Genomic DNA, 57671 nt, shown 5'->3' with positions numbered 1-57671 from the left:
GGTGAAATACTCCCGGCAAGTCAGGCAGATATGCCAGCAGGGCCTCGCGCGCTCCTGATTGAGAGCGGCGAGGCCGCTTTATGTCAGTCCTATGGAACAGCTCGGTCGGCAGACACGCTTTCTCACTCCAAGGCGCTTGAAATTTGCCGAAACTCCATCTAGAACAAAAATAGAACAAAACATTTGTGGACATTGTTCGATTTTCGCAGCCGCAGGCGCCCGGCGCGGCCGCGATCGGATAGGATGCGCGGGCAATCGGTGCAGTAGAGTTAGGACGAGCGCGGGAGCGGTGTTATGGCGGGTAGCGTCAACAAGGTCATTCTGGTCGGCAATCTCGGCGCGGACCCTGAAATTCGCCGGCTGAATTCCGGTGATCCGGTCGTGAACCTTCGCATCGCGACCTCCGAATCCTGGCGCGACAAGAGCTCGGGCGAGCGCAAGGAAAAGACCGAGTGGCACAGCGTCGTGATCTTCAACGACAATCTCGCCAAGGTCGCCGAGCAGTATCTGAAGAAGGGCATGAAGGTCTATGTCGAGGGTCAGTTGCAGACCCGCAAATGGCAGGACCAGAACGGCAATGAGCGTTACACCACTGAGGTGGTGCTGCAGAAGTTCCGCGGCGAGCTGCAGATGCTCGACGCGCGCGGGCAGGGCGGCGAGGGCGGCCAGGTCGGTTATGGCGGCGGGCGCGGCGGCTCCGATTTCGGCCAGTCCGGCCCGAACGACGATTATGGTCGCGGCGGCGGTGGCTTCGGTGGCGGCCGCAGCGGCGGCGGATCCGGCGGTGGTGGTGGCGGTGGCTCGCGCGATTTCGACGACGAGATCCCGTTTTAGAGTGGAATGCCCTAGAATTTGCAAACTAATTTGACTTAAGGCGTTGTTTTACAACGCCTTTTTTGTTGCGAATTCAGCCGAGAGCAATTGGCGGCGGATTTTTTAGGGCGGAACGATCCCGTTTTGTCAAAAGTCTATGCAAGCGCGCGCTCTGCCGCCTGGCTATTGGAGTTCAGATCGCGGCCCTAAAGGAGAGTGACCTCATCGTTTCCGAAGGCGGTGAAGGTAAGCTTTATGCCTTAAGGATACCCCGTGCGAAACAGCGAGGCGGGGGCATTCGAGCCTCACTCAAGATACGATACTGTAGCAAGCAGATCGGGCAGCTTCTTGAGAAAGTCATCGATCAAAATCGCCGACGTCGCGAACGACTCGGCTATGATGACGCCGATTGGCCGATGTTCATGTCAACGGTGGAGGGCGAGCTTCCAGGCCTGAGGTATCACATTCCATCGAATGCTATCGCAAGAATGGTGAATGATGTCATCGGTAGCATCACTGGACTAAAGACCAATACTAAGCGATTTCGCATCACTCTCGCACAGCGCGCCGTCGACGATGGCAAGGATAAGTACACCGTCGCCGAACTGCTGGACCATTCGGATACTCAGAATGTTGGAGTCTATTATGCAGCGAGCCCGTCAATGGTCTTGCGGCTTGACCGCCACCTCGCCATGGAAATGGCTCCGCTCGCCCAAGCTTTTTCCGGGGTCATCGTCAAGACCGAAGTCGATGCGCGACGGGGGATGACCGATCCAGCCGCATTTACGACCGTTCAGTTATAGACAACGCCGGGGGCCCGCTTGGCACCTGCGGCCAGATGAGTTTCTGCGGCTTGGCGGTTCCGTTCGCTTGCTATACGTGTCGGCATTTCCAGCCATGGCTAGATGGACCCCATGAAGAGTTCATGGCCGCCCTGATCGCCGACCGCGAGCGGATGGCGGCGCAGGACTATTCTCCTAAAATTTACTCAATCCGCGACCGGATAATCCTTGCCGTCGCCGAAGTCATCCAGCTTTGCGCGGCTGGTCGAGAACGGTTTCCATGCTTTCGGATGGGACCCTGCTCACAGGCCGGACGGGCAGCGCCGAAAAGCGGACGTTGTCAACCTCGGGTTTGTTGTGAACGTCATTGAGAGCCGCCATGAGCGCGAGGAGACGCTCCGAGTGGCCTGGTCGTTTGCGGAGCGCGCCATGGCGGTAAGCGCTATGCTATTGGTGAAGGCTGACGTTTCGGGCCAACGCCCTCACGGCGACGGCTTCCTGACCTCGCGCTCTACTTTCCAGAAATACTATACGCAGGAGGAACTGCTCTCGTGGGTCGGTGAAACGCTCAGTGAGCGTGCCGTCTCGCTTGCGCCCGGCATCGTGGGCGTTTTCCGGGATAAAAATCTCGAGCAGGAGGCAGCCTACGCTCGCCGTTCGCGCGCGGCGATGCTCACGGAGAAATACTCCGTGCCCCGCCGAGAGAGGGCGGCTGCGGTACCGCGCCCGGAGCTTGTCGAGGTCATCGCCCCCATTTTGCATGACATATGGCAGGCGGCACTCGAGTTGGGGCGCGTCCCGGCGCAGGAGGAACTGGATCGGTCGGTCCTCGACGCCCTTGCCAGATGCCGCGTGTCCTTCCGGCGCGCGATGCAACTTCTCGAAGGCATCCACGATTTCTCAGCACTCGAGGCCATCGCGAGAGCCCGGTTCGACGATCTTGTGGTGTTCGGTGCGTTGTCACTGTTCCCCGGCGCGCCACGCTACTCCTCGCTCTCTCCCCGCATTCAGAGAGACATCCGACATTTCTTCGGCGGACACGGGACTTTCGTGGCGAAGGCCGCAGAGGCGCTAGACAGGCTACGCGACCGCTCTGAACTCATCCGGGCATTTGAAGGTTCGGTTGCCATTGGCGCAGCGACTTACCAGAATGGCACTCTTAGCTTTGCAATGAGGCATGAATCCGCGCTGGACGTCGTGATCCGAATAATGATCGGCTGTGCGGACATCGTGTCCCCTGGCTTCGCGCTATGCGATGCGATCGACATCGGCCCCTCGACCACGAAGCTCAAGGGATATTTCTGTCAAGACTTCGATGTCCCCCTTCCACGCCTCGTCACCACCCTGAAAGTGGATCTCGCCCGCCAATCTTCCCGCACCCTGCGGATAGATGACGGAGTATTATATTGCCGCTCGCGCTTCCTCTCATCGGACGACGAGGACGCCGTGAAACAAAGAAGCATTGACGACCGTCTCGTCGCGGCTGGGATTGTCGATGAAAATTGCCATGGGCCGACGGGCAAGACGCTCTCGAAGTTATTATCGAAGCCAAAATAGCTACGCGCGTCCTCATGATTGCAAACGACGAGTTGCGATCAGTAATCGCCAAACTCAGACCGTTCAACAGCGAATAGACCGCTTCTGGCCCGCAAAAGCTGGGAAAGCGGTCGTTCACCGCCGCACTTCGGCGGCAGCGCGCCTTAGAGCGGACATCCGATGATGATGATGGGGCTGGTATCTAGTCAGTTCCCAAACACGTCCTTGCGCAGCTTGTCATAGATGGCCATGCCGGGCTTGATTAGCTTTGACAGCGTGTTCCGCGCGAACGCCGGGGCATCATTGCCCGCCTGCGTTAGCGATAGCATTTTCTTGGCCTCGACATAGATGTTGCCTGCGGCTTTCTTGATGTCGTCCGCGGGGTGGCCTTGGCTCACCACGCTGGCGATCGCAGCACCCTTGGCGGCGATTAAGTCCGCCGCCTTCTCGGGCCTTTCGACCGAGTCGCAAAGGGCGGTCAACACTTCGTCATCGTAGAGATAGGCTTCGAGGTGTCGAAGGCTCAGAACGTTTATGCCTTTGCTTTTGAAGGCGGCGATGTCGGTCAGGGTGTGATCGTCCAGATCGATCAGGCGAATGATTTTCATGCCGGAGGCAAGCTTCGGCAGCACGGTCGCCAATCCGATGAAATCGTTCTGTACTTCCTTCGAGTTTCCGGCAGAAATGAAGGTGGTATCGGGCATCTCGTCAGCGAAGATAGCTTCGTAGATTCGAGCGTCGTGCTCGGTATTTTTCCCTGGCACCGAGCCCATCGGGTTTCCTTCGCAGATGACCACCTGCTTGGGTGCTACCAGCGCAGCGAGATCGTCGAGGGCGACGTGCATCACCCCCTCCGCGTCATAGAGCCTGGAGTTTACCCGGCGCGCAAGTTCCTTATGTGAAAGGAGCGTCCAGGCGACGTCCTTGACGTCCAGGTAGATCAACGACATCTCTTCGCCGAAACCCAACCTGGTTTCCATGTCGAGCGCCAGCCGTGTAGCGATGGCCAGATCACTCTGTGCGCTGCCACCTGAACCGGCGGCCGCGTTGCCCAGGATTTGCTCCTCCGCCACGCGACCAGCGAGGTAAAGCACAAGCATTTTTTCGAGGTGATCTTCGGTAGCCTCCTGGTCCCGAGGCTGCTCCATTCTGATCCAGCCTCCTCCCTCCATCGTGTCGATAGATATCGCGGAGACAAGCCCAACCCCCAATGTCAGATGAGCAACGAAATGCCCCGCCTCGTGGATGGCCAGTCGCCGACGAACATGCGCGGAGAGAGGCGGCTTGGTTTGCCCCAATGCCTGAACCAGATCATTAAACTGAAGCGCGCGATCAGCGCGCCGAGCGGCTCGCCGACTTTCGCGCACAATGCGTTCGACGTCTGCTGGACTTAGCCCAGCTGCGCGGCGTCCGAGCTCGCGGAGAACCTCATCTGCATTCGGCTGCGTATTCATGGTCCCTCCACTCAATTCAGCCATGAACGGAAAAGTCGCACTGGCGAGCTGCTACTGCTGTCGACCACATCGCCGCCATCCCTCTCTTTAACCGATAGGACCGGAAGAATGGCTTTTTGAATGACGGCATCGCGCGCGGCGCGTTTTGCCTGGCGGATAAGGAATCTTGAAAGTACGGATATCATGGCGACGCCCCTCAATTCGATGACATGGAGGGCGCTCTTTGACCCAGCCGATACCACCTTGACCGCGTGCGTGCCCAGCCGAGCTCTTCACTGAAAGCGACTAAATCGGAAGTTACGATTTCACGTCGGTCGCCATACAAAATCGGATGGCCAGATGAGAGACCTGTCAGACAAGATGCTCGGCGAAACCCCAGGCTCCAAAATTCGAGCACTGGTGGATTTTTGGGGAACAACCCGTCGAACGGATTGAGCGCCCCATCTTTCGCTAGCCTGGATAAGTCTGTAGCAAGCGCAGAAAATCTCCGTGCCTCGCTGTCAATTATTGAGCGAATTTCCGGCGAATTTTCATGGCTAAAAATGAGCATCTTGCGCGCCTTTTTCGTTTTGATTCGTGAGTTTCGGCTGACGTCCGCAGCCAAATGCATCGAAAGTGCCTGCAATCGGTATTTATCTGCGAATCACTAGCATGAACGTGCTAGTAAATAGCATGTTTTTGCATGTCGCTGGTAACCGTTTTTTTTTGAGAATAAATAAGCGGAATGGATGTCCCGCCTCAGCTGCTGCGCCTTGCTCGGATTGGATTAGACTTGGGCCAGCAGGATTTGGCCGAGGCCGCAGGTGTGAGTCCGAAAACGATATCCAACCTTGAATCGAATGTTCGTATCCGGCTCGAAACCCGCCTGCGGATTAAGGAGGCTTTGGAGCGCCATGGGGTCCAGTTCATCATTGCAGATGAAAACGGCGGCTACGGATTGCGATTTAGAACGAGTTGGCCGCCGACCCCCTAGTTTTAATGAGTAGTAAGGCGCACCGGCGCGTAAAGCACGTCCGAATGCCGATAGTGGTTGGTTGTTCGACGCCTTAATTACAGCGAAAAATCGTTTGCTAGAAATATCCTAGCGGGGTGAATGCCGGACCTTGGTCCGGCAGAGGGGCGGCAATGAGCCCCTTCTTGGCTGCGCTGATTTTGTAAACAAGGATGACGATTTTGCGCCAATTGGGGGCATTAGTTGACAACCATTTTGCGGTGACCACATAATGTGTAGTGAAATCAATGCGTTGCGTGAAGAAAGTTCGGATTGTTCCACACAACCGTTCTAAGCTTCCGCTTCAGCCGTGCATTCGGCCGGTTATCAATCAAAAAGGGCAGCCCATGGGCTGCCCTTTTCGTTGGTACCTCCTCGGCCTTATGCCCATCCATCAGGCGCCGAGGGAACACGCTGTGCTCCGAGCCTGCAATGTGAAATCCCGTCGCCGACGGCTACATAGCCGCCAGAGCCTTGATGCCATCGGCCACGAACTGCACGGCAAGCGCCGCCAGGATCACGCCTAGCAACCGCGTCAGGATCGACCGTCCGGTCTGCCCGAGCAGGCTGTCGATGCGCTCAGCCAGGAAAAAGACCAGATAGGTCAACACCAGGCTGGCAAAGATAATGCCGACCAGCGCCGCCTGCGCGGCCCAGCCCTGGAACGAGCCGGAAAGCAGCACCGTGGCAGAAATCGCACCCGGCCCGGCAATCAGCGGTATGGCCAGCGGGAAGGCTGCGATGTTGTGGATGTGGTCGCGCGTGATCGCCACGTCCGAAATCTTCTCCTTCCGGTCCTGCCGCTTCTCGAAGACCATCTCGAAAGCGATGAAGAAGAGCAGGAAGCCGCCCGCCACTCGGAAGGCCGGCAGCGTGATGCCGAACACCGACAGGATCGCTGCGCCGGCAATGGCGAACAGCGCCAGAACCCCGAAACCGATCACACTGGCGCGGATCGAGACCTGCCGACGCTCGTGCCGCGTCATGCCACGCGTCACCGCAAGAAAGATCGGCGCCAGCCCCGGCGGGTCGATGGTGACGAGGATCGTCACGAAGGCATTGAAAACGTTCTCGAAATTCAGCATCCATCACCCTCCGGGATGCAGGCTAGCCTGCCGCCGTCGTCTGCGCCAGTCCCGTTTTGCGGCGGCTGCACGGCATCTTGGACAAACCTTGCCCGATTTTCCCGCCATGGTGTCGCACTCTTTGCAAATTCTTGTATCTTCTTGAAATCTCGATGTAAAACAGTTCTGGAAAAGCCGGGGGCGCGTTGGAGAATTCCAATCCGTTCCTATATAAGGGAGAAGTGATTCCCAACGACTCAGTGATCTAATTTGACCGAACAGAAAATACCGGGTGGACCCGGCGGCCCCTCCGACATCGAGCCTGTCTCGATTATCGAGGAGATGCAGCGTTCATATCTCGACTATGCGATGAGCGTCATCGTCAGTCGTGCGCTTCCGGACGTCCGTGACGGTTTGAAGCCGGTTCACCGGCGCATTCTCTACGCCTCCCATGAGAGCGGCTACCACTGGAACCGCAAATATGTGAAGTCGGCGCGCCCGGTCGCCGACGTCATGGGTAAATATCACCCGCACGGCGACGCCTCGATCTACGACGCCTTGGTCCGCATGGCGCAGGACTGGTCGATGCGCGTGCCGATGATCGACGGGCAGGGTAATTTCGGCTCTATCGACGGCGATCCCCCGGCAGCGATGCGTTATACCGAGTCGCGCCTCACTAAGGTCGCGCACGAACTGCTCGAGGACATCGACAAGGAAACGGTCGATTTCCAGGACACCTACGACGCGTCAGGCAGGGAGCCGCGTGTTCTTCCGGCCCGCTTCCCCAACCTGCTGGTCAACGGCTCGGGCGGCATCGCCGTCGGCATGGCCACCAACATTCCGCCGCACAACCTCATCGAGGTCTGCAACGGCGCCATCGCCATCATCGAAAATCCGGCTATCGATCTGCCGTCGCTGATGGAAATCGTGCCCGGTCCGGATTTCCCGACCGGCGGTATCGTGCTCGGCCGGTCCGGCATCTACAACGCCTATTCCAGCGGCCGCGGCTCCATCGTCATGCGCGGGCGCGTGCATATCGAGGAGATCCGCAACGACCGCGAAGCCATCGTCATCACCGAGGTTCCCTATCAGGTGAACAAGGCGACGATGATCGAGAAGATGGCCGAGCTGGTGCGCGAGAAGCGCATCGAGGGCATCTCCGACATTCGCGACGAGTCCGACCGCCAGGGCTACCGCGTCGTGATCGAGCTCAAGCGCGACGCCAACGCCGAGGTCATCCTCAACCAGCTCTATCGCTTTACCCCGCTGCAGACCTCCTTCGGCGCCAACATGGTGGCGCTGAACGGTGGCAAGCCGGAAGTGATGACGCTGGTCGACATGCTGAAGGCCTTCGTCAGCTTCCGCGAGGAGGTGATCAGCCGTCGTACCAAGTACCTGCTGCGCAAGGCGCGCGAGCGCGCCCACGTCCTGGTGGGCCTGGCAATCGCGGTTGCCAATATCGACGAGGTCATCAAGCTCATCCGCCACGCGCCCGATCCGCATACGGCGCGCGAACAGTTGATGGAGCGTCGCTGGCCCGCGGCCGATGTCGAGGCGCTGATCCACCTCATCGACGATCCACGCCACCGCATCAACGAAGACGGCACCTACAACCTGTCCGAGGAGCAGGCGCGCGCCATCCTCGAACTGCGCCTGCAGCGCCTTACCGCGCTCGGCCGCGACGAAATCGCGGATGAGTTGAACACGATCGGCGCCGAGATCACCAATTATCTCGACATCCTGTCGTCTCGCGCGCGCATCCAGCAGATCGTCAAGGACGAGCTTGCCCTGGTTCGCGACGAATTCGGCACGCCGCGCCGAACGGAGCTGTCGGAAGGCGGCGCCGACATGGAGGACGAGGACCTCATCCCGCGCGAGGACATGGTCGTCACCGTCAGTCATTCCGGCTACATCAAGCGCGTGCCGCTTTCGCTCTATCGGGCGCAGCGCCGCGGCGGCAAGGGCCGCTCGGGCATGTCGACCAAGGACGAGGATTTCGTCACGCGGCTGTTCGTGGTCAATACCCATACGCCGGTGCTGTTCTTCTCCTCGCGGGGCATCGTCTACAAGGAAAAGGTCTGGCGCCTGCCCGTGGGTAATCCGCAGTCGCGCGGCAAGGCGTTGATCAACATGCTGCCGCTGGAGCAGGGCGAGCGCATCACCACCATCATGCCGCTGCCTGAAGACGAGTCGAGCTGGGGCGACCTCGACGTGATGTTCGCCACCACGCGCGGTACGGTGCGCCGCAACAAGCTGTCGGACTTCGTGCAGGTCAACCGCAACGGCAAGATCGCCATGAAACTCGAGGAGGAGGGCGACGAGATTCTCGGCGTCGAGACCTGCACCGAGTTCGACGACGTGCTGCTGACGGCTGCTTCGGGCCAGTGCATCCGCTTCCCCGTCAGCGACGTACGCGTCTTCCAGAGTCGCAACTCGGTCGGCGTGCGCGGCATTTCCATGCCGGAGACCGATCGCGCCATCTCCATGACCATCCTGCACCACGTCGACGCCACCCCGGCGGAGCGCGCGGCCTATCTCAAGCAGTCGGTTGCCGAGCGCAAGCTGGCGACGGGCGAGGACGAGGAGATCGCGCTCACTAACGAGGACATCGGCGAGGAGACCAGCCTTTCGGCCGAACGTTATGAAGAGCTGAAGGCGCGCGAGGAGTTCGTGCTGACCGTCACCGAATATGGCTACGGCAAGCGCTCGTCGTCCTACGATTTCCGCCTCACCGGCCGTGGCGGCAAGGGCATCCGCGCCACCGACGTCTCCAAGACCGCCGAGATCGGCCAGCTCGTTGCCGCCTTCCCGGTGGGCAACGACGACCAGATCATGCTGGTGTCGGACGGTGGTCAGGTCATCCGCGTGCCGGTCGATGGCATCCGCATCGCCAGCCGCGCCACCAAGGGCGTCACCATCTTCAACACCGCCGAAGACGAGAAGGTCGTCTCCGTCGAGCGGATTTCCGAGCCTCAGGGCGAGGATGACGAAGGTGAAGCGTCGAACGGTTCGTCGGAAGCTTCGGCGAACGAGGGTGGCGAGACGAATTAAGGAGACTATGCCGGAAGTCGTGTGCTTCCGGCATTGGCCGCCTCGTCAGTGGGACGAGGCGGGGTTGATGGGTCAGTGCGGACCGAAGGGCTTCGAACGCACCTTCACCTTCTGCTCCTGATGCCGGAGGCGCTGCGTTTCCTGGTGAAGTGCGAACGCAGTTGCAATCAGCATCGCGACGGTCATTGCGGTAGCAAGCACATAGATCATCATCGTCGTGGTCTCCTGGCCCTGCAATGCTGATGTGGCGATTTGGTTGCATCCGTTCCACCAGGACACTATTCGCTTCGACTTGAACTTGTTGTGATCGCGGCCTTTATCTGTGGTTCATGCTTGTTCGCCGGCAATTGCCTTTGATCGAAGCCCTCGCTAGAAAACTGCCATGACAGAGCGCATCGCCATTTACGCCGGGTCGTTCGACCCTCTCACCAACGGCCATCTCGAGGTGCTCAGGGCGTCGCTGGCCGTGGCCGACACCATCTATGCCGCCATTGGCATCCACCCAGCCAAGAAACCGCTGTTCTCCTTCGACGAGCGGGTGGAACTCATCGAGACGGCCGCCTTCGCGGCCTTCGGCGAGGATGCGCGGCGAATCAAGGTCGTCTCCTTCAGCGGCCTGGTCATCGACGCGGCCAGGAAACACAACGCCGCGATCATGATCCGCGGCCTGCGCGACGGCACCGATCTCGACTATGAGATGCAGATGGCCGGCATGAACGAGACCATGGCGCCGGAGCTCCACACGGTGTTCCTGCCGGCCAGCCCTTCGGTGCGCACCATTACCGCCACACTCGTGCGGCAGATAGCTTCCATGGGCGGCGACATTCGCCCCTTCGTGCCAGAGGTCGTCGCCGGCGCCCTGGCCGCTAAATTTGCAAAGTAGGAACGGAGAGCATTTCCATGCAGTTCAGAAGACTTGCCTCGTCTTTCGTCGTCATGGCCAGCCTCGCAGGCGCCTCGCTCCCGGCCTGGGCGGCGGAGCCCGACAACACCATGATTATCACGCTGAAGGACGGCGACGTGACCATCGCGCTGCGACCGGACCTGGCGCCCAAGCATGTGGCCCAGATCAAGCAACTGGTGCGTGACGGCGCCTATGACAACGTCGCCTTCCACCGTGTCATCGAGGGCTTCATGGCCCAGACCGGCGACGTCAAGTTCGGCAACATGGCCAAGGACTTCAACCCGGACCGCGCGGGCACCGGCGGCTCGGACCTGCCCAACCTGCCGGCGGAATTTTCCACCGAGCATTTCGTGCGCGGCACGGTCGGCATGGCGCGGGCGCAGAACCCGAATTCCGCCAACTCCCAGTTCTTCATCATGTACGCGGCCAACCCGGGCCTCGACGGCAACTACACCATCGTCGGCAATGTCGAGAGCGGCATGGAATTCGTCGACAAGATAAAAAAGGGTGATCCCGCCGCCAACGGGGTTGTCAGCGAGCCTGATCGCATGATCAAGGTGCGCATCGCCGGCGACGGCAAGTAAAACGGCATCCGAGAAGGAATCTGAACATGGCCGAAATCAAGGATCGCGAAAACGCGCTCATCATGGAGACCACGAAGGGCAGGGTCGTCATCGAACTCTTCCCCGATCTCGCTCCCGGCCATGTCGGCCGCATCAAGGAACTGGCGCGCGAAGGCGCTTATGATGGCGTCGTGTTCCACCGCGTCATCGACGGCTTCATGGCCCAGACCGGCGACGTCAAGTTCGGCAAGTCGGACGGCCCGAACTTCAATCCGGCCCGCGCCGGCATGGGCGGCTCCGACAAGCCGGACCTGAAGGCCGAGTTCTCCAACATGAATCACGGCCGCGGCACCTGCTCGATGGCACGCGCCCAGAACCCGAACTCCGCCAACTCGCAGTTCTTCATCTGCTTCGAGGATGCCGGCTTCCTCAACCGCCAGTACTCGGTCTGGGGCCAGGTCATCGAAGGCATGGAAAACGTCGACAAGATCAAGCGCGGCGAGCCTGTCCAGGACCCGGACAAGATCGTGTCGATGAAGGTCGCGGCCGACGTTCAGGAATAAGGCGCAAGCGGCAGTGGCGGGTATTTTCTGGTCTTTGCTCGGCATCATGGCTGGCGCGTTCATCGCCATCCAGGCGCCGATCAATTCCGAGCTCAGCAAGGGGCTTGGCCTACCCGTCGCAGCCGCCGCTTTCTCCTTCCTGTCGGGCGCAATCGTGCTCGGCATTGTTTCGGTTGCCGTCACCCGCCTGCAGGGCGTTTCGCTCGACTGGCGGGCGCCGGCGCCGTGGATGTTCGTTGGCGGAGGCCTGCTTGGCGCCGCCTATGTCACCAGCGCCACCATCCTCACGCCGCGCCTCGGCGCGGCAGCGCTGATGGCCTTCCTTGTTGCCGGCCAGCTGCTGGCCGGCATGCTCATCGACCGCGTTGGCTTCCTCGGCGTAGCGGTCCGCGAGATCACCATGGGCCGCGCCGCCGGCGCGGTGCTGCTGCTGGCCGGGGCCTTGATGATCCGCCTGTTCTGATGCGCGTAGACCTTTTCGATTTTCACCTGCCGGAAGAGCGCATTGCTCTTCGCCCGGCCGAGCCGCGTGATTCCGCGCGGCTGTTGTTGGTACACCCAGGCGAGCCGTTCGAGGATAAGCGCGTTGGCGACCTGCCGTCGCTGCTGCAGCCGGGCGACCTGCTCGTCTTCAACGACACCAAAGTAATCCCCGCACAGTTGAAGGGCGTGCGAAAGCGCGGCGAGGCCATCGCCCATGTCGACGCCACCTTGCACATGCGCGTGGGCCCCGACCGCTGGCGCGCCTTCGTGCGCCCGGGCAAGCGGGTCGCAGAGGGCGACCGCATCCAGTTCGGCCACAGCGCCGAGGCCTGCATGCTCGGCGCGCTCGACGCCACCGTGCTGGAGAAAGGCGAGGCTGGCGAAGTGCTGCTTGCCTTCGACCTGTCCGGTCCAATGCTGGACGAGGCACTTCACGCCGTCGGCCACATTCCGCTGCCGCCCTACATCGCGTCCAAGCGGCCCGACGACGCGCGCGACCGCGCCGACTATCAGACCGTCTATGCCCGAGAGGAAGGCGCCGTCGCCGCACCCACCGCCGGGCTGCATTTCACGCCAGAACTGTTCGCCGCGCTGGATGCCCGCGGCATCGAAAGGCGGTTCGTGACGCTCCATGTCGGCGCCGGCACCTTTCTGCCGGTGAAGGCCGACGACACCGCCGACCACAAGATGCATGCCGAGATCGGCCATGTGTCGGCGGAGGTCGCTGCAGCCGTCAACGCCGCGCGCACCCAAGGCCGCCGCATCGTCGCGGTCGGCACAACCTCGCTGCGACTCCTGGAAAGCGCTGCCGCGCCTGATGGCTCCATGTCCGCCTGGTCCGGGGCGACCGACATATTCATCACGCCCGGCTACCGCTTCAAGGCGGTCGATGTGCTGATGACCAATTTCCACCTGCCGCGTTCGACGCTGTTCATGCTGGTTTCCGCCTTCAGCGGTCTAGAGACCATGCGCGCCGCCTACGCCCATGCTATCGACAGCGGCTATCGTTTCTATTCCTATGGCGATGCCAGCCTGCTGTTCAGGGCCCGCGAATGAGTACCGAGTTTTCCTTCAACATCCTTGCTACGGACGGCAACGCCCGGCGCGGCGAAATCACAATGCCGCGCGGCACCATCCGCACGCCGGCCTTCATGCCTGTGGGCACCGGCGGCACGGTGAAGGCCATGTATATGGACCAGGTGAGGGGCGTCGGCGCCGACATCATCCTGGGCAACACCTATCACCTGATGCTGCGGCCGGGTGCCGAGCGCGTCGCCAAGCTTGGCGGCCTGCATGAATTCGCGCGCTGGCCGCACCCGATCCTGACCGATTCCGGCGGCTTCCAGGTCATGTCCCTGTCCGGCCTGCGCAAGATCACTGAGCAGGGCGTAACCTTCCGCTCGCATATCGACGGCGCGCCCTATGAAATGTCGCCCGAGCGTTCCATCGAAATCCAGGGCCTGCTCGATTCCGACATCCAGATGCAGCTCGACGAATGCACTGCGCTGCCGGCCAAGGAGCGCGAGATCGAGCGGGCGATGGAGCTTTCGCTGCGCTGGGCCGAGCGCTGCAAGACCGCCTTCGGCGATCAGCCGGGCAAGGCCATGTTCGGCATCGTGCAAGGTGGCGATATTCCGCATCTGCGCGTGCGCTCGGCCCGCGCACTGTCAGACCTCGGCCTGAAAGGCTATGCGGTTGGCGGCCTTGCGGTGGGCGAGCCTCAGGAAGTCATGCTCGACATGCTCGACATCACCTGTCCCGAACTGCCGGCCGAAAAGCCGCGCTACCTTATGGGGGTCGGCACGCCGGACGACATCATCAAGTCCGTGGCGCGCGGCATCGACATGTTCGACTGCGTCATGCCCACCCGCGCCGGCCGCCACGGCCTGGCCTATACGCGGCGCGGCAAGATCAACTTGCGCAACGCACGCCACGCGGATGACCACCGCCCGCTCGACGAGGAAAGCGATTGCCCGGCCGCGCGTGACTATTCGCGCGCCTATCTGCACCATCTGGTGCGCTCGCAGGAATCGCTGGGCGCCATGCTGCTGACCTGGAACAATCTTTCCTACTATCAGCGCCTGATGCAGGACATTCGCGACGCCATCGAGCAGGGCAGGTTCGCGGATCGGACGGCCGAGATTTCCGAAGGCTGGGCGAGGGGAGATATCCCCGTTCTTTGACGACCGGCCCAGGCCGGCCAGCGACCACACCGGGAGGACAAATGTACAGCGAGGAATTTCGGCACTGGTCGCACAAGGCGGCCGATTGGGGCGCGGACTATCGCGAGACGCTTCGGGATCGGCCGGTGAGGGCGCAGACGCAGCCGGGCGAGATCGCGGCGCAAATCGCAACCGCACCGCCCGAAACAGCCGAGCCGATGGAGCAGATTTTCGCCGATTTCGAGCAGAAAATCCTGCCCGGCATGACACATTGGCAGCACCCGCGCTTCTTCGCCTATTTCCCCGCCAATGCGGCGCCGGTGTCTGTGGTGGCCGAATATCTCGTCACCGTCATGGCGGCGCAATGCATGCTCTGGCAGACCTCGCCGGCGGCCACCGAGCTTGAAACCCGCGTCATCGACTGGCTGCGCCAGGCGCTGGGCCTGCCGGAGGGTTTTTCCGGCGTGATCCAGGACAGCGCCTCCTCCGCCACGCTCGCCGCCGTGCTGACCATGCGCGAGCGCGCGCTGGAATGGCAGGGCAACAAGCAGGGGCTTTCAGGGCAGAACCGGTTGCGCGTCTACGCATCCGATCAGGTGCACACCTCCATCGACCGTGCCATCTGGGTATCCGGCATCGGCGAGGAAAACCTCGTCCGCATCCCGACTGCGGGCGCGTTGCGGTCCATGGATGCGACCGCGCTCGAGGCAGCAATCCTCGCCGACAAGGCGCAAGGCTTCCTGCCCGCCGGCATCATCGCCTGTGTAGGGGGCACGAGTGTCGGCGCGACGGATGATATCGCCGCTGTCGCATCGGTGGCGAAGAAGCATGGCCTCTATCTGCACGTCGATGCGGCCTGGGCCGGCTCGGCGATGATCTGCCCGGAGTTCCGCCGTTTCTGGGCTGGCATAGAAGGCGCGGATTCCATCGTCTTCAATCCGCATAAATGGCTCGGCGCGCAGTTCGACTGTTCGGTGCAGTTCATCCGCGACCCCGATTCTCTTGTCCGCACGCTGGCGATCAAGCCGGAATATCTGAAGACGCACGGCAAGGACGGCGTCATCAACTATTCCGAATGGTCGGTGCCGCTCGGCCGCCGCTTCCGGGCGCTGAAACTGTGGTTCCTGCTGCGCGCACATGGCCTTGAAGGCCTGCGCACCATGATCCGCAACCACGTCGCCTGGGCCGAGGCGCTGGCGGTGCGGCTTGAGGCTGTGCCGGACTTCGAGATCGTCACCCAGCCGATGCTGTCGCTGTTTTCGTTCCGCCATGCGCCAAATGGCGTCGAAGACCTCGACGAGCACAATTTGCGACTCGTCAACGCCATCAACGACGACGGCCGCATCTACCTCACCCAGACGCGAGTGGACGGCCGGGTCGCCATCCGCTTCCAGGTCGGCCAGTTCGAGGCGGGCGAAGCGGATGTTGCGCAAGCCTTCGATGTCATCGCCGAGGTCGCGGCGCGGCTTCATGCCGGGCAGGGGGCGTGACAGGCAAACTTCCGTTGTCTTTCGTTTTGCAATAGTATCCATCGAAACGAAGACTGGAGTTGCCTCGTGTTCCTGTCGGCTCGCCATGCTGAAATCATCCAGATGGCCAAGGATTCCGGCCGGGTCCTGGTCGACGATCTGGCTGCCCGTTTCGGGGTGACCCCACAGACCATCCGCAAGGACCTGAACGATCTTTGCGAGCAGCGGCTGCTGAGCCGCATCCATGGCGGCGCGCTGCTGCCCTCGGGCATCGAGAACATGGAATACGAGGCTCGCCGCAAGATCGCTGCGGAAGAAAAGGGGGCGATCGGCCGCGCCGCCGCGCGGCTGATCCCAGACAAGGCGTCGCTCTTCATCAACATCGGCACCACGACGGAAGCGGTCAGCAATGCGCTTCTGGACCACAAGGGGTTGATGGTCATCACCAACAACATCAACGTGGCCAACAGGTTGCGCGTGTATCCTGAGATCGAGGTGGTGATTTCAGGCGGCGTGGTGCGCAGTTCCGACGGCGGCATCGTCGGCGAGGCGGCAGTCGATTTCATCAAGCAGTTCAAGGTCGACTATGCCGTCATCGGCGTCTCCGCGATCGACGAGGACGGCGCCTTGCTCGATTTCGATTTCCGCGAGGTCAAGGTGGCGCAGGCCATCATCGCCAATGCACGCCATGTGATCCTGGTGGCCGACGCCACCAAGTTCGAGCGCATGGCGCCCGTTCGCATCGGCCACCTGTCTCAGGTCAATACCTTCATCACCGACCGTTGCGAACTTGAGGGCATACGCGACGTCTGCCGCGAATCGGGTGTGCAACTGATCGAAACTGAACGGTAGTCTCACGGCAACGGCCGGCATTCTGCCCTGCGCGTTCAATTTTCGTTTGACATTCGTTCCCGCGGCCAAACAATTCTGCGGCGGCTTCGACCGAATGGCGACTGATGCCGTGTGCACGCGACGGAGGTAGACGGATGAGCAATCTGGTGCTGGCGATCGACCAGGGCACTACCTCCAGCCGGGCCATCGTGTTCGATGCGCAAAGGCGGGTGGTTGGCCTCGGCCAGCAGGAGTTCCCGCAGCATTTCCCTGCCTCCGGCTGGGTGGAACACGACCCGGAGCAGATCTGGCAGAGCGTCGTCGCCACCTGCAAGGCAGCGCTTGCCCAGGCGAAATGCGAGGCGCGGGACATCGCCGCCATCGGCATCACCAACCAACGCGAAACGGTTGCGGTTTGGGACAAGCACACCGGCCAGCCCATCCACAATGCCATCGTGTGGCAGGACCGCCGCACGGCTCCCCTGTGCGCAAGGCTCAGGAAGCAGGGGCTGGAGCCCATCTTCTCGCGCAAGACCGGGCTTTTGCTCGATCCCTATTTCTCCGGCACCAAGCTTGCCTGGATGCTCGACCGCGTGAAGGGCGCCCGCAAGCGCGCGGAGCGGGGCGATCTTCTGGCCGGCACCATCGACAGTTTCCTGATCTGGCGCCTCACGGGCGGTAAGGTGCACGCCACCGATGCCACCAACGCATCACGCACGCTGCTCTACAACATCCGCACCAACGAATGGGATGCCGAGCTGCTGCGCATCCTGCGCATTCCTGCCTCGATCTTGCCCGACGTGAAGGACTGCGCCGCCGACTTCGGCGTCACCGATAACGACCTGTTCGGTGCCGGCATTCCCATCCTTGGCGTCGCGGGCGACCAGCAGGCGGCGACCATCGGCCAGGCCTGCTTTGCGCCCGGCATGATGAAATCGACCTACGGCACCGGCTGCTTTGCGCTGCTCAACACCGGCGAGGACCTGGTGCGGTCGAAAAATCGCCTGCTCAGCACCATCGCCTACCGGCTGGAAGGCCGCACGACCTACGCGCTCGAAGGCTCCATCTTCGTGGCCGGCGCCGCCGTCCAGTGGCTGCGCGACGGCATCAAGGTCATCGGCAAGGCCGAGCATTCGGGGGAACTGGCCGACAGGGCGGACGAATCGCAAAGCGTCTATCTGGTACCGGCCTTCGTCGGCTTGGGCGCCCCGCACTGGGATGCCGAAGCGCGCGGCGCCATCTTCGGCCTGACGCGCAATTCGGGCCCGGCCGAGTTTGCGCGCGCAGCACTCGAATCGGTCGCGTTCCAGACCCGCGACCTGCTCGACGCGATGCGCAAGGACTGGAAGGCCAACTCGAGCAGCACCGTGCTGAGGGTCGATGGCGGGATGGTCGCTTCCGACTGGACTATGCAGAGACTGGCCGACATTCTCGACGCGCCCGTCGATCGTCCGACCATATTGGAAACCACGGCGCTTGGCGCCGCCTGGCTTGCCGGCGCGCGGGCAGGGGTGTGGCCGCAGATGGAAGCCTTCGCCAGCAGCTGGTCGCTGGAGCGGCGCTTCCAGCCCGAAATGGAGCCCGGCCTGCGCGCCACAAAGCTGAAGGGCTGGCGGGACGCCGTTCGGCGCACGCTATCCCAGAATTAGCCTTCTCAGCGGTCGGGAAACATGGAAAACCCGCACCTTGCGGCGCGGGTTTTCGCTTTTTCGGTCAAATCTTGCTCAATAGGGCGAAACGCACTGACGGCGCGGCCCATTGTTGGGCTGGAATGTGTTGTCCGACACCCGATAGCTGCGGTAGCGGTTGGCGCACCATTGCACATGCGCATTGGCACCCGCATAGGCTGGCGGCGTCATGCCATAGGCACCGCCCACGATCGCGCCCGTGGCAAAGGCGCCGGCAGGGAACCACCAGCCATTATAAAGCCGATAGCCCGGTCGGTAGTTGCGATAGCCGCGATAGCCATGCCAGTAGCCGCCGCGAACCGCGTGCGCGCCATGCCAGCCACCCACCACCGGCCCGCGGCGCACCACGGTATGCCCGCGCCGGATGTAATAGGCCACCTGCTGGGCCTGGCTGCCGTCTGGCTGCGCCACGGCCGGCTTGGGAAGGACGATTTCGCCAGCGCTGGCGGGCACTACGGGAACAAACGCGAAAGAGGCCGCCAGCACCGAAGCGGACAGGCTCGTAAGAAGGTTTTTCATTGGAATCTCCTGCTCTTTGGGTTGCAGTCTCCCTCGTGGAAAAGAACGTTCCACTCGTCGCGTTAGTTCCAAATTGCTCGGGTCACCCTTTTGGGTGTTGCTTTTGCCGCGGCTGCTTGGCCAGCCCGCGCGCACTTGCGCAACCGCCGCCAACATCCCCAGAAAAACAGTGTTTTTGCGGTTGACCGGCAGGAGCACTCTCCTTATGTTCCGGCCCAATTTCGGGGTGCCAAGCGCGGCCACCGGAAGCACCCGCCCAGGCTTCGGCCGGTTGATCCTGAACGGACAGAAGGGTGGTTGGTGAAGGGCTGGTAGCTCAGATGGTAGAGCACGGAACTTTTAATTCTGGGGTCATGGGTTCGAGTCCCATCCAGCCCACCAACACTAAAATCACTCCCTGATTCATTGGCTTTTTGCCTCTTGTTGCCCCACCATTTGCCCCCACCTGGGAAAGTGGGACATTGGTGCTCCCGTTCCGGTCGAGTGTACAGCGGAGGCCTGTGCCATGGGATCGACATCGAGCCTGCCGCGTTATCTGGCGGCATGCCGGGATGGAACAGGTGGCACAGCAACAAGCCAATGCAAAAATCCTGATCGTCGGGGCCGGGCCAACCGGTCTCACTGCCGCGGTGGAACTGGCGCGGCGAGGTGTTGCGCCCCGCATTATCGACCGGAAGGACGCGCCAACCCCGCTTAGCAAGGCGGTTGGCATCAGTCCGCACAGCCTCGATCTCCTGGAGGCGTCGGGCATTTCGGAACGCCTCCTAGCCAAAGGCCTCAGGATTCGCCACGTCCACTTCAGCGCGGAAGACCGCGAACTTGGCGTGGCCGACATCTCGGTCCTCTCGCATCGCTTCAATTTCCTGCTTTCATTGCCGCAACGGGATACGGAAGCGATCATGGTCGCCAGGCTGGCCGAACTTGGTGTCGAGGTGGAATGGCGCTCGAGGCTCGTCGGCCTTGAGGAAAGCGCCGATGGGGTCAACGCAACGATCGCGACTGCCAATGGCCAGGATGAGGCGCGCTTCGATTGGGTATACGGCGCTGATGGCGTCGATAGCGCGGTGCGAAGGGCGTTGGCCATCGAGTTTCAGGGCTATACGCATAAGCGGCAATGGAGCATCGCCGATGCCGAAATTGCCGACTGGCCCTATGAGCCGCTTTCGGCCCAGGCCTTTCTCCACCGGAATGGCGACCTGGGTTTCATCATTCCCATCGAAGAGGGTCGCTTCCGCGCAGTCTCGAATACCGACGACGCCTTGCAGCGCATCCCGGGCAATTATCGGGTGATGGAACTATTGCAGACCGATCGCTTCCACATTCCCGCGCGGCAGGCACAACGCTATCAGACGACCCGCGTTTTTCTGGGCGGCGACGCCGCTCACGCGCACTCGCCGTTGGGCGCGCGCGGCATGAACCTTGGCATTGAGGACGCAATGTCCTTTGCCCGCCGCTACTTCGACGGTTCGTTGGCTGGCTACACAGAGGAGCGTTGGCCGATAGGGCGACGCTGGATCGTGCTCAGCGAGCGGATCTTGCGGATGGCCCAGGCGACCAGCCCGACCGCACAGGCTTTCAGGAATCTCGCATTCTCAATCATTGGGCGTTTTCCGGCGCTGCAGCGTCCCTTCATCGCGCGCGTCGCAGGGCTCAAGGAATGAAGAGGCGTCGAGAATCGCAGCTTTGCACCGGTAATGCTTGCGAATAGCGCGGAGACGACGAGGTAGTTTCTCATCTTGTTATCCCCCTTAAGTGAGTTGGACTTACTTCTTGGGTTGACGTGAATCTTTCAGCACTAGGGGGAAAGACGCTGCCGTTGCATTTTTGTTGCGTCTTGCACAGCCGTGGCAATTGGGATTTGCTGGCACTGATCCCAGGTTAGCCGAGCCCCCCGCGGCGCTATTCTCGGGTTCATCTTCGTCAGACGCTTTGCCCGCTCCGGTTTGCCGGGGCGGGCTTTTTGAATCCTCTGAACCAATCGCGCTCGGCACTCACCCGTCGTCTCACACGAGGCGGCGGGCTCGCTATTTTGTGCGCCAAGCGTTGGAACTTTTTTGCCGGCGACACGTTTTTTGGGGTTCGTTCGATAAGGGCCAGCCTTCGCGACCACCGCGTGGAGGCCCGTCACCCCCACGTCATCGTAGGCCTGACCTCCACGGACCGATTTTCCTTGGAGAAGACAATGAGACGCTATCTCTCGACACTCGCATGTTCGGCATTGCTTGGCATCGGCGCCCTCTCCGGCACTTCGGCTTTTGCCGGGGTCATACACGTTCCCGACATCGCCCCGACGACTGGCTCGGGCCAGGGCGGCCTTGACACGGCCGTGCTGAGACAAAGGCCATCTGACAACGCAAGCAGCGGCCTCCAGTTCGTCCGCGGCGGCGGTTTCCACGGTGGCTTCCACGGCATGGGTGGCTTCCACGGCATGGGCGGCTTTCATGGCATGGGCGGCTTTCATGGCATGGGCGGTTTCCATGGCATGCGCGGTTTCCATGGTATGGGCGGCTTCCGCGGTGGGGCCTGGGGGCCCGGCTTCCGCCGTGGCGCTTGGGGTCCCGGCTTCCGCGGCGGCTGGCATGGCATGGGTGCTTGGCGCGGTCCGGGCTGGCGTGGTGGCTGGCGTGGTGCCGGTTGGGGCCCCGGCTGGCGTGGGGGTGTCTGGCGTGGCGGCTGGCACGGCATGCGCGGCAACCGCTTCGTCAACCGGCGCTTCTTCAATGGCGGTGGCAATAACTGGGGCTGGGGTTGGGGCTGGTGGGGGTTAGGCCTGCCATTGGCGTACGCCTACTGTGACCCGTACACCTTGGCCTACTACGGCACGTGCTATCCGGGTGGCTACTACGGTGGATATTGATCGCGCGAATATACGGTGTTGCTAGTCAACCTCATGAGGGCAACTCCGTGAGCGCGAACCTTGGTTAGTGTTGTGAGGTACATTTAAGCCAAGGATTTGCCCGCCTCGGTTCGCCGCGGCGGGCGTTCTTTGCCAAATGCGCGCACTCTTACGCATCGGGCTGTGCTCGCGCGGTGAGCATGGGGCGATGGGTCGCCGAGCTTGGCTGCCTGCACCCGGGCAGCATCCATCGTGAGGCAGATGTGTGCGCTGTAAACCGACGGCCAGGTCCAAATATCAGCCGCTCTCCGCCGCAAAGCGGGTTTTTTGGTTTTTGACGGGAACCGCTGAACGTTTGGTGCGTTACAGCAGCACCCTTACTCATCAGCCCGTCGTCTCTCTCGAGGCGGCGGGCCTTTTTTTCGTTTGGGTTCGCTAGTTCCGCAAGAAGTTGTTGATCTCCTTCAGCGTGACCACTCCGTCGTGGTTTGTGTCGACCATGTCGAAGATTCTCTTATGGACGTCGGTCAGTTCTTCGAAGGAGATCGACCCGTCTTCGTCCGTGTCAAGGATGGCGAATATGATCTTCAGCCGGGGCATGCCCATCATATGCCCTCTCTCCATCATGCGATCAGCCATCATGCCCGGCGGCATCTTACGCTGCGGCTTCCTTTGCTCTGGACCCCTTTGCTGAGGCCTTCGTTCAGGCATCATGCCGTGATCCATCTCGCCAGGTTGCTCATCCTGATACTCGTCCTCATACTCATCGGATGGATTCGCCGCTTGCGCGAGAATCGTCTCCTCGCGGTTCAGATCAGACGTCTGGGCCATGCTGCCGGACGCCATGCCGGCGGTAATGGTGACTGTCAGCGCGACGCGCGAAAGTGCAGCAGCTATCATGGCATACTCCCTGGGTGTGATCCTCATCTCGGCAAGGTACGGCGTTTCGCCACCCATGCCTTGCCAGGAGAAACGGTGTCAGATCGCCGTGCGAACACAAGACGGGGAAAACCGCGCCTGGGTGGGGTAGACAGCCAAGGGAGGCGGCACCCCGTTGACGAGCGTAGGGCCCAGTCCTCCCGTCCAGAGCCAAACAACGCGGGCACTTGGAGTTGCTCAATGACGTGGCGCGAACGCTCATCGGAAGGCTCGGCATCACAGAGCCGAGCGCCCGGCACTACTGGACCATGGGCCAGCCGGTTTCGTGCCGGCCTTCGCGGCCTTAGTTCTCGATGAAGGCTTCCATCTCCTCCAGGGTCACCTTGCCGTCCTTGTTGGTGTCGATCATGTCGAAGATCCGCTTGTGGATCGCCGAGATTTCCTCGAACGACACCGATCCGTCTTCATCGGTATCGGCAATCGCGAACATGATCTTCAGCATGAGCCGCCTGTGCATGGCGCCGTGCATCATGCGGCGCATCCTCTCGGCCATCATTCCGGGGGGCATCATGCCGGGAGCGTTCATGCCTGGGGCGTTCATGCCCGGCCGTTCGGGCGCGCCTTCCTGGTCTTCCTCTTCGGCGGGCCCTCTGGTTTGCGGCTCCTCGGCCTGGGCCAGCAGCATCTTGCTGCCGGGGTGCGGCACGGTTTGCGGCGGCTGAGCTGTCGCGGTCAGGGTTAAGCCGGTTATGACCAAGGCGGTAAGCGCAAGCGTGCGCGCGGGTGCGGTCGACATCATGAGAACCTCCTTGCGTGGGACTCCGCGGAGCCAGACGCCGTCAATTCAGTTTCAAGGACCTGCATGTCGAGGCCGTGCGGCCGGCGTGCGGCCGCGCCTGTTCGACCGGTTCTTAGATAGGGTGAGGCGGCAGATCGGCCAGTAATCGGGAACGAGAGCCTGCGCCGAGTTCAGGTCCTGAAGCCCTCACGAACTTGTGGGTTCGCGCCTCGGCGCAGGGGAGCTTTCCGCCCCGAGTCAGTTGGATTCGCCGGATTTCGGCTCTTTGCCGGGGCTTCGCCAGGTGCCGCGCAGCGCGATGTATCTGTCGAGCGCCTGCGTCAGGCCGGCTTCGTCGGTTACGCCGTCCTGGAATTCGCGGGCCAGGAAGTTGGCTGCATCGCGGCCCAGCGCCGAAGACTCCCCAGACTTTCGGAATCCGGCATTTTCGAGAACCCTTTCGATCATCGTCATGTCGTCCGGGGCCAGATAGTGCTGATGGGCGCTAGAAGGCATATCTCCCTCCCATGTCGGTCAGGAATGCCATTCAAGGATGCGTCAACTTATCCGCCTTGTCCAGCGCGCAGCCGGTCGCCGGCTGGCGAAAAGGGCCGCTTCCCCGGTGCCCCAGATAATGATTGACCCTCCATTTCGACGCTAATAGCATCCGCGCTCGAAGTGCTGCGAATTTGCGTCGGGGCCGGCACCATCACAATGATGAGACTGTTTTGATAAAATACTTCCTTTCCGGAAAATTTCTTTTTACAGTCTACAAGCGAAAAGAAATCATCTCGATAACCGCCATTATTATGGCGTTCATGGTTGTTATTGCAAGTATTTACGCGACCATGGTTTACGTCGAGCGGCGCGATCTTGTTAATATCGCTACCGCCAGAGCGGAATCCTACGCACTTGCTCTTTCCACCGACGTCCAGTGGTACCTTGACGTTGCAAGGCAAAGCCTGCGCCGCGTGGACCAGGCGCTCGGCAAGGACATCAACGGCGTTGGGATGGTTAGCAGCGAGATTGCCCAACTCGTCGACGAACTGCCCAACGGGGTCAGAATTGTCGTTTATGACCGCGATGGCAATTCGCGCCTGTTCTCGGATGCCAACCACAAGTCCGTAAACATCGGCGATCGCGATTATTTCCGCAACCTGAAGAACGGTCACGACTGGTCGATTTCAAACCTCATCCAGGAGCGCGGAACTGGCGAGCAGACCTTCGCCGTGGGGCACAAGCTCTCTCGCGGCGGAAAGTTCTACGGCGCCGTTGTTGCCTATGCTCCGATGCATATCTTCAGCAAGGTCTGGTCGGCTTTTGCGGCAGGAAGGGATTCGAACGCCTTCATCGTGCATCTGGACGGATGGCTCACCGCGAGGCTGCCGATGGTCCAGCACGAGATCTTCAGCCAGAAACTGCCGGACGACTTCGTGGATCGGTTCAAGGGGGAGGAAAGGGGGGCCTTCACCATGGGCGCCTCTCCGATCGACGGCGTCACCCGCATCATCGGCTTCGACCGTGTTCCAGGATCGCCGCTTGTAGCGGTTGTCGGCATAAGCAGGGAGGCGGCGCTGGCTCCCTTCTGGCGCAGTCTCGAGATGCAGCTTCTTGTGGGGGCGCCCATCCTGCTCGCGCTGATCCTTGCCTCCTATTTCAACATCAGGATGCATCGGGACCAGGAGATACTCCGGACAAATCTCTCGCGCGCCAACAAGAGGAATGAAGTGCTGCTGCGCGAGATCCACCATCGCGTCAAGAACAACCTGCAGGCGGTCGCCTCGCTCGTCAGGCTTCACGACAGGAACGGCAGTTCTTCGGAGGATCTCTCCCAGCGCATCGCCGCCATGGTGGCGGTGCACGAGCACATCTATCAAAACGACGAATTCGACACCATCGATGCCCGCGAATATATCGGTTTCCTCGTGCGCCAGACCGTCGAGGGAATTTCTAACGGCGCCAAGGTGTCGTTGGCGGTGGATGGCGATCCGATCCTGATCTCGCCCGACTTGGCGATGCCGCTCGGCCAGATGGTGAGCGAAGTCGTCACCAACTCTATCAAATATGGCTTTTCCGACGGTCGCGAGGGCGAGATCGCCGTGTCCCTCACCAGGCTCGACGATTGCCGAGCGCGCCTCGTCATCCGCGACAATGGTGTCGGCTTCGACGCGGAGGACGGGAACACGGGAATGGGTAGCCGGCTAATCAGGTCATTTGCCCGCCAGATGAATGGCGAGGCTACATTGTCGTCGGCCGAGGGCGTCGAATTCTGCTGCGAGTTCTCGCTTCAATAAATCCGTTGGCGACCAAGGCCGGCCGACGTTGCGGCCTCTGGGTCGCCCCGTCGCGATTCGCTACAGCCAGCGCTTGCGTTCGGCGGTTGCGCTTGCCGCAGCCAGGCCAAGCAGGAAGCCCACGAGGCCGCTCAGCACGACAATGGTGGTAGCAGTGGCCGGGTTTTCGCGAGCAAGTTCGGAAACCGCCCCGCTCGTCGTCCTAAGCTGCCGCATCGCTCGCCTGGCTTTATGCGAAGCCTCGTCCATGGTCTCCGCGGCCTGCTCGCGTGCGCTATCGTAGAACTCGGCGCCACGCTCCGAAAGCGTCTTGCTGATTTCGGACATTTCCTTCCGCAGGTCGGCTATCTGCTTCTCCAGCGCTTTCTTGATTTCATCCGGATTGAGGGGTTCTGCCATGGGTCGATCTCCGTTGTTCAAGGCAACGGGGCAACGGGCTGGCGGCCGGTTGGTTCCGCCGCCTGCCGGGCGTCTTCGCAGAGGCTCCGCGGTCAGGCCTTCTTGAGGAATTCGGTCCGCAGCACCAGTCCCTTCACCTGCTTGGTATTGCACTCGACCTCGGCGGGATCGTCGGTAAGGCGGATATTCTTCACCAGCGTGCCGCGCTTCAGGGTCTCGGAGGTTCCCTTGACCTTGAGGTCTTTGATGAGCGTGACGGAATCGCCGTCTGTCAGGCGGGTTCCGTTGCTGTCCTTCACGATGATGTCGGTCAAATCCATTTCCTCTTGTCTGCTGGCGGCTTGCGCCTTCGAATGGTACCTAGCCGCTGAGGTGAGGTGGGTAAAGGTTGCGGGCGACGATCTGCCACGCAGTCGTGATTGGAGCCGGTGCCTCCGCTTGGCTATAAGCGGGACGGACTAGACGGGGCTGAAGGCATGGCGTTGGACATCGGGTATCTCAGTGCGGTCGGGGCAGGGGCGCTGTCGTTCCTGTCGCCTTGCGTGCTGCCTCTGGTGCCGCCCTACCTCTGCTATATGGCGGGTGTGACCGTGGACGACTTCCGCGCCGGCACCGGCCAGGCCGCGCGGGCGGGCGCGCGCAGCGCGTTGATGGTCACCTCTCTCGCCTTCGTCCTGGGCTTCTCCACCGTCTTCGTGACGCTAGGCGCAGGCGCCTCCAGCATAGGCCGTCTCCTGCGCGTGTGGCAGGAGCCGTTGGCGCTGGTGGCAGGTGTGCTCATCGTGCTGATGGGCCTGAACTTCCTTGGTATCCTGAAGATCCCGCTGCTGTCGCGCGAGGCGCGTTTCCAGGCCGAGGGCAGGCCCACCAGCCTCATCGCCGCCTATGTCATGGGCCTGGCTTTCGCCTTCGGCTGGACGCCGTGCATCGGCCCGGTGCTGGGCCCGATCCTGACGCTTGCCGGCGGCCGCGAAACTGTCAGCGAGGGCGCGTTGCTGCTTGCCGCGTATTCGCTGGGCCTTGGCATACCCTTCCTGCTGGCCGCGCTGTTTTCGGGCGCGTTCATGCGCTTCCTCGGCCGCTTCCGCGTCCATCTGGGCCGGGTCGAAAAGGTCATCGGCGCGCTGCTGGTGGCTGCGGGCGTGCTGTTCCTCACCGGTGGCGTCCAGACCGCGTCCTACTGGCTGCTGGAGACATTCCCGGCGCTGGGCACCCTGGGCTGATTTCCGCGCCTAACTGGGCCGTCGTCACGATCCGTAGCCGAGTGTGACCTGCGCGGGGCAGCAAAAGCCTTTCGCATTGTTCGGCTTCGTGCTCTAGAACTGTGCGACTCTTCCCTTTCGCTTCCGGAATACGCCATGACCGCACGTTCCTGCCTGTCGATCATCCTTGCCGCCGGCGAAGGCACGCGCATGAAGAGTGCGCTGCCCAAGGTGCTCCATAAAATCGCCGGCCTGCCCATGGTCGCCCATGTCGCCAAGGCCGCGACCGAGGCAGGCGGCGGCGACCTCGCATTGGTCATCGGCTATGGCGCAGAGCAGATGCGCGAGGCGGCGGTGACCTTCGCGCCCGGCGCGGAAACTTTTGTCCAGGAAGAGCGGCTTGGCACCGCCCACGCCGTGCTTTCGGCGCGTCCGGCCATCGCGCGCGGCTATGACGACATCCTCGTCATGTTCGGCGACACGCCGCTGATCGATCCTGCCGCACTCCTGCACGCCCGCGAGAAGCTGGCCGAGGGCGCTGCCGTCGTCGTGCTCGGCTTTCGCACCGACGAGCCCACCGGCTACGGCCGCCTGATCGAGCAGGACGGCGCGCTGCAGGCTATCCGCGAGGAAAAGGACTGCACCGACGACGAGAGAGAAATCACCTTCTGCAACAGCGGCCTGATGGCGATTTCCGGCAAGCATGCGCTGGCGCTGCTGGATGCCGTAAAGAACGACAATGCAAAGGGCGAGTACTACCTCACCGACATCGTCGAGATTGGCCGCAGGGCGGGCTTGAAGATCGTCGCCACCGAAGCCAGCTTCGAAAACGCGCTCGGTATCAACAACCGCGCCGAACTCGCCCAGGCCGAGGCGATTTGGCAGCAGCGCAAGCGCCGCGAGGTCATGCTCTCCGGCGTCACCATGCTCGCGCCCGAAACGGTGTTCTTCTCGCACGACACCCAGGTCGAGCCCGACGTGCTCATCGAGCCGAACGTCTATTTCGGCACCGGCGTCCGGGTTGCCGGCGGCGCCATCATCCACGCCTTCTCCCACCTCGAGGGCGCCAGAATCGGCCCGCGCGCCGAAATCGGGCCCTTTGCGCGCTTGCGGCCCGGCGCGGAGCTGAAGGAAAAGTCCAAGGTCGGCAATTTCTGCGAGATCAAGAAGGCCACCGTCGAAGCGGGTGCCAAGGTCAATCACCTGACCTATATCGGCGATGCGCGGGTGGGAGCGGGCGCAAATATCGGCGCCGGCACGATCACATGCAACTATGACGGCTATTCGAAGTTCTTTACCGATATCGGTGCCGGCGCCTTCATCGGCTCCAACTCCTCGCTGGTCGCGCCCATCTCCATTGGCGAGCGAGCCTATATCGCCTCGGGCAGCGTCGTCACCGAAAGTGTACCCGACGATGCGCTCGCCTTCGGCCGTGCGCGGCAGAAGACGCTGCCGGAAAAGGCGAGGGAGCTGCGCGAACGGCGGGCCAGCGCAGCAAAGAAGTAACGGTTTCGGACTTATTGTCCTGCAACCGGTGCTGCCTGCAGTGGTTTGATTTTCCAGCCGTTTCGGCTGTCATGAAACGAAATGCAATGTGACTTCCGCCCTGCGGCCGCAGCAACTAGATAGCCGGGGGCAGTTTTGACGGGAATCGGGGGCCGGACATATGTGCGGAATCGTTGCAATTGTCGGCCAGGGTGCGGTCGCAGCGCTGATCGTCGATGCGCTGAAGCGGCTTGAGTATCGCGGCTACGACTCGGCCGGCGTCGCCACCATCGAGCGCGGCCAGCTGGCCCGACGCCGCGCCGAGGGCAAGCTGATCAACCTCGAACGGCGGCTGAACGCCGAGCCTTTGGAAGGCAGCATTGGCATCGGCCACACGCGCTGGGCCACCCACGGCGTTCCCAATGAAACCAACGCCCATCCGCATTTCTCCGACGACGTCGCTGTGGTCCACAACGGCATCATCGAGAACTTCGCTGAACTGCGCAGCGAGTTGATCGCCGACGGCTACGAATTCACCTCGCAGACCGACACTGAGGTTGTGGCGCATCTCGTTTCCCGCGCCCTTTCACGTGGCGCGACGCCCATCGAGGCGGCGCACCAGGCGCTGAGGCGGCTGGAGGGCGCTTTCGCGCTGGCCATCATGTTCCGCGGCGACGAGGACCTCATCGTCGGCGCCCGCAGCGGTCCGCCGCTGGCCGTCGGCCATGGCGAGGGCGAAATGTTCCTCGGCTCCGACGCCATCGCGCTCGCGCCCTTCACCAATTCCGTCACCTATCTGGAGGATGGCGACTGGGCCGTGGTGCGCCGCGATTCGGTCAGCATCTTCGACATGGAAGGCAATCCGGTCGAGCGCCGGCGCCAGCAGTCGCTCGGCACCGCCTTCATGGTCGACAAGGGCAACCACCGCCACTTCATGGAGAAGGAAATCCACGAGCAGCCGGAGGTCATTTCCCACACGCTCGCCAACTATCTGGATTTCACCGCCGGCGTCTCCAGGACGCTCGACCTGCCGTTCGACTTCGCCGAGATCGACCGCCTGGCGATTTCAGCCTGCGGCACCGCCTATCTCAGCGGCGTGGTCGGAAAATACTGGTTCGAGCGCATCGCGCGCCTGCCGGTCGATATCGATATCGCTTCCGAGTTCCGCTATCGCGAGATGCCGATCTCGAAGAACAGCGCGGCGATCTTCATTTCGCAGTCGGGCGAAACCGCCGATACGCTGGCCTCGCTACGCTATTGCCGCAAGGCGGGCGTGCCCATCGGCGCCATCGTCAACGTACGCGAATCCACCATAGCGCGCGAGTCGGACGTGGTTCTGCCGACGCTCGCCGGCCCCGAGATCGGCGTCGCCTCCACCAAGGCCTTCACCTGCCAGCTCTCGGTGCTCGCCTCGCTTGCCGTTCGCGCCGGCGTAGCGCGCGGCACGGTCTCGCCGGATGAGGAAAAGGCGCTGGTGCGCGCGCTTTCCGAGGCGCCGCGCTTTGCCAACCAGGTGCTCAAGCTCGACCAGCAGATCGAGAAGGTGGCGCGCGAGCTTTCGCACTACCGCCACGTGCTCTATCTCGGTCGCGACACCAATTTCCCCCTCGCCATGGAAGGCGCGCTGAAGCTCAAGGAAATCTCCTACATCCACGCCGAGGGCTATGCCGCCGGCGAGTTGAAGCATGGCCCCATCGCACTGATCGACGAGAACATGCCGGTGATCGTGATTGCCCCGCACGATCGCATTTTCGAGAAAACGGTCTCGAACATGCAGGAAGTGGCGGCGCGCGGTGGCAAGATCATCCTGATCACCGACCGCAAGGGTGCCGAGCAGGCCTCGCTCGACACGCTGGAGACCATCGTGCTGCCGGACGTGCCGGAAATCATCACCCCGATCATCTACGCGCTGCCCATCCAGATGCTGGCCTACTACACCGCCGTTTTCATGGGTACGGACGTCGACCAGCCGCGCAACCTCGCCAAGTCGGTCACGGTGGAGTAGTCGGCCAAAAACCGACCAGAACATTCCGGTATCCTTTCGGGCGCCTCCTGCATTATATGGACGGGGCTGGCGGCGTGCATGCGCCTCGAAATTAAACCCTCGATCCCGGAAACCACATGGCGCGTCTGCGGAACTATTTTCTGACCGGCTTCATCGTGACTGCGCCCCTGGCGATCACGGTCTATCTGGCGTGGTCATTCGTCGGCTGGGTCGATTCCTGGGTAAAACCCTATCTCCCGAGCCGCTACAACCCCGACTACTATCTGCCGTTTGCGGTGCCTGGCTTTGGCCTCATCATCGCGCTGCTGCTGATAACGCTTGTCGGCTTTCTCACGGCCAACATCATCGGCCGCACCCTCATTTCGATCAGCGAAAGGCTGCTCGACCGCATGCCGCTGGTGCGCGGCGTCTATCGGGCGCTGAAGCAGATCTTCGAAACGGTGTTGTCCAACAAGAACGAAATGTTTCGCACCGTCGGCCTCGTCGAGTATCCGCGCAAGGGCGTGTGGTCGCTGGTTTTCGTCGCTGGCGAGAAATACTCGGAAATCAACGAGAAGCTCGATGTCGAAGACGACCCGATGGTGGGCGTCTTCATGCCGTGCACGCCCAATCCCACGACGGGCTTCCTCATGTATGTGCGCAAGTCCGACATCGTTCTGCTGGACATGACCATCGAGGACGGCGCCAAGCTCATCGTTTCCGCCGGTCTGGTCGCACCGGAGGTCAAGGCCAAGGTCACCCAGATGGGCGCCCCGGCCCTGGAGCAGCTCGGCAATCCGAATGAGTTCGATGTCACTCAGCCGGCACGCAACAGCCGCACCGCCTCGTCGCGCCCGAACAAATAGAGCAGCGTCCGCACCGCTTCGCCGCGCGCCGACTTCAGTTCCGGGTCGCGGGTAAGCAGCAGGCGGGCGTCGTCGCGGGCGATCTCCAGCAGATCGGCGTGCGCCTCGATGCGCGCGACCTGAAATCCCGGCGTTCCGGACTGTCGCGTGCCTAGCAGTTCGCCTTCGCCGCGCAGCTTCAGGTCTTCCTCCGAAATGCGGAAGCCGTCCTCCGTCTCCCTCATCACCGATAGGCGCCGCTTGGCGGTTTCACCCAGCGGGTCCTTGTAGAGCAGCACGCAGGTCGATGCCTTGGAGCCGCGCCCGACGCGTCCGCGCAGCTGGTGGAGCTGGGCGAGCCCGAAACGCTCGGCGTGTTCGATGACGATGATCGTTGCATCCGGCACATCCACGCCAACCTCGATGACCGTCGTGGCGATCAGGATGCGCGTCTCGCCATCCTTGAAGGCGCGCATCGCCTCATCCTTCTCCGCGCCCTTCATGCGGCCATGCACGAGGCCAATCGAATTGCCGAATACCGGCTTCAGCGAGGCGAAGCGGTCCTCCGCCGACATCAGCTTGATCTCTTCGGATTCCTCCACCAGCGGGCAGATCCAGTAGACCTTCTGCCCATCGGCCACCGCGTCGCGCATGCGCCCGACTAGTTCGTCCAGCCGGTCCAGCGGCAGCGTGATGGTGCGGATCGGCTGGCGGCCGACTGGCTTTTCGGTCAGGCGCGAAACGTCCATGTCGCCGAAGGCGGTCAGCACCAGCGTGCGCGGTATCGGCGTCGCCGTCATCACCAGCATGTCGGGTGCATCGCCCTTGGCGGTCATGGCAAGGCGTTGATGCACGCCGAAGCGGTGCTGTTCGTCGATTACTGCCAGCGCGAGGTCTCGGAACCGCACCGTCTCCTGGAATAGGGCATGCGTGCCCATTACGATGTTGATCTCGCCGCTTTCCAGGCCGGCTAGGATCTCGGCGCGCTCGCGACCTTTTTCGCGGCCGGTCAGCACGGCCACCCGCATGCCAGCCTTCTCGGCCAGCGGCGCTATTCCCGCAAAATGCTGGCGGGCAAGAATTTCGGTCGGCGCCATCAGCGCCGCCTGTCCGCCGGCTTCCACCGCGCGCGCCATGGCCAGGAGTGCCACCACCGTCTTGCCGGAGCCGACATCGCCCTGCAGCAGCCGCAGCATGCGCTCGGGCTTCTGCAGGTCTGCGTCTATCTCGGCCAGCGCCTGCGTCTGCGATCCGGTCAGTTCATAGGGCAGGGCGCGCTTGATTGCAGCGATCAGCCTGCCGTCGCCGGTCAGCGGCCGGCCCGAAAGCTTGCGCACGGTGGCCCGCACCAGCGCCAGCGAAATCTGGCCCGCCAGGAATTCGTCATACGCCAGCCGCCGCCACGCCGCGCTGTCGGGCGAGACGTCGATCGGGTCGGCCGGGTTGTGGATGCGGCCCAAGGCCTCGCGCAGCGGGGGGAAGGTCTGGCGACGCATCACGTCAGCATCCTGCCATTCCGGCAGTTCCGGCACTCGCTCCAGCGCCTGTCCGATAGCGCGGCGCAGCACCTTGCCCGAAAGCCCGGCGGTGAGCGGATAGACCGGCTCGACCAGCGGCAGGCCGCCGGCATCGGCCACGCGTGCAATGTGGTCGGGATGCACCATGCTCGGGCGGCCGTTGAACCATTCCATCCGGCCGCTGACGGTCACCTCCTCGCCCACCGGCAGCGCGCGCTCAAGCCATGCGGTGTTGGCGCGGAAGAAGGTCAGCGCAATCTCGCCGGTGTCGTCGAAGGCATAGACCCGGTAGGGCACCGATTTGTTGCCGGGCGGCGCCGGCTGGTGGCGGTCCACCGTCACGTCGAGCGTCACGATCGCGCCGCCGGGCGCCAGCGCGATGCCGGGCCGGTTGCGGCGGTCGATCACCGAGTTCGGAAGCGTGAAGATCAGGTCGCCGGCCCGCGTCGGGCGGTCCGAAATGTCGGCCGGCACCACCTTGGCGATTAGGTCGGCAATCTTCGGCCCAACCCCGGCAAGCGAAGTGATCGGGACGAACAGCGGGTCGAGAAGGGAAGGGCGCATGGCGCCAGCTTATGCGCCCCGCGACCATGCGCAAGGCTGACAGGCCGCGTCATCCACGCTATATGCGCCGCTCGGCACAGAGGAAAAGGTTCATCATGGGCACGACACGATCGACTGAGGGGCTGGACACGCGTCGGCGCAAGCTTCTTTTCCGATCCTGGCATCGCGGCACGCGCGAGATGGACCTGATTCTCGGCCATTTCGCCGACACCACCATCGACGCCCTGTCCGACGCCGAACTGGACGAATACGAGACGCTGCTTGAGTTGAACGACGTCGACCTGCTCTCCTGGATCACCGGCGAGCAGCCCGTTCCGCCGGCTGTCGACAGCGCGATCTACCGCAAGATCCTGGCCTCTAGCCGGTCCAAGAGCTTTTAGGATGACCCTGATCAGGAAAATCGGCCTACCCAGGGAAGGCGTCGGCCAGTTCATCGTCGACGGGGTGGCCGATGGCTATGAGGCCTTCGCGCTGGTCACGGCGGCTCTGGAAACGGCGCCGGATGGGCCGGTCATCTTCGTGGCCCGTGATGGCCAGCGCCTGCCTGCCATCCTCGATGCGCTCGCCTTCGCCGCGCCCGACCTGCCGGTGCTGGAATTCCCCGCCTGGGACTGCCTGCCCTACGATCGCGTCTCACCGGGTGCTGATGCCGCCGCCCGCCGCCTCGACGCAATGGCCGCCATGGCCTCGCTTGCCAGGCAACCGCACCGCGCAGTCATCCTCACCACGGCCAACGCGCTGTTGCAGCGCATCCCGCCGGCCTCGGCCATCGAGGCGCAGACCGTCCATGCGCGCCCCGGCAACCAGGTCGACATGAACGCGCTGATCGGGCGGTTGGAGAATTCCGGCTTCGACCGCGTCGCCACCGTTCGCGAGGTCGGGGAATTCGCCGTGCGCGGCGGCATCCTGGATCTGTTCGCCCCCGGCGCGCCGGAAGCGCTGCGGCTCGACTTCTTTGGCGACACGCTGGAATCGATCCGCGCCTTCGACGTCGCCACCCAGCGCACCACCGGCCAGCGCACGGCGCTCACGCTGCAGGCCATGAGCGAGGTGGCGCTTACGCCCGAGGCCATCAGCCGCTTCCGCCGCAAATATATCGAAGCTTTCGGCGCACCGTCGCGCGACGACGGCCTCTACGCCGCAGTCAGCGAAGGCCGCCGCTTTGCCGGCATGGAGCACTGGCTGCCCTTCTACTACGAGCGGCTGGAAACCATCTTCGACTATCTGCCCGCAGCGCCGGTGGTGTTCGACCATCTGGCCCGCGAAGCCCTGGGCGAGCGCCACACGCTGATCCTCGACTACTACGAGGCCCGTCGCCATCCCGCCAGCGGCGCGATGAAGGATGCCGTGCCCTACAAGCCGGTGCCGCCGGCCGAAATGTATCTGTCGCCCGACGAGGTGGCCGCCGCGCTGCCCGATCGCATGGCCATCGAGTTCACGCCCTTCGACACGCCCGAGACGGGCGGCCGCAAACTGCTTCATGCCGGCGCCAGGCCCGCGCGCGGCTTCGAGCTCGAGCGCGCCGACCCGAACGTCAACGTCTTCGAAGAGGTGGTGAAATATATCAGCGACCTGCGCGCGGCCAAGCGGCGCGTGGTGATCGCGGGTTGGACCGAAGGCTCGCTCGACCGCCTTTCGCAGATCCTCACCGAGCACCATCTCGGCAACCTCAAGCCGGTCGCCATCCTGGCAGACGTCAAGAACCTCGGCGCGGGGCAGGCGGGCATGGCCGTTCTGCCGCTGGAAGCCGGCTTTGAAACCGACGAATTCGTCGTCGTCGCCGAACAGGACATACTGGGCGACCGCCTCGTGCGCCGCTCCAGGAAGCGCAAGCGCCCGTCGGATTTCATCGCGGAGGCGGCCGCGCTTTCGGCCGGCGACATCGTCGTCCACGCCGACCACGGCATCGGCCGCTTCATCGGCCTGCGCACCATCGAGGCGGCCGGCGCGCCGCACGATTGCCTCGAAATCCACTATGCCGGCGACGACCGGCTGTTCCTGCCGGTCGAAAACATCGAGCTCCTGTCGCGCTACGGCTCAGATTCGGCCGAAGCCACGCTCGACAAGCTGGGCGGCGGCGCCTGGCAGGCGCGCAAGGCCAAGCTCAAGCGCCGGTTGCTCGAAATGGCCGGCCAGCTCATCAAGCTCGCGGCAGAGCGCCAGATGCGTGCCGCGCCAGCCATCAATCCACCCGACGGCGTCTATGGCGAATTCGCCGCCCGCTTCCCCTACGAGGAGACGGACGACCAGCAGCGCGCCATCGATTCCGTGATGGACGACCTGTCGGCCGGCAAACCGATGGACCGCCTGGTCTGCGGCGACGTCGGCTTCGGCAAGACCGAGGTGGCGCTGCGCGCGGCCTTCCTCGCCGCCATGGAAGGTTTTCAGGTCGCTGTCGTGGTGCCCACGACGCTGCTTGCCCGCCAGCACTACAAGACCTTTGCGCAACGCTTCGCCGGCCTGCCGGTGGTGGTGCGCCAGGCCTCGCGCATGGTCGGCTCGAAAGAACTGGCCGAGACCAAGAAAGCCGTCGCCGAAGGCACGGTCGACATCGTCGTCGGCACGCATGCGCTGCTCGGCTCCACCATCTCCTTCAAGAACCTCGGCCTGCTGATCATCGACGAGGAGCAGCATTTCGGCGTCAAGCACAAGGAGCGCCTGAAGGAGCTCAAGAGCGACGTGCATGTGCTGACGCTGTCGGCAACGCCCATCCCGCGCACGCTGCAGCTTGCACTCACCGGCGTGCGCGAGCTTTCGCTCATCGCCACGCCGCCGGTCGATCGCATGGCGGTGCGCACCTTCATTTCGCCCTTCGATCCGCTGGTGGTGCGCGAGACGCTGCTACGCGAGCGCTATCGCGGCGGCCAGAGTTTCTATGTCGTGCCGCGCATTTCCGATCTGGCCGATGTTCGCCAGTTCCTGGAAGAATCGGTGCCGGAGCTGAAGGTCGCCACCGCCCACGGCCAGATGCCCGCCGGCGAGCTCGACGACATCATGAACGCCTTCTACGACGGCCAGTACGACGTGCTTTTGTCGACGACCATCGTCGAATCCGGCCTCGACATCCCAACCGCGAACACGCTCATCGTGCACCGTGCCGACATGTTCGGCTTGGCCCAGCTCTACCAGCTTCGCGGCCGGGTCGGCCGCTCGAAGCTACGCGCCTATGCGCTGTTCACCTTGCCGGCCAACAGAAAGCTCACCGACACCGCCGAGCGGCGCCTGAAGGTGCTTCAGTCGCTCGACACGCTGGGCGCCGGCTTCCAGCTCGCCAGCCACGACCTCGACATCCGCGGCGCCGGCAACCTGCTGGGTGAGGAGCAATCGGGCCACATCAAGGAAGTCGGCTTCGAGCTCTACCAGCAGATGCTGGAGGAGGCGGTCGCCGAGATCCGCGGCACCGGCGAAGTGCTCGACGGCGGCTGGTCGCCGCAGATCACGGTCGGAACGGCGGTGATGATCCCGGAAGGCTATGTGCCGGACCTCCAGCTCAGGCTGGCGCTTTACCGGCGCCTCGCCGATCTCGATTCGCCCGAAGAGATCGACGCCTTCGCCGCCGAGCTTATCGACCGCTTCGGCCCGCTGCCGGAAGAGGTCCAGCATCTGTTGAAGATCGTGTTCATCAAGGCCCTGTGCCGCAAGGCCAATGTCGAGAAGCTGGACGCTGGCCCCAAGGGCGTGGTCATCCACTTCCGCAAGCGCGAGTTCTCGAACCCGGCTGGCTTGGTGAAATACATCGGCGAACAGGGCTCGCTGGCCAAGATCAGGCCGGATCAAAGCGTGGTCTTCATCCGCGACTGGCCGAGCGCCGAAAAGCGCCTTGCCGGCTCGGCCGTGGTCATGACGCAGCTTGCGCGGCTGGTCGAAAAGGCAGCCTGATAGCTGTCAACGCAGCCGCGCCCGGGAGGGGTAGGTCCATGTCGCGCGCTGCCGCAACGACCCCACCGCGATCCGCTACGCGGTTCGACCCTCCCCTCAAGGGGGAGGGAACGCCAGCGCCCTACTGCACCGGCTCCAGTTCCCCGCGCGCCTTGGCGGCGGCGATCTGGCGGATCGCATCGGCCAGCACCGCGCTGTCCTGCGCTCCCATCACGGCATATTTGCCTTCGAACAGGAAGCAGGGAACCCCCGTGATGCCCATGTGCGAAGCCGTCGCCGCCTCGTTGGCGACCGCGTCTCGGTCGGCATCGGTCGCCAGCATGGCTTCCACCACTGGCGCATCCATTCCGGCTTCGCGCGCGGCCTCTACAAGCACGGCATGGTCGCCGATATTTTTGCCTTCCTCAAAGTAAAGCTGGAACAGCCGCCGGGCGAGGCGGCCCTGAACCTCGCCACCGTTCGACGCGGCCCAGCGCAGCAGGCGGTGCGCATCGAGCGTGTTGGGCGAAACCGCGATGGCCCCGAAATCAAAATCGATGCCCTCGGCCTTGCCGACCTGGCCGACATTGGCATGGATTTCGCGCAGGCGCTCCTCACTGCCGAACTTGGCCAGCATATATTGCCTGCGGTTCCGGCCTTGCGACGGAATGGTCGGGTCGAGCTGGAACGGACGCCAGCGGATCTCGACATCCACCTCCGGCACGGCGGCGACCGCCTTGTCGAGCCGCTTCTGGCCGATGAAGCACCAGGGGCAGACCACGTCCGACACCACGTCGACGGTGATGGATTGCTTCGGGCCGCTCATCGCGGGCTCCTTTCTGCCGGCCGTGCCGACTCAGGGTTGCTTATGCCACCAGGTGGGAAGCTGATAGCCGAACACCGGTGTCTTGGCAGGATGCGCCAGTTGGCTCCAATAGGAGAGGTACTGCCGGTTGTCGTATTGCATCGGCACGATATAGGCCCCGGATATCAGCAGCCGGTCGAGCGCACGCACTGCGGCCACATAGGCGTCCTTGTCGCGGGCATTCAGCATCGCCTCGATCATCGCATCGATTGCGGGCTCGGCCACGCCGGCCAGGTTGAACGATCCCTCCGTGTTTGCCGATTCCGAACCCCAGCGGAAGGTAAGCTCTATGCCCGGCGACAGCGTGCCCAGAAAGCCGGTGGAGCCGATCAGCACGTCGAAGTCGAAGCGCTGCTTGCGCATCTGGATCTGGTCGGCCTCGAGGGCGCGGATATTCACCCCGATGCCGATCTTGGCCAGCGTGCGCTGATACAGCGCCGCCAGCCGCTCCTCGCTCTGGGAGGAAGTGAGGATTTCGAAGCTGAAGGGCTGGCCTTGCGGATCGAGCAGCTTGCCGTTCTCGATGCGGTAGCCAGCGCTCTTCAGCAGGTCCAGCGCCGTCTTCAGCGGGGCGCGGTCGTGACCGGAGCCGTCCGTTTCAGCGGGACGGTAGGTGCCGTCCATCACCTCGGGCAGCACCATGCCGGAGTAGGGCGCCAGCAGCGCGCGTTCAGCTTCGCTGGCGGGCTTGCCTAAAGCGGAAAGCTCGGAGTTCTGCCAGTAGCTCGCCGTGCGCTTGAACTGGCTGTTAAAGAGGTTCTTGTTGGCCCATTCGAAATCGTAAAGCATGGCCAGTGCGCGGCGCACGCGCACATCGGCGAATTTCGGCAGCCGCGTGTTGAACAGGAAGCCGGTGACGACCGGCGGCAGTCCGTTTTCGAAGACCTCGGTCACCACCTTGCCTTCGCGCATTGCTGGAAAGTCGAGGTTGCGTTCCCGCTTGACCGGATCGTTCTCCTCGTAAAGCGCGCAGATGCCTTTCTTGAAAGCTTCGAACTGCGAATTGGCGTTGAGGAAATATTCGATGGTGATGCGGTCGAAATTGTCAAAGCCGCGTTTGGACGGCAGGTCTTTCGCCCAGTAATCGGGGTTGCGCTCGAAGACGATCCTCTGCCCCGGCACCACCTGCGCTACCCGGTATGGCCCGCTGCCGATCAGGGGCTTCAGCGTGGTCTGGTCAAAGGTTTCCTTGTCGAAGGCGTGCTTCGGGATGATGGGCGTCATCGCCACGATCAGCGGAAATTCCCGGTCGGCGTTCTCGTTGAAGCTGAAGCGCACGCTGCGCTCGCCGGTCTTTTCCAGCTTGGCGATTTTCTTCATGCGGTCGCTGTAAGGCGGGCGGCCCTTTTCGGTGTAGACCTCATAGGTGAACACCACGTCGTCCGCCGTCACCGGCTGCCCGTCCGACCACTTGGCATTCGGATTGATATGGAATTCGGCAACCTTTCGGTCGGGCGAGATATCGAGCGATTCGGCAAGCAGCCCATAAAGAGAGAACGCCTCATCGGCGCTGCGCTGCATCAGCGGCTCGAACACCAGGTTGCCGTAGATGGTGTCGATCATGCCGCGCGCGGTGGTGCGCAGGCTCTTGATGATGAACGGGTTGAGATTGTCGAAGGTGCCGACCACACAATAGGTCACGCTGCCGCCTTTCGGCGCGTCCGGATTTGCATAGGGAAAGCTTCGGAAACCGTCCTTCAGCGCGGGTTCGCCCTGCATTGCGATCGCATGAACCGGTTCGGCAGAGGCCCCGCCGCCGTTCGACAGGATGGCTGCGGCGGTACAGAGCGAGAAAATCATGCGGCGCATCACGGGGATCCCAAGGCAAACTTTTCGGTGACGATTCGAGAAGGAATCTACCATGACGACACTATTGTGAGTTTAGTTGGGACAGACGCCAATAATCGCATGCAGCGGGGCTGGATTCGCAACGCTGCCCGGTGTAACACCGCCGTCAAAGTCATGCTGTCGCCGCATTTGCGCAACAGGTAGCGTTGGCGACGGCAAGCAAGCCGGTCCCGGGATCATTTGAGAGGATTGAGATAGATGACGAGCCTCAAAACCGACGCTGCACGTCTTTCGGTTATGGCTGCAGGCGTGGTCGGCATGCTCGCCGCAGGGCTGGCGCCGGCCGCAGCGCAGCAAATTCCACAGGGTTGGTTCAAGGCCTGTTCCAAGCAGGAAGACGTCGACATCTGTAACGTCCAGCACATCTCAACCGCCGCCTCCGGCCAGCTGGTGACCGGCATCAGCCTCATCGAGCTCAAGGGCAAGGTGAACCGCAAGGTATTCCAGGTCACGGTTCCCACCGGCCGCCTGGTGCCTCCCGGCATCGGCCTCCAGATTGACGGCGGCAAGGCGCAGAAGCTCGACTACGTGATCTGTTTCCCGGACCGTTGCGTTGCCGAAGCGCCGCTCACCGACCAGCTGATCGGCTCGTTCAAGAAGGGCTCTGAGCTGACCTTGACCTCGGTCAACTTCCAGAACCAGCAGAACCCGGTAAAGGTTTCCTTGCAGGGCTTCACCGGCGCCTATGACGGCGCGCCGCTGCAGCAGTCCGATCTCGAGGAGCGCCAGAAGAAGCTCCAGGAGTTCGTGAGCAAGAACAACGAGGACTTCGCCAAGAAGCTCAAGGAAGAGCAGGAAAAGGCGAAGACGGCGAACTGATCGTCAACACCGATTAACGAAAAAGCGGGGCTTCGGCCCCGCTTTTTTGTTTCCAGCAGATTACTGCAGGCGGGTCTTTCAGTGGCGAGCCTGGCCCTTCGGCGCATAATGGCCGTCGGCGGTGGTTTCGAACAGGTCGGCAAGTTGAGGATGCCGCATCGGCTCGCCCGACTGGTCGGCAAGCAGATTCTGCTCCGAGACATAGGCGATGTATTCCGTCTCGTCGTTTTCCGCGAGCAGGTGGTAATAGGGCTGGTCCTTGCTGGGCCTGAGTTCGGCGGGAATGGCCTCGTACCATTCCTCGGTATTGTTGAACTGCGGGTCGACATCGAAGACCACGCCCCTGAACGGGAACAGACGGTGGCGCACCACCTGGCCGATCGCAAATTTCGCCGTCTTCATTTCAGTCACGTCCAAAATCCTGGCCTTGCATTCACGCAGGCTCCATGACCGCATTCGGCGGTCACCGAAGAAAGAACTCCTTCAGGATATTTGGACCAACGCTTTCAGCAATTCAATCCCGCGTGAGGCTCATGGGAAAACAACGATTTAGCGGTGACGGTGCAAATCGAATGCCACCGCTACCAGTTTCCAATGAGCAAGACCCGAGCAGGCTTCTCTAATGCGCACCCGGGCGCGGAGGGAAACCCGGCTTGAAAAGAGATCCCAGCGCCGAGAAACCGCTGCCGGGCTTCAGGCCCTCGCGCATGAAAAGAGCGCGCAGCGGGGCAAATCCGCCAAGCATGCTGAGGCCCGCGCTACGCAGCAGCTGGGCCGGCAGCAGGTTTGAAAGCAGCGACTGGTTCAGCAGCCCGACCGCGCCGCTGCGGGCCAGAATGTCCGGCCGGCGCTGCCTGTCGTAGGCAGACAAGGGTGCGGACGCCCCCGGGTCCGCACGATTTAACGCGACGATCTCCACCAGTTGCTGGACATCCCTGATGCCGAGATTGAGCCCCTGGGCCCCGATGGGCGGGAAGACATGGGCTGCCTCGCCAACAAGCGCTACCCGGTTCTGGGCGAAGCGGCGCGGGAGGATCGCCGAAAGCGGATAGACCTGCCGGCCAGGCTCGACCGTCACGCGTCCCAGCATCGATTGCATGCGCTCTTCGGCACGCATCGATAGCGTTTCGTCGTCCAGTCTTGCGAGTTCGTCGGCCGTCTCGGGTCTCACCACCCATACGAGACTGGACCGATTGCCGGGCAGGGGCACCTGGGTGAAGGGCCCGGTTTCGGTGTGGAACTCAGTCGAGGTAAAGCCGTGTTCGCGCGTATGGGCAAAATTGAGCACCAGCGCGGCCTGCGGATAGGGGTGAGTGGAGGTCGAAATGCCTGCTGCCTCGCGCGCGGGTGACAGTCGCCCGTCGGCGGCAACGGCAAGTGCGGCGGTGATTTCCGTTCCGTCCGCCAGCAGCGCGCGCACCTGATGTGGCTCAAGTTCCCAGCGCTCGACGAGGCTGCGATGCCAGACGATCTCTCGATGAGAGGAAACTGCCGTCTCCAGCGCTTCGTTCAGGATGCTGTTGGGAATATTGAGGCCGAAATAGGGCTCGCCGATCTCGCTTGCATAGAAGGTGACGACCGGGCTGCGGATCAGCCGCTGAGTGGCATCGACGATGCGCATGGCGCGCAGCGGTGCGGCTCTGTGCTCCAGCGAGGCCAGAACGCCGAGGCTGTCCAGAAACTTCAGGGCCGGGACCATGAGCGCCGTCGTGCGGCGATCCTGGCTGTTGGCAGCCGGGCCGACGAGATCGACTGAAAAACCCGCCTTCGCAAACGCCAATGCGGCGATCAGCCCCGCAGGGCCGGTTCCCGCGACCAGGATTTCGGCTGTTCTTTCGCCACCCAAAGCAAAACCTCTTTGCATTTCCGGCACCGGACGCAAATCCGACTGTCCCTTTCATATAGGATAGGCCTATCCTATTGATCAACGTGGCGTTTCAGCCCAGCGGTCGATCATGAACGGAAAACCGGAAGGCTTCGATCACCTCGACCGGACAGGTCGCGCGACGGGTCACGTGGCACAAAACCCACGCACGGTCGTCTACGCCATGCTGGGCGTGGGCATCCTGCTGTCCTGGGCGCTGCTGGCGCTCATGGCGCTGCGTGGAGCCGAGATCCGGGGCCCAGGAAGCGAAGCGCCCGGAGACGAACTGTTGCGCATGCTGCCGCCTGTGCCCGTGCCAGCCTTCCTGGACCGGTTCTTTTCGCTGTGCCTGAACCCGCTGCCGCCCGGCGGCCTGGCCCCGGACCTCTTCGCCGCACTCACGCTGATGTGGTTTCTGATGTCGGTTGCGATGATGCTTCCTTCGGCGGCCCCGATGATCCGCACCTATTGCGAGATCGCCGACACCGCAGGCAGGAAGCGCGAGGCCGCCGTGCATCCGCTGATCCTCGTGGCCGGATATCTTTGCGCGTGGCTCGCCGCTTCGGCCTTGTTTGCGGCGCTGACGATTCTCGTTCACCGGTTTGCCGCCGGCATCCAGACCGCGCCGGTCAAGGGAGTGGCCGGTGCGCTGGCTCTTGGGCTTGCGGGGCTTTACCAGTTCACGGGGTTCAAGGACGCCTGCCTGAACAAGTGTCGCAATCCGTTCTCTATCCTGTTCGCCCGATGGAGCCCCAGGCCGCTTCGTATCTTCCGGCTTGGGGTGGAGCAAGGCTTGTGGTGCCTGGGTTGCTGCTGGGCGCTGATGCTGGTGATGTTCGCCGTAGGCATCATGAATTTGTTCTGGATGGCGTTGATCGCGGTATTTACGCTGGTCGAAAAACAAGGAACAAGGCATGTCTCGACGCGGCTTGCAGGTGCGATACTGCTTGTCTGGGCTGTTGCGCTTCTATTAAGCTCAGCCTGACCGGGAAGGGGGACGTTCCATGGCCGAACAGAGCTGGGCGATGAAGGGGGAGCTTGTACTTTCCTGTAACTGCACAGTTTTCTGTCCTTGCGTGCTCTCATTGGGCAACCATCCGCCGACGGAAGGCTATTGCCAGACCTGGGCCGGCTTTCGCATCGATGCGGGGCATTACGGCGATGTCGACCTGTCCGCCCTCAATCTCGGGTTGATTATGGAAATTCCCGGCTATATGAGCCGCGGCAACTGGACGGCCGGGCTGTTCATAGATCAGCGAGCGTCGATCTATGCGGCGAAGGCCTTCACCAAGATATTCACCGGCAAGGCCGGCGGCACGACCTCGCTGCTGTCGATCCTGGTGGGGAAATTTCTCGGTGCCGAGCAGGTGCCGATCAGCTATGAGACGCACGACAGGACCCGCGTGTTCCAGATACCGAAGATCATCTATGGTGCGATCACGCCCATCCCGGGCAAGAACAAGGCGGGGGACACTGTCATCACCAATTCCGAATACTGGATCGCGCCCGAGATCATCGTCGCCAAGTCCGACAAGAGCAGGATGCGCGCCTTCGGCCGAAACTGGAACTTCACTGGCCGTTCGGCCGAAATCTGCAAACTGGACTGGCGCGGCCCGTGAAACGAAAAAAAGTAACCTGGCCGCAAGCGAAGGCCTTTTCCGTCCACCTCCTCACCGCGTCGGGCTCGTTCCTGGCCTTCCTGTCGCTGGTCGCCGCCAGCGAACAGCGCTGGACTGCCATGTTCTGGTGGCTGGGGCTGGCCCTGTTCGTCGACGGGATCGACGGTCCCATCGCGCGCAAGCTCGAGGTCAAGGACATTCTGCCGACGTGGTCGGGCGAACTGCTCGACAACATCATCGACTACGTCACCTATGTGCTGATCCCCGCCTTTGCGCTCTACCAGCGCGGTTTCATGGGCGATAAGCTGTCATTCCTGGCCGGGGCGCTGATCGTGGTTTCGAGCGCGATCTACTACGCCGACACGGGCATGAAGACGAGGGAGAACTTCTTCAAGGGGTTCCCGGTGGTGTGGAACATGATCGTCTTCACACTATTTGTCATAGAACCGGGAGAGCTGGTCTCGTTCGCGGTGGTGGCCGTGGCGGCAATCATGACCTTTGTGCCCATGTACTTCCTGCATCCGGTGCGGGTGAAACGCCTGCGCGAACTCAATCTCGCCGTCTTCCTCGCCTGGTGCGCCTTCGGTGCTTTCGCCCTGGTGCAGAACATGGATGCGAGCGAAGTCGTGAAGATCGGGATCGCTGTCACCGGAGTCTACCTGTTCTTCATCGGCGGCGTCATGCAACTCTTCCCCAATCTCGGCGCAAGGAAGCTCTGATCATGTCCAAGGCCGTTCGCATCCATGCCCATGGCGGCCCCGAGGTTCTCGCCTACGAGGATGTGGAGGTCGGAAGTCCCGGTCCCGGCCAAGCGCTGGTCCGCCACACGGCAATTGGATTGAACTTCCTGGATACCTACTACCGCAGCGGACTCTACCCCGCTCCCGCCGGCCTGCCGCTGACGCCGGGCAGCGAGGCGGCTGGCATTGTGGTGGAGGTCGGCGAGGGAGTGGACTGGCTGAACAAGGGCGACCGCGTCGCCTACACGCTTCCGCTCGGCGCCTATTGCGAAGAACGCCTCGCACCGGCCGACAGGCTGGTGAAGCTGCAGCAAGGCATAAGCGACGAAAAGGCGGCGGCCATGATGCTGAAGGGCATGACCGCCGAATATCTCCTGCGTCGCACCTACCATGTGCAGCCGGGCGACACGATCCTGTGCCATGCCGCTGCGGGCGGTGTGGGGCTCATTCTGGGCCAGTGGGCAAAGCATCTCGGCGCCACGGTCATAGGCACGGCCGGCTCCGCCGAGAAGGTGACGCTGGCAAAGGCGCATGGCTACGACCACGTCATCGACTACCGCGAACAGGATTTCGTGGCGCAGGTGAAGGAAATCACCGGCGGGCGCCTCTGCAATGTGGTCTACGATTCCGTCGGAAAGGATACTTTTCCCGGCTCGCTGGATTGCCTGCGCCCGCGCGGCATGTTCGTGAGCTTTGGACAATCCTCCGGGCCGATCCCGCCCTTCAACATGGGGCTGCTGTCGCAGAAGGGATCGCTTTACGCAACGCGCCCCACCTTGTTCACCTACATCGCCGCGCGCGAGGATCTGGAAGCCTCAGCGGCAGCGCTCTTCGATGTGGTTGAGAAAGGCGTCGTCGATATCCAGATCAATCAGCGCTACGCCCTGAAGGATGTGGCGGATGCGCATCGCGATCTCGAATCGCGCCGGACGACCGGCGCAACCGTCCTTCTCCCCTGAAAATCTTGAAGGTCTTTCAAGTCCTGCGAAGCTTTGCGTTGTGAACCGCACGCACATACGGTATCCGGGGAACATAAAAACACTTGATGGGGACCTTGTGACAACCATTATGGAAGCACCCGCTGCGAACCTTCTGGAGGTCCGCGGCCTGACTAAGATATTTGGTACCCTGAAAGCCTGCGACGGCATCGACCTTGCGATCGGCAAGGGCGAAATTCATGCCCTGCTGGGCGAGAACGGCGCCGGCAAGTCCACCCTCGTCAAGATGCTTTTCGGCACGCTGGAGCCGAATGCCGGCGAAATCCGCTGGAATGGCCAGCCGGTGCGCATCGCCAATCCGCATGCGGCGCGAAAGCTCGGCATCGGCATGGTTTTCCAGCATTTCTCGTTATTCGATGCGCTCACAGCGGCCGAGAACATCGCCCTGTCGCTCGAGGACGAGGCCCAGATTTCCACCATTGCCGCAAAGGCCAAGGCACTCGCCTACAGCTACGGCCTGCCGCTTGACCCCTACGCTTTGGTCGGCGATCTCTCTGTCGGCGAGCGGCAGCGCATCGAGATCATCCGCTGCCTGCTGCAGACGCCGGAGCTCATCATCCTCGACGAGCCGACCGCGGTGCTGACGCCGCAGGAAGTCGACAAGCTGTTCGAGACGCTGGAACGCCTGCGCTCCGAGGGCAAGTCGATCCTCTACATCTCGCACCGGCTGGAAGAGGTCAAACGCCTGTGCGACCGCGCCACCGTGCTGCGCCACGGCAAGGTCGTCGGCCATTGTGACCCAAGCCAGGAAACGGCGGCATCGCTGGCCCGCATGATGGTCGGCAGCGAAGTACAGGCCGTGGTGCGCCCGCCGGTTGAAGGCATCGATGAAGCGGCGGTCCTGCTGAAAGTGCGCAATCTGTCGCGCAAGCCCGCCACGCCGTTCTCGATCCCGCTGCGCAACATCAATCTTTCTGTGAAGGCGGGAGAGGTGATCGGCGTCGCGGGCGTGGCAGGCAACGGGCAGGGCGAGTTCTTCGAGGCCGTCTCAGGCGAGGTCCTGCAAGCGGAAGCCGGCGCCGTGCGTATCCGCGGCCAGAATGCCGGCAATCTTTCAATCACCGGGCGCCGGCTTCTTGGGGCCGCATTCGTGCCGGAAGAGCGCCTGGGCCATGGTGCCGCGCCGCGCATGAAACTGTCGGAGAACCTTTTGCTGTCGCGTCACGCGACCGACAGGAAGGCATTTCTCGGCAAGGCCGGCCTGGTGCGCAACAACGCGATCGCCGCAGCCGCTCAGCGCATCATCGCAGCGATGGACGTGCGCAAGAGCGCGCCCGATCCCGAAGCCGCCTCGCTTTCCGGCGGCAATCTGCAAAAATTCATCATCGGCCGCGAGCTCGACCGCCAGCCGGCCGTAATGGTGGTCAATCAGCCGACCTGGGGCGTGGACGCGGGCGCTGCAGCGCGCATACGCCAGGCGCTGATCGAGCTCGCCCGCCAAGGCTCGGCGGTCCTGGTCATCAGCCAGGACCTCGATGAACTGTTCGAAATTTCAGATTCGATCGCCGTCATGCACAACGGCGAACTGTCGAAGCCGCTGCCAATCGCCGAAGCGACGTTGGAAAAGATCGGCCTTCTGATGGGCGGCGCCGAGCCCGGCCACGTCGAACACGTCGCGGAGGTCGCTTGATGCGCATCGAACTCGTCAAACGCCCGCAGCGCTCGGCGCTGTTCGGCGTGCTCTCGCCCTTCATCGCGCTTGCGCTGACATTGGTCGCCGGCGCCATCATGTTCTCCCTGCTCGGGAAGAACCCGGTCGACGCGCTTTACTACTATTTCATCGATCCGCTGCGCGAGGTCTGGTCCCTGCATGAATTGGCCGTGAAGGCCGCGCCGCTGATCCTGATTGCGGTTGGTCTGTCGGTCTGCTTCCTGTCCAACAACTGGAATATCGGTGCCGAAGGGCAGTTCATCATGGGTGCCGTCGCAGGTTCGGCCCTGCCGGTCATGTTCCCGGATTTCCAGTCGTGGATCGTTCTGCCGCTGATGCTGATCATGGGCATGATTGGCGGCGCGGCCTATGGCTCAATCCCGGCCTTCCTGAAGACGCGCTTCAACACCAACGAAATCCTGACCAGCCTCATGCTCGTCTATGTCGCGCAACTGTTCCTGGACTGGATGGTGCGTGGGCCGTGGCGTAACCCCCAAGGCATGAACTTCCCGGAAACGCGCAATTTCCACGACTACGCCATCCTGCCGGAAATCTGGTCGGCATCGGGCAGGGCCCATTGGGGCTTCATCTTCGCGCTGGTCGCGGCAGTCGTGGTCTGGTTCATGCTGACGCGCACCTTGCGCGGCTTTGAAGTGCAGGTATTGGGTCAGAGCCCGCGGGCAGGGCGCTTCGCCGGCTTCTCGGCGTCGAAGATGGTGTTCTTCGCCTTCATCGTCTCGGGCGCCTTGGCCGGCCTTGCCGGTATCTCCGAAGTCTCCGGCGCCATCGGCCAGCTGCGCCCGACGATTTCGCCGGGCTACGGCTTCACCGCCATCATCGTGGCGTTTCTCGGCCGGCTCAACCCGCTCGGCATCGTCGCGGCTGGGCTGATCCTGGCGCTTTCCTACCTCGGCGGCGAAGCAGCACAGATTTCCATAGGCGTTTCCGACAAGGTCGTGCGCGCCTTCCAGGGCCTGCTGCTTTTCTTCGTGCTCGGAGCCGATACGCTGATCCATTATCGCATCCGCTTCGTCGGTGCAGCGCCGCGCAAGGCGGAGGTTTCCCATGGGAATGCTTGAAGCCATCCTCATCACCATCGCGACGGCGGCGACACCGCTGCTGATCGCCTCGATCGGCGAACTGGTGGTGGAACGCTCCGGCGTGCTCAACCTCGGCGTCGAAGGCATGATGGTGATGGGCGCCGTCACCGGCTTTGGCGTGGCGCTGACCACCGGTTCGCCCTGGCTCGGCTTCCTCGCCGCGATCGCAGTCGGCGCGCTGTTCTCGCTGCTCTTCGCCTTCCTGACGCTCACCCTGGTGACCAACCAGGTCGCCACGGGTCTTGCGCTCACCCTGCTTGGTCTCGGGCTGTCGGGCATGCTTGGTGAGGGCTTCGTCGGAATTCCCGGCGTGAAGCTCGGCACCATCTACATCCCCTTCCTGAGCGACCTGCCGCTGGTCGGCAAGCTGGTGTTCGGCCAGGATCCCATATTCTACCTGTCCCTGCTGCTCACCGGCGGCGTCGCCTATTTTCTCTTCCGCACTCGCGCGGGCCTGACGCTCCGTTCGGTCGGCGACAACCACGCCTCGGCCCACGCGCTCGGTATCAACGTGATCCTGATCCGGTATCTCGCGGTGATGTTCGGCGGCGCCTGCGCCGGTCTGGCGGGCGGATATCTTTCCATCGTCTACACGCCGCAGTGGGTGGAGAACATGACCGCCGGCCGCGGCTGGATCGCGCTGGCGCTGGTTGTGTTCGCGTCCTGGCGGCCATGGCGGGTTCTGGCCGGCGCCTATCTGTTCGGCGCCGTCACCATCGGCCAGCTTCACGCCCAAGCGCTGGGGATAGGGATACCGTCCCAGCTGCTTTCTTCGCTTCCCTATCTGGCTACCATCGTCGTACTTGTTCTAATCTCGCGCAACAGGCGACTGACGATGGTGAACACTCCGGCTTCACTGGGGCGGCCGTTTGTGCCAGATCGCTGAATGACAACAAAATGGGATCACATGCCCCCGGGCAAACTGACAAGAGGATGAGCTATATGAAGAAAACCATTCTATCGCTTGCCACGGCCGCGGCTGTGCTGTCGTTCGGAACGCTGGCCGCCGAGGCCAAGGTCAAGGCCTGCTGGATCTATGTCGGCCCGATCGGCGACTTCGGCTATTCCTACCAGCACCATCAGGGCCTGCTGGAAGTCGAAAAGGAGCTGGGCGACCAGGTCGAGACGGCCTATCTCGAAAGCGTTCCGGAAGGCGCCGACGCCGAGCGCTCGCTCGAGCGCTTCGCCCGCTCGGGTTGCAACATCATCTTCGCAACCTCCTTCGGCTTCATGGACCCCACCAATAAGGTTGCCGGCAAGTTCCCGGACGTGAAGTTCGAACACGCCACGGGCTACAAGCGCGAGCATCCGAACGTCGCGACCTACAACTCGAAGTTCCATGAAGGTCGCTACGTTCAGGGCATCATCGCCGCCAAGATGTCGAAGACCGGCGTTGCTGGCTACATCGCGTCGTTCCCGATCCCGGAAGTGGTGCTCGGCATCAACGCCTTCATGCTCGGCGCGCAGTCGGTCAATCCGGACTTCAAGGTCAAGGTCGTGTGGGCCAACACCTGGTATGACGCCGGCAAGGAAGCCGACGCCGCCAAGGCTCTGATCGACCAGGGCGTCGACGTCATTACCCAGCACACCGACTCCACCGCCCCGATGCAGGTTGCCACTGAGCGCGGCATCAAGGCCTTCGGCCAGGCCACCGACATGATCAAGTTCGGCCCTGAGACCCAGCTCACCGCCATCGTCGACGATTGGGGTCCGTACTACGTCAAGCGCGTCAAGGCCGTTATCGACGGCACCTGGGAGCAGCACGACGTCTGGGACGGCATGAAGGAAGGCAACGTCGTCATGGCGCCCTTCACCAACATGCCCGACGACGTGAAGAAGCTGGCCGAGGAAGCCACCGCCAAGATCACGTCCGGCGAGTTCAACCCCTACACCGGCCCGATCACCAAGCAGGACGGCACCGAGTGGCTGAAGGCGGGCGAAGTGGCCGATGTCGGCACGCTGCTGGGCTTGAACTTCTACGTCAAGGGCGTGGACGACAAGCTGCCGCAGTAAGCTGACGGCATATCCGACATGCGAAAAGGGCGGCCGTGTGGCGCCCTTTTTGTTGCTCGCTTTTGTTGTGCCGCAGCCAGCCTGCTCACTGCGGCTGGTCAGCAGCCTAGGCCTCTGCCGCTTGGCAAAAGGCGTCAGACAGCGGTGCCGTAGAGGTCGTAGGCGTCGGCCTGATCGATCTTGACCGTCACGATATCGCCCGCGCGCAAGGGGCGGCGCGACTGGATGTGGACCGAGCCGTCGATCTCCGGCGCATCGTATTTCGTGCGGCCCTTTGCGCTGAGACCGTCAGTTTCGTCGATGATGACGGGCAGGCGCTTGCCGACCTTTTTCTTCAGCTGCGCTGCCGAGATCTTCTGCTGCCGCTGCATGAAGCGATGCCAGCGCGCTTCCTTGACCTCTTCCGGCACCTGCTCCAGGCCGAGATCGTTTGAGCGCGCGCCCTGCACCGGCTCATATTTGAAGCAGCCCGCGCGGTCGATCTTGGCCTCGTCCAACCAGTCGAGCAGCATCTCGAAGTCTTCCTCGGTCTCGCCCGGAAAACCGACGATGAAGGTCGAGCGGATTGCAAGGTCCGGGCAGATATCACGCCAGCCGCGAATGCGCTCCAGCGTCTTCTCGCCATGTGCAGGCCGGCGCATGTTCTTCAGCACCTGCGGGGAGGCGTGCTGGAACGGAATGTCGAGATAGGGGAGGATCTTGCCCTCGGCCATCAGCGGGATCACGTCAGCCACGTGAGGGTAGGGGTAGACGTAGTGCATGCGCACCCACACGCCCATCTCGCCGAGTTCCTTCGACAGGTCGAGGAACTTCGCTCGCACCTCGCGCTCCTGGAAGACGCTGGTCTGGTACTTGATGTCGATGCCGTAGGCGCTGGTATCCTGCGAGATGACGAGGATTTCCTTCACGCCCGCCTTGGCGAGCTTCTCGGCTTCACGCAGCACATCCGCAGCCGGCCGCGAGACGAGATCGCCGCGCAGGGCAGGGATGATGCAGAAGGTGCAGCGATTGTTGCAACCCTCGGAAATCTTGAGATAGGCGTAGTGGCGAGGGGTTAGTTTCACACCTTGAGGCGGCAGCAGGTCCACGAACGGATCGTGCGCCGGGGGTGCTGCCTCGTGCACCGCGGCCATGACGCTCTCGTAGTCCTGCGGACCGGTGATCGCCAGCACGTTCGGGTGTTTTTCGCGGATCAGTTCCGGCGTTGCGCCCATGCAGCCGGTGACGATGACCTTGCCGTTTTCCTTGAGCGCTGTGCCGATGGCCCCCAGCGACTCGTCGCGCGCCGAATCGAGAAAACCGCAGGTGTTCACCACCACGAGATCGGCGCCGTCATGCTTGCGCGCGATTTCGTAGCCTTCGGCCCGCAGCCTGGTGATGATCCGTTCCGAATCCACCAGGGCTTTCGGACATCCAAGGCTGACGAAGCTGACGCGGGGCGAAGACATTGGCTGAGTTCCGGATTTATGGAGCACGGATCCCGGCAGCCGAAACTGTCATCTAAGATGCGCGCTGAAAGACACTATGGAGACCGCCAGAGCCCGGTGGATGGGCGACGCAGACTCGTAAACTGGGCGGCGCAATATCACAGTTTTTTCCGCAATGGAATCGCTTCCGCCATGCCGATTGCACAGTAGTTTCTGCCTCAGAGCCGGTCGGACAGGTAGGGCGCGAGATCCATGTAGCCGCGATAGATCATGTCCAGTGCCACGTAGAGGATGATCAGCAGGCCGACATAGGCGATCCAGCGATAGCGGTTGAGCAGCTTGGCTATGAAGCTTGCCGCGAGTCCCATCAATGCGACCGACAGAGTGAGCCCGATGACCAGCACCGTGAAATGGTCGCGCGCCGCGCCCGCAACGGCCAGAACGTTGTCCAGCGACATCGACACGTCGGCAACGACGATCTGGATAGCGGCCTGAGCCAGGGTCTTGCGTTTCGGGCCGGCAGTTGCGGCCCTCGTCGCGACTGCATCATCGTCGTCGTCTTCGCCCAGAGCTTCGGCGGCGGCGTCGAGCTCGGCGTGGGTCGTGCGCAATTCGCGCCACATCTTCCAGCAGACCCATAGCAGCAATATGCCGCCCATAAGCAGCAGACCGAGTATCTCCAGCAGCTGGATGGTGAGGGCAGCGAAAACAATGCGCAGCGCCGTGGCGGCAAGTACGCCGATTAGAATGGCTTTCTTGCGCTGGTCCGCGGGCAAACCGGCCGCGGCCAGGCCGATGACGATGGCGTTGTCGCCGGCAAGCACGAGATCGATCGCGATGACCTGCAACAGCGCCGAAAAACCCGCGGCCGTGAAAACTTCCATCCGTCGGCGCCTTTCGCGTTTCTTGTCAGCTTCTCCCGCGCGGCATGCGGTAACGCGGGAAGTCGCCGCGCGTCAAGTGAGCTGCCAAGGCCGATCCCGAATAATGGGGAAGGGGCACCGACACGGCGGAAGGCATCCGCCTCTGCAGCGGATTCCGTTGTTCCAATAGGAGAATGCCCCGCCGGGCCTCCTTCATTCCAATGCCGGGCGCGCCGACTCTCTCGTGAAATCCGGCTGGCAACCATCACTCGTGTTGCCGGCAGTCTCGAAGTGCATGCCGATGTCGGTCGATCCGCGGGCAAAGAAAAACGTCCCGAATTGCCTAAGTCGGTGTAGCAGGATTTCCGCCGTGGTTTTTCGCTGCCCATGACGCGAACACGAGCAGATTGCAGCAACCCACGTTGACGAAGTCCTTGCGCGAGTTATAAAGGCGCAGAACCGTCTGCTGGCGATGCCGCACATGCACAGTCGGTCGACGGAGGGATGGCCGAGCGGTTTAAGGCACCGGTCTTGAAAACCGGCGTGGCAGTGATGTCACCGTGGGTTCGAATCCCACTCCCTCCGCCAGTCAAGTTGTTTTTCAATGGCTTTTTGGGGCGGCTGACCAAACGACGCTCACCAATGCACTCCGGCCAAGTGAAGCGGGTCGTCGACATTTGCGGTTAGGCTGATACGTCAGGCGGCTTCAGCTTGCGTCTGCCTGCGCGCACATCTGCGGCCTCTGCCAAGGCGATGGCTGACCGCCTGCCGCTGCTCGAGCAAGCGGCGCTTCTATGGGAGGGGGCGCCTTCGTGTGCCCTCCTCATGCAGTCAGCACAAGGCCGATCAAACTCTAGGACTTCGCCTTTGGGCCTTAGCCGCGTACGGAATACTACGGCATACAATGCGTGGTCAAAGGACGATTGGTTTTGGGCTGGTGGCTTCAGAAAAGGTGAAGGCGAATAACGTCACTTCACCACTTGCTTTGGCGTCGCTCAGTGAATTGGGCCGCATAAGGTCTTCTGTCGAATAGCGCCACACCATTACTGCAGGGGAATATATCAGCGCGATGATGATGGAAAGGGCTGCGAAAATCTTGGGTCCTAAAGGCAATACTAATACATTTCGCTCGTTCAACTCGACCTGTATCAGTCGCCTGATAGAAAGATACGTCGAATAGGGATTGAGCACGCTGTAGGGGATCAGCAGGTTGGGATCGTCGAGGAAACTAAACCCGAGATTATTGCGCGCGACGGCACGCTCAAAGCGAGGGTCTGTACCGACTGGAAACATGCAATACGTTAGCTCTGGCTCGAGAACATCGATAGCGCCGATCACACGGCCAAACTCATACCCTGCGCCGACGATAAGGGATAAGCTATCTCGTTCGTACGAAGCCTCACCAACGAAGCGAGGCGTAACAGGACCGAATTCAAGCACCTCTTCCAGCTCACCCGAGGGCTCAACATACTGGCGAGGAAAATAAGTTAATATCACAGCGCCAATTGAGGCAGAGTTCTCGAAAAGGACCTCGAGAATGAGCGCCAGCTTTCTCCTGTCAAAAGATGTCACGTCGAGCTGAACAATTGGCGCCAGCTCTTGAGCGATGTGCTGTCGGATTTGGGCGAGAAAAGTTTTTACATCGTCAATTACTATGCATCCCAATGTGCCAATCTCGTGCTTGTTCTCGAGATAGCAGTGGTCGAACTCACTACGGTAGTCGAACAGCAGCTTCGTTTTAGACGCTTTTGCACTGTCCAGTCGACGCAATGCCTCAACCGACCGATGCTCGTATGGGTGCATTCATAGGAATACTTGGTGGTCTTCAGATCGTTGTCGGGGTACTCCTCTACCTCGTGGCGAAGTCCGCCATGCACGAAATTCTCGCAGCCACGACGTTCGGCATGGGCGTTTTGGCCATCGGCCTTGGGGTTCTCATAGAAAACACCAATAACCTTCTGAGCAAGATGGACAGGCCCAAGACTTAGCCGCTCCTGATGTCATCGCTCGGCAAAGTCTACAAGCTGGCTGAAACTGCTGAACACACCATCGGATAACCAATCGCGGCGAAGCTAAGATCGCCCGCGCGCACGGCTTGTGCATGGTTTCAGGCCGCACCATGACGTTTACCGAAGAGGATGTTGAGGCAATCAAGCAGGCGATGCGGGTGCCGCCAAAAGAGCCGCGAGGAATGCCAATGAAACCGTATCTGTCAGACGTTCAGTTGAGTGAAAGTCTGAGGAAGCTGACGACCAAGAAGTCTCGCAAGAGACAGTCCGATTGACTCCCCCAGCCTGGCCATGATGACGGGGAATACGGGGGCCGGGGAGGCGGTGATTACGCCAACCACAGTTGAGGCAGATCCGCGATCAAGGCCTCAATGCTCGTCTGCTCACGCTCGCCCGCCAGCACACTGTTCAGTTCGGCAAGCACATAGACGCACACCGCACCAAAAGGCGAGCGCCTCGCATACGCGAAGAACATCGTGTTGTTCACTTGGGATTCCTGGTGGTGGTGGGGGGGTGGGGTTCGTTGCTGACGTCCCGAAGCTCCAAAGACGCAATCAAAGACTTGCTTTTGATCTGAGGGATGGACCAACTTGTCGCTTCAGTAATGTTCGGATCAGCGAAGGTGATCGGGTATGCCCATTGCAGCAGTGAAGGCGCATATTAATTGGAAGGTGGGACGGCACTTAATCCGAAATTACCCAGACGCTGCGGCGCGGAAATTTATTCGCGCAATTGAAGCCAAGCCGTCAGATGATAACCGCGCCAGACGTGCAGTCGAAATGCTCTTCTTTGCAGGCCGCCTTGATGCTGCGCGATTCATAAGTCAAAGCCGCATGTCCAGCGAAGTGGACAGGCTTCACTACTGGCGTCACTACGACAGCTTCTTGAATGAGCTAAAGCTCGGTGTTGCCGCAGAGAACAGCAGGCCGGAGGGGACAGTTCGCGTGGCCCTGTTCAACGATACTGACTACCGCGTCAACATCGGCTGTCGCCTGACCAGCCAAGGGCTTAAATACGCCATAAGGCAGGCCATTCCGGACGCCGAAATTTCATCGCGCGGCTTCAACTTCCAAACGTTTCGTCGTGACTTCGGCGGATGTGACGCCAGTATGACGATTGCCGATTTTCGTAATGGCGGGAAACTCCGCGAGCGAATTGAGGCAGCTTACGGGGCCAGTGCGAATGCTGCGATAGAGCGGGCCGACTTGGTCGTTGTCCAGCCGGAGGGCTCACTGGACGATGACACGCCACTGGACGGAATACTCACATTCTTCGCACCAGCTATCCTTGCCCACCTCCTCGGCAGGCCGAGCGCCATTCTGAACGGTACAATCCCTATTTACCACGATAGCCGCGGATCGTTTTTGTGGCAGCTTTTCGCAGAGTTCCCAGCCGTGGCGGCACGCGATCAGATGTCGGCCGAGTTTTACGACATCAAATTCCTGCCTGACGCCGCGCTTCTGCATGATTTTGCGGCGTCAAGCGTCGAAAAAGATGGCTGCCTGATAACCACCGGCGCTCGCAACAGTCCAGAAGAAGACTTGCACATACTCCGTCGCGCCCTGGAGGTGTGTGATGCGACAAATTTGCGTCCTGTTATCCTGACGCGGGCATCAGGGCGGTTCCGCAACCTTGAGAGCGACATCTTGTCGAGGGGTGGTGTCTTGGCAGAGACGGCTGGCATTTTGCACGCCGCAAACACAATTTCAGGCTGCCGCCTCCACGTTGGTGGTCGTTACCACATGGCGATATTCAGCCATGTTGCCGGTGTTCCTTCGCTTCTCTACGACGTCAAGACGCACAAAAATCAATGGCTAAGCGAGTATTCGCCGCTGGTGACGTTAGTGCGCCACAAGCGATCAGTGGTTGAAGAGGCGATCACGGCGCTACAATTGCCTAAACACGCCATGTGTGCGACGGCCGACATCGAAGAGGCCTACCGAGACTTTTTTCGCCAGGCGACAACGGCCGCTGTCTCTGCCGCCCAAAGCTCGATCGCGCTGGTGACATAGGTCGCCAAGGAGAGGCCGCTGTCGTACTGGCGCTCCTGCGCCTTCGCGTCGATGTCGACTGTGTCATGTGATAAGTGCCCCAGAGGTGTTGGTTAGGCTCCTGAAGGCGCATGAGAAAGTCCGCCATCCTTTCAGGTGACCGGCTGTGACGGGTTGAGTCCCGTGCCCTGTAATGGTGTGATGCACAGCCCCAGAGATGGGCAATAATGTGGCGGCCATGTTGAAATGTCCGCCGACGAGCAAAATAGAAATGTCACTTTGACCCGCCACACGGCACGACGACCAGCCCCGATCTGACCGGCTGGTCCGGGTTGCAAGGCAGATCGGGG

Annotated in this window: 52 protein-coding genes and 2 tRNA genes; 35 read left to right on the top strand and 19 right to left on the bottom strand. The window is 62.1% G+C overall.

What is annotated here, in order from left to right:
- Positions 1–294 precede the first annotated feature (294 nt).
- From ssb to ABLE86_RS00260, 3 genes are all read left to right on the top strand, one after another.
- On the top strand, positions 295–834 hold the full coding sequence (gene ssb, locus ABLE86_RS00270) for a single-stranded DNA-binding protein (RefSeq protein ID WP_348776920.1): 540 nt from the start codon (positions 295–297) through the stop codon (positions 832–834).
- Between the two features lie 62 nt (positions 835–896).
- A complete protein-coding gene (locus tag ABLE86_RS00265) occupies positions 897–1616 on the top strand; it encodes a hypothetical protein (protein ID WP_348776919.1) in 720 nt (239 codons plus the stop codon).
- 207 nt (positions 1617–1823) lie between these two features.
- On the top strand, positions 1824–3152 hold the full coding sequence (locus tag ABLE86_RS00260) for a DNA phosphorothioation-associated putative methyltransferase (protein ID WP_348776918.1): 1329 nt from the start codon (positions 1824–1826) through the stop codon (positions 3150–3152).
- 185 nt (positions 3153–3337) lie between these two features.
- Here ABLE86_RS00260 and ABLE86_RS00255 read toward each other — a convergent pair whose 3' ends face one another.
- The 3 genes from ABLE86_RS00255 to ABLE86_RS00245 all read right to left on the bottom strand — a co-directional run bounded on the left by ABLE86_RS00255 (position 3338) and on the right by ABLE86_RS00245 (position 6661).
- Positions 3338–4585, bottom strand: coding sequence for a hypothetical protein (locus tag ABLE86_RS00255; protein WP_348776917.1), 1248 nt, complete (start codon positions 4583–4585; stop codon positions 3338–3340).
- Positions 4586–4596: 11 nt separating this feature from the next.
- Positions 4597–4770, bottom strand: coding sequence for a hypothetical protein (locus ABLE86_RS00250; protein WP_348776916.1), 174 nt, complete (start codon positions 4768–4770; stop codon positions 4597–4599).
- A gap of 1261 nt (positions 4771–6031) precedes the next feature.
- Positions 6032–6661, bottom strand: a complete 630-nt coding sequence (locus ABLE86_RS00245) for a MarC family protein (RefSeq protein ID WP_348776915.1) — start codon at positions 6659–6661, stop codon at positions 6032–6034.
- A 249-nt stretch (positions 6662–6910) separates the two neighbouring features.
- Here ABLE86_RS00245 and gyrA point away from each other — a divergent pair, with 249 nt between their 5' ends.
- Entirely contained in the window at positions 6911–9691 is a 2781-nt protein-coding gene (gene gyrA, locus ABLE86_RS00240; protein WP_348776914.1) for a DNA gyrase subunit A, read from the top strand.
- Positions 9692–9763: 72 nt separating this feature from the next.
- Here the strand turns inward: gyrA and ABLE86_RS00235 are convergent, their stop codons facing one another.
- The gene (locus ABLE86_RS00235; protein WP_348776913.1) at positions 9764–9904 is read right to left on the bottom strand and encodes a hypothetical protein; all 141 of its coding nucleotides are present in this window, start codon (positions 9902–9904) and stop codon (positions 9764–9766) included.
- Positions 9905–10073: 169 nt separating this feature from the next.
- Here ABLE86_RS00235 and coaD point away from each other — a divergent pair, with 169 nt between their 5' ends.
- The 9 genes from coaD (at position 10074) to glpK (ending at position 18315) form a co-directional block, all read left to right on the top strand.
- Positions 10074–10574: a pantetheine-phosphate adenylyltransferase gene (gene coaD / locus ABLE86_RS00230; RefSeq protein ID WP_348776912.1), complete on the top strand. Its 501-nt coding sequence runs from the start codon at positions 10074–10076 to the stop codon at positions 10572–10574.
- 17 nt (positions 10575–10591) lie between these two features.
- On the top strand, positions 10592–11179 hold the full coding sequence (locus ABLE86_RS00225) for a peptidylprolyl isomerase (protein ID WP_348776911.1): 588 nt from the start codon (positions 10592–10594) through the stop codon (positions 11177–11179).
- 26 nt (positions 11180–11205) lie between these two features.
- The gene (locus ABLE86_RS00220) at positions 11206–11721 is read left to right on the top strand and encodes a peptidylprolyl isomerase (protein WP_348776910.1); all 516 of its coding nucleotides are present in this window, start codon (positions 11206–11208) and stop codon (positions 11719–11721) included.
- Between the two features lie 13 nt (positions 11722–11734).
- Positions 11735–12184, top strand: coding sequence for a DMT family transporter (locus ABLE86_RS00215; protein WP_348776909.1), 450 nt, complete (start codon positions 11735–11737; stop codon positions 12182–12184).
- A complete protein-coding gene (queA, locus tag ABLE86_RS00210) occupies positions 12184–13260 on the top strand; it encodes a tRNA preQ1(34) S-adenosylmethionine ribosyltransferase-isomerase QueA (RefSeq protein ID WP_348776908.1) in 1077 nt (358 codons plus the stop codon). The genes ABLE86_RS00215 and queA overlap by 1 nt, the downstream gene beginning before the upstream one ends.
- Positions 13257–14387: a tRNA guanosine(34) transglycosylase Tgt gene (gene tgt, locus ABLE86_RS00205; RefSeq protein WP_348776907.1), complete on the top strand. Its 1131-nt coding sequence runs from the start codon at positions 13257–13259 to the stop codon at positions 14385–14387. Before queA ends, tgt begins: the two co-directional genes overlap by 4 nt.
- Positions 14388–14428: 41 nt before the next feature.
- On the top strand, positions 14429–15856 hold the full coding sequence (locus tag ABLE86_RS00200) for a pyridoxal-dependent decarboxylase (RefSeq protein ID WP_348776906.1): 1428 nt from the start codon (positions 14429–14431) through the stop codon (positions 15854–15856).
- 66 nt (positions 15857–15922) lie between these two features.
- Positions 15923–16687, top strand: coding sequence for a DeoR/GlpR family DNA-binding transcription regulator (locus tag ABLE86_RS00195; protein WP_348776905.1), 765 nt, complete (start codon positions 15923–15925; stop codon positions 16685–16687).
- Positions 16688–16821: 134 nt separating this feature from the next.
- On the top strand, positions 16822–18315 hold the full coding sequence (gene glpK, locus ABLE86_RS00190; RefSeq protein WP_348776904.1) for a glycerol kinase GlpK: 1494 nt from the start codon (positions 16822–16824) through the stop codon (positions 18313–18315).
- 75 nt (positions 18316–18390) lie between these two features.
- On the opposite strand, the gene ABLE86_RS00185 is transcribed toward glpK, so the two are convergent.
- Positions 18391–18873, bottom strand: coding sequence for a BA14K family protein (locus ABLE86_RS00185; RefSeq protein ID WP_348776903.1), 483 nt, complete (start codon positions 18871–18873; stop codon positions 18391–18393).
- 305 nt (positions 18874–19178) lie between these two features.
- Between ABLE86_RS00185 and ABLE86_RS00180 the strand changes: the two genes are divergently transcribed.
- The 3 genes from ABLE86_RS00180 (at position 19179) to ABLE86_RS00170 (ending at position 21730) form a co-directional block, all read left to right on the top strand.
- Positions 19179–19254 (top strand) — tRNA-Lys (locus ABLE86_RS00180).
- Positions 19255–19424: 170 nt separating this feature from the next.
- Positions 19425–20534: an FAD-dependent monooxygenase gene (locus ABLE86_RS00175; RefSeq protein ID WP_348776902.1), complete on the top strand. Its 1110-nt coding sequence runs from the start codon at positions 19425–19427 to the stop codon at positions 20532–20534.
- 521 nt (positions 20535–21055) lie between these two features.
- Positions 21056–21730, top strand: a complete 675-nt coding sequence (locus ABLE86_RS00170; RefSeq protein ID WP_348776901.1) for a hypothetical protein — start codon at positions 21056–21058, stop codon at positions 21728–21730.
- A 414-nt stretch (positions 21731–22144) separates the two neighbouring features.
- Here ABLE86_RS00170 and ABLE86_RS00165 read toward each other — a convergent pair whose 3' ends face one another.
- The 3 genes from ABLE86_RS00165 to ABLE86_RS00155 all read right to left on the bottom strand — a co-directional run bounded on the left by ABLE86_RS00165 (position 22145) and on the right by ABLE86_RS00155 (position 23882).
- Positions 22145–22609: an EF-hand domain-containing protein gene (locus ABLE86_RS00165; RefSeq protein WP_348776900.1), complete on the bottom strand. Its 465-nt coding sequence runs from the start codon at positions 22607–22609 to the stop codon at positions 22145–22147.
- Between the two features lie 322 nt (positions 22610–22931).
- Positions 22932–23387: an EF-hand domain-containing protein gene (locus ABLE86_RS00160; protein WP_348776899.1), complete on the bottom strand. Its 456-nt coding sequence runs from the start codon at positions 23385–23387 to the stop codon at positions 22932–22934.
- A gap of 237 nt (positions 23388–23624) precedes the next feature.
- On the bottom strand, positions 23625–23882 hold the full coding sequence (locus ABLE86_RS00155) for a hypothetical protein (protein ID WP_348776898.1): 258 nt from the start codon (positions 23880–23882) through the stop codon (positions 23625–23627).
- A gap of 122 nt (positions 23883–24004) precedes the next feature.
- On the opposite strand from ABLE86_RS00155, the gene ABLE86_RS00150 reads away from it, so the two are divergent.
- Complete coding sequence (locus ABLE86_RS00150) at positions 24005–25660, top strand: histidine kinase dimerization/phosphoacceptor domain -containing protein (RefSeq protein WP_348776897.1); 1656 nt, start codon at positions 24005–24007, stop codon at positions 25658–25660.
- 60 nt (positions 25661–25720) lie between these two features.
- On the opposite strand, the gene ABLE86_RS00145 is transcribed toward ABLE86_RS00150, so the two are convergent.
- Both ABLE86_RS00145 and ABLE86_RS00140 read right to left on the bottom strand, forming a co-directional pair.
- Positions 25721–26059, bottom strand: a complete 339-nt coding sequence (locus tag ABLE86_RS00145; RefSeq protein WP_348776896.1) for a hypothetical protein — start codon at positions 26057–26059, stop codon at positions 25721–25723.
- A gap of 92 nt (positions 26060–26151) precedes the next feature.
- Positions 26152–26373 (bottom strand): alkylphosphonate utilization protein, encoded by a 222-nt coding sequence (locus ABLE86_RS00140; protein WP_348776895.1) that lies wholly within the window; start codon positions 26371–26373, stop codon positions 26152–26154.
- A 162-nt stretch (positions 26374–26535) separates the two neighbouring features.
- Here ABLE86_RS00140 and ABLE86_RS00135 point away from each other — a divergent pair, with 162 nt between their 5' ends.
- The 4 genes from ABLE86_RS00135 to ABLE86_RS00120 all read left to right on the top strand — a co-directional run bounded on the left by ABLE86_RS00135 (position 26536) and on the right by ABLE86_RS00120 (position 31596).
- A complete protein-coding gene (locus ABLE86_RS00135) occupies positions 26536–27282 on the top strand; it encodes a cytochrome c biogenesis CcdA family protein (protein WP_348776894.1) in 747 nt (248 codons plus the stop codon).
- Between the two features lie 135 nt (positions 27283–27417).
- Positions 27418–28767, top strand: coding sequence for a bifunctional UDP-N-acetylglucosamine diphosphorylase/glucosamine-1-phosphate N-acetyltransferase GlmU (gene glmU, locus ABLE86_RS00130; RefSeq protein WP_348776893.1), 1350 nt, complete (start codon positions 27418–27420; stop codon positions 28765–28767).
- 160 nt (positions 28768–28927) lie between these two features.
- A complete protein-coding gene (gene glmS, locus ABLE86_RS00125) occupies positions 28928–30751 on the top strand; it encodes a glutamine--fructose-6-phosphate transaminase (isomerizing) (RefSeq protein ID WP_348776892.1) in 1824 nt (607 codons plus the stop codon).
- A gap of 116 nt (positions 30752–30867) precedes the next feature.
- Positions 30868–31596: a DUF502 domain-containing protein gene (locus ABLE86_RS00120; protein ID WP_348776891.1), complete on the top strand. Its 729-nt coding sequence runs from the start codon at positions 30868–30870 to the stop codon at positions 31594–31596.
- Here the strand turns inward: ABLE86_RS00120 and recG are convergent.
- Positions 31548–33656 carry an ATP-dependent DNA helicase RecG gene (recG, locus tag ABLE86_RS00115; RefSeq protein ID WP_348776890.1) on the bottom strand — a complete coding sequence of 703 codons (2109 nt, stop codon included), beginning with the start codon at positions 33654–33656 and terminating at the stop codon, positions 31548–31550. The genes ABLE86_RS00120 and recG overlap by 49 nt on opposite strands.
- 92 nt (positions 33657–33748) lie before the next feature.
- Here recG and ABLE86_RS00110 point away from each other — a divergent pair, with 92 nt between their 5' ends.
- Positions 33749–34036: a succinate dehydrogenase assembly factor 2 gene (locus ABLE86_RS00110; RefSeq protein WP_348777701.1), complete on the top strand. Its 288-nt coding sequence runs from the start codon at positions 33749–33751 to the stop codon at positions 34034–34036.
- Position 34037: 1 nt separating this feature from the next.
- Positions 34038–37535, top strand: coding sequence for a transcription-repair coupling factor (gene mfd / locus ABLE86_RS00105; RefSeq protein ID WP_348776889.1), 3498 nt, complete (start codon positions 34038–34040; stop codon positions 37533–37535).
- Positions 37536–37656: 121 nt separating this feature from the next.
- Here mfd and ABLE86_RS00100 read toward each other — a convergent pair whose 3' ends face one another.
- The gene (locus ABLE86_RS00100) at positions 37657–38340 is read right to left on the bottom strand and encodes a DsbA family oxidoreductase (RefSeq protein WP_348776888.1); all 684 of its coding nucleotides are present in this window, start codon (positions 38338–38340) and stop codon (positions 37657–37659) included.
- Positions 38341–38370: 30 nt separating this feature from the next.
- Positions 38371–40188, bottom strand: coding sequence for an extracellular solute-binding protein (locus tag ABLE86_RS00095; RefSeq protein ID WP_348776887.1), 1818 nt, complete (start codon positions 40186–40188; stop codon positions 38371–38373).
- A gap of 237 nt (positions 40189–40425) precedes the next feature.
- Between ABLE86_RS00095 and ABLE86_RS00090 the strand changes: the two genes are divergently transcribed.
- On the top strand, positions 40426–41046 hold the full coding sequence (locus ABLE86_RS00090) for an invasion associated locus B family protein (RefSeq protein WP_348776886.1): 621 nt from the start codon (positions 40426–40428) through the stop codon (positions 41044–41046).
- 78 nt (positions 41047–41124) lie between these two features.
- On the opposite strand, the gene hspQ is transcribed toward ABLE86_RS00090, so the two are convergent.
- Positions 41125–41448: a heat shock protein HspQ gene (gene hspQ, locus ABLE86_RS00085; RefSeq protein WP_348777700.1), complete on the bottom strand. Its 324-nt coding sequence runs from the start codon at positions 41446–41448 to the stop codon at positions 41125–41127.
- A gap of 217 nt (positions 41449–41665) precedes the next feature.
- Complete coding sequence (locus ABLE86_RS00080) at positions 41666–42892, bottom strand: UbiH/UbiF family hydroxylase (protein ID WP_348776885.1); 1227 nt, start codon at positions 42890–42892, stop codon at positions 41666–41668.
- Between the two features lie 202 nt (positions 42893–43094).
- Here ABLE86_RS00080 and ABLE86_RS00075 point away from each other — a divergent pair, with 202 nt between their 5' ends.
- The 8 genes from ABLE86_RS00075 to ABLE86_RS00040 all read left to right on the top strand — a co-directional run bounded on the left by ABLE86_RS00075 (position 43095) and on the right by ABLE86_RS00040 (position 51031).
- Complete coding sequence (locus ABLE86_RS00075; protein WP_348776884.1) at positions 43095–43895, top strand: DUF2182 domain-containing protein; 801 nt, start codon at positions 43095–43097, stop codon at positions 43893–43895.
- 19 nt (positions 43896–43914) lie between these two features.
- A complete protein-coding gene (locus ABLE86_RS00070; protein ID WP_348776883.1) occupies positions 43915–44529 on the top strand; it encodes a DUF1326 domain-containing protein in 615 nt (204 codons plus the stop codon).
- Positions 44526–45248: a phosphatidylcholine synthase gene (gene pcsA, locus ABLE86_RS00065; protein ID WP_348776882.1), complete on the top strand. Its 723-nt coding sequence runs from the start codon at positions 44526–44528 to the stop codon at positions 45246–45248. Before ABLE86_RS00070 ends, pcsA begins: the two co-directional genes overlap by 4 nt.
- Positions 45249–45250: 2 nt before the next feature.
- Positions 45251–46228, top strand: coding sequence for a quinone oxidoreductase (locus ABLE86_RS00060; RefSeq protein ID WP_348776881.1), 978 nt, complete (start codon positions 45251–45253; stop codon positions 46226–46228).
- Positions 46229–46337: 109 nt separating this feature from the next.
- Positions 46338–47897, top strand: coding sequence for an ABC transporter ATP-binding protein (locus ABLE86_RS00055; protein ID WP_348776880.1), 1560 nt, complete (start codon positions 46338–46340; stop codon positions 47895–47897).
- A complete protein-coding gene (locus tag ABLE86_RS00050) occupies positions 47894–48997 on the top strand; it encodes an ABC transporter permease (protein WP_348776879.1) in 1104 nt (367 codons plus the stop codon). The genes ABLE86_RS00055 and ABLE86_RS00050 overlap by 4 nt, the downstream gene beginning before the upstream one ends.
- Positions 48984–49904 carry an ABC transporter permease gene (locus ABLE86_RS00045; RefSeq protein ID WP_348776878.1) on the top strand — a complete coding sequence of 307 codons (921 nt, stop codon included), beginning with the start codon at positions 48984–48986 and terminating at the stop codon, positions 49902–49904. The genes ABLE86_RS00050 and ABLE86_RS00045 overlap by 14 nt, the downstream gene beginning before the upstream one ends.
- Positions 49905–49960: 56 nt before the next feature.
- Positions 49961–51031 carry a BMP family ABC transporter substrate-binding protein gene (locus ABLE86_RS00040; RefSeq protein WP_348776877.1) on the top strand — a complete coding sequence of 357 codons (1071 nt, stop codon included), beginning with the start codon at positions 49961–49963 and terminating at the stop codon, positions 51029–51031.
- A 134-nt stretch (positions 51032–51165) separates the two neighbouring features.
- On the opposite strand, the gene rimO is transcribed toward ABLE86_RS00040, so the two are convergent.
- Positions 51166–52479: a 30S ribosomal protein S12 methylthiotransferase RimO gene (gene rimO / locus ABLE86_RS00035; protein WP_348776876.1), complete on the bottom strand. Its 1314-nt coding sequence runs from the start codon at positions 52477–52479 to the stop codon at positions 51166–51168.
- A 197-nt stretch (positions 52480–52676) separates the two neighbouring features.
- Positions 52677–53342, bottom strand: a complete 666-nt coding sequence (locus ABLE86_RS00030; protein WP_348776875.1) for a TerC family protein — start codon at positions 53340–53342, stop codon at positions 52677–52679.
- A 477-nt stretch (positions 53343–53819) separates the two neighbouring features.
- Between ABLE86_RS00030 and ABLE86_RS00025 the strand changes: the two genes are divergently transcribed.
- Positions 53820–53909 (top strand) — tRNA-Ser (locus ABLE86_RS00025).
- A gap of 324 nt (positions 53910–54233) precedes the next feature.
- Here the strand turns inward: ABLE86_RS00025 and ABLE86_RS00020 are convergent.
- Positions 54234–55091, bottom strand: coding sequence for a hypothetical protein (locus ABLE86_RS00020; protein ID WP_348776874.1), 858 nt, complete (start codon positions 55089–55091; stop codon positions 54234–54236).
- Positions 55092–55114: 23 nt separating this feature from the next.
- Here ABLE86_RS00020 and ABLE86_RS00015 point away from each other — a divergent pair, with 23 nt between their 5' ends.
- Positions 55115–55309 (top strand): hypothetical protein, encoded by a 195-nt coding sequence (locus ABLE86_RS00015; protein ID WP_348776873.1) that lies wholly within the window; start codon positions 55115–55117, stop codon positions 55307–55309.
- Positions 55310–55658: 349 nt separating this feature from the next.
- Here ABLE86_RS00015 and ABLE86_RS00010 read toward each other — a convergent pair whose 3' ends face one another.
- On the bottom strand, positions 55659–55817 hold the full coding sequence (locus ABLE86_RS00010) for a hypothetical protein (protein WP_348776872.1): 159 nt from the start codon (positions 55815–55817) through the stop codon (positions 55659–55661).
- A gap of 145 nt (positions 55818–55962) precedes the next feature.
- Here ABLE86_RS00010 and ABLE86_RS00005 point away from each other — a divergent pair, with 145 nt between their 5' ends.
- Positions 55963–57342 (top strand): polysaccharide pyruvyl transferase family protein, encoded by a 1380-nt coding sequence (locus tag ABLE86_RS00005; protein WP_348776871.1) that lies wholly within the window; start codon positions 55963–55965, stop codon positions 57340–57342.
- The last annotated feature ends 329 nt before the right edge of the window (positions 57343–57671 follow it).

Source organism: Mesorhizobium sp. KR2-14, assembly GCF_040049255.1.
Taxonomy (GTDB): Bacteria; Pseudomonadota; Alphaproteobacteria; order Rhizobiales; family Rhizobiaceae; genus Pseudaminobacter.
Note: the sequence above shows the minus strand (reverse complement) of the source record. Positions and strands in the feature narration are given on the sequence as shown.

Bases quoted from the DNA above. Each gene is read 5' to 3' on its own strand.
- ABLE86_RS00220 (WP_348776910.1), top strand. From the start codon at position 11,206: ATGGCCGAAATCAAGGATCGCGAAAACGCGCTCATCATGGAGACCACG.
- coaD (WP_348776912.1), top strand. From the start codon at position 10,074: ATGACAGAGCGCATCGCCATTTACGCCGGGTCGTTCGACCCTCTCACC.
- ABLE86_RS00145 (WP_348776896.1), bottom strand. From the start codon at position 26,059: ATGGCAGAACCCCTCAATCCGGATGAAATCAAGAAAGCGCTGGAGAAG.
- ABLE86_RS00060 (WP_348776881.1), top strand. From the start codon at position 45,251: ATGTCCAAGGCCGTTCGCATCCATGCCCATGGCGGCCCCGAGGTTCTC.
- glmU (WP_348776893.1), top strand. From the start codon at position 27,418: ATGACCGCACGTTCCTGCCTGTCGATCATCCTTGCCGCCGGCGAAGGC.
- ABLE86_RS00200 (WP_348776906.1), top strand. From the start codon at position 14,429: ATGTACAGCGAGGAATTTCGGCACTGGTCGCACAAGGCGGCCGATTGG.
- hspQ (WP_348777700.1), bottom strand. From the start codon at position 41,448: ATGAAGACGGCGAAATTTGCGATCGGCCAGGTGGTGCGCCACCGTCTG.
- mfd (WP_348776889.1), top strand. From the start codon at position 34,038: ATGACCCTGATCAGGAAAATCGGCCTACCCAGGGAAGGCGTCGGCCAG.
- queA (WP_348776908.1), top strand. From the start codon at position 12,184: ATGCGCGTAGACCTTTTCGATTTTCACCTGCCGGAAGAGCGCATTGCT.
- tgt (WP_348776907.1), top strand. From the start codon at position 13,257: ATGAGTACCGAGTTTTCCTTCAACATCCTTGCTACGGACGGCAACGCC.
- ABLE86_RS00075 (WP_348776884.1), top strand. From the start codon at position 43,095: ATGCTGGGCGTGGGCATCCTGCTGTCCTGGGCGCTGCTGGCGCTCATG.
- glpK (WP_348776904.1), top strand. From the start codon at position 16,822: ATGAGCAATCTGGTGCTGGCGATCGACCAGGGCACTACCTCCAGCCGG.
- ABLE86_RS00160 (WP_348776899.1), bottom strand. From the start codon at position 23,387: ATGATGTCGACCGCACCCGCGCGCACGCTTGCGCTTACCGCCTTGGTC.
- ABLE86_RS00030 (WP_348776875.1), bottom strand. From the start codon at position 53,342: ATGGAAGTTTTCACGGCCGCGGGTTTTTCGGCGCTGTTGCAGGTCATC.
- ABLE86_RS00120 (WP_348776891.1), top strand. From the start codon at position 30,868: ATGGCGCGTCTGCGGAACTATTTTCTGACCGGCTTCATCGTGACTGCG.
- rimO (WP_348776876.1), bottom strand. From the start codon at position 52,479: ATGTCTTCGCCCCGCGTCAGCTTCGTCAGCCTTGGATGTCCGAAAGCC.
- ABLE86_RS00250 (WP_348776916.1), bottom strand. From the start codon at position 4,770: ATGATATCCGTACTTTCAAGATTCCTTATCCGCCAGGCAAAACGCGCC.
- ABLE86_RS00090 (WP_348776886.1), top strand. From the start codon at position 40,426: ATGACGAGCCTCAAAACCGACGCTGCACGTCTTTCGGTTATGGCTGCA.
- ABLE86_RS00055 (WP_348776880.1), top strand. From the start codon at position 46,338: ATGGAAGCACCCGCTGCGAACCTTCTGGAGGTCCGCGGCCTGACTAAG.
- ABLE86_RS00045 (WP_348776878.1), top strand. From the start codon at position 48,984: ATGGGAATGCTTGAAGCCATCCTCATCACCATCGCGACGGCGGCGACA.
- ABLE86_RS00225 (WP_348776911.1), top strand. From the start codon at position 10,592: ATGCAGTTCAGAAGACTTGCCTCGTCTTTCGTCGTCATGGCCAGCCTC.
- ABLE86_RS00255 (WP_348776917.1), bottom strand. From the start codon at position 4,585: ATGAATACGCAGCCGAATGCAGATGAGGTTCTCCGCGAGCTCGGACGC.
- ABLE86_RS00235 (WP_348776913.1), bottom strand. From the start codon at position 9,904: ATGATGATCTATGTGCTTGCTACCGCAATGACCGTCGCGATGCTGATT.
- ssb (WP_348776920.1), top strand. From the start codon at position 295: ATGGCGGGTAGCGTCAACAAGGTCATTCTGGTCGGCAATCTCGGCGCG.
- ABLE86_RS00005 (WP_348776871.1), top strand. From the start codon at position 55,963: ATGCCCATTGCAGCAGTGAAGGCGCATATTAATTGGAAGGTGGGACGG.
- glmS (WP_348776892.1), top strand. From the start codon at position 28,928: ATGTGCGGAATCGTTGCAATTGTCGGCCAGGGTGCGGTCGCAGCGCTG.
- ABLE86_RS00040 (WP_348776877.1), top strand. From the start codon at position 49,961: ATGAAGAAAACCATTCTATCGCTTGCCACGGCCGCGGCTGTGCTGTCG.
- ABLE86_RS00100 (WP_348776888.1), bottom strand. From the start codon at position 38,340: ATGAGCGGCCCGAAGCAATCCATCACCGTCGACGTGGTGTCGGACGTG.
- ABLE86_RS00185 (WP_348776903.1), bottom strand. From the start codon at position 18,873: ATGAAAAACCTTCTTACGAGCCTGTCCGCTTCGGTGCTGGCGGCCTCT.
- ABLE86_RS00175 (WP_348776902.1), top strand. From the start codon at position 19,425: ATGGAACAGGTGGCACAGCAACAAGCCAATGCAAAAATCCTGATCGTC.
- ABLE86_RS00135 (WP_348776894.1), top strand. From the start codon at position 26,536: ATGGCGTTGGACATCGGGTATCTCAGTGCGGTCGGGGCAGGGGCGCTG.
- ABLE86_RS00155 (WP_348776898.1), bottom strand. From the start codon at position 23,882: ATGCCTTCTAGCGCCCATCAGCACTATCTGGCCCCGGACGACATGACG.
- ABLE86_RS00070 (WP_348776883.1), top strand. From the start codon at position 43,915: ATGGCCGAACAGAGCTGGGCGATGAAGGGGGAGCTTGTACTTTCCTGT.
- ABLE86_RS00245 (WP_348776915.1), bottom strand. From the start codon at position 6,661: ATGCTGAATTTCGAGAACGTTTTCAATGCCTTCGTGACGATCCTCGTC.
- ABLE86_RS00170 (WP_348776901.1), top strand. From the start codon at position 21,056: ATGAGACGCTATCTCTCGACACTCGCATGTTCGGCATTGCTTGGCATC.
- ABLE86_RS00165 (WP_348776900.1), bottom strand. From the start codon at position 22,609: ATGATAGCTGCTGCACTTTCGCGCGTCGCGCTGACAGTCACCATTACC.
- ABLE86_RS00015 (WP_348776873.1), top strand. From the start codon at position 55,115: ATGGGTGCATTCATAGGAATACTTGGTGGTCTTCAGATCGTTGTCGGG.
- recG (WP_348776890.1), bottom strand. From the start codon at position 33,656: ATGCGCCCTTCCCTTCTCGACCCGCTGTTCGTCCCGATCACTTCGCTT.
- ABLE86_RS00095 (WP_348776887.1), bottom strand. From the start codon at position 40,188: ATGCGCCGCATGATTTTCTCGCTCTGTACCGCCGCAGCCATCCTGTCG.